General features: G+C 71.1%; 50 protein-coding genes and 1 tRNA gene (1 of these 51 running past the window's edge). 32 read left to right on the top strand and 19 right to left on the bottom strand.

Annotated elements, in window-relative coordinates; all coding sequences use genetic code 11:
• Nucleotides 1-434: part of a THUMP-like domain-containing protein coding region (locus ACI3KY_RS12225; protein ID WP_404930436.1), annotated on the top strand (this coding region is incomplete at its 5' end). 380 nt of the annotated region lie to the left of the window's left edge; the window shows 434 of its 814 annotated nt.
• A gap of 115 nt (nucleotides 435-549) precedes the next feature.
• Here the strand turns inward: ACI3KY_RS12225 and ACI3KY_RS12220 are convergent.
• Entirely contained in the window at nucleotides 550-867 is a 318-nt protein-coding gene (locus tag ACI3KY_RS12220) for a hypothetical protein (protein WP_404930435.1), read from the bottom strand.
• Nucleotides 848-2863: a hypothetical protein gene (locus ACI3KY_RS12215; RefSeq protein ID WP_404930434.1), complete on the bottom strand. Its 2016-nt coding sequence runs from the start codon at nucleotides 2861-2863 to the stop codon at nucleotides 848-850. Before ACI3KY_RS12215 ends, ACI3KY_RS12220 begins: the two co-directional genes overlap by 20 nt.
• Nucleotides 2864-3243: 380 nt before the next feature.
• Here ACI3KY_RS12215 and rpmB point away from each other — a divergent pair, with 380 nt between their 5' ends.
• The 4 genes from rpmB to ACI3KY_RS12195 all read left to right on the top strand — a co-directional run bounded on the left by rpmB (nucleotide 3244) and on the right by ACI3KY_RS12195 (nucleotide 5369).
• Nucleotides 3244-3480 (top strand): 50S ribosomal protein L28, encoded by a 237-nt coding sequence (gene rpmB, locus ACI3KY_RS12210; RefSeq protein ID WP_055832508.1) that lies wholly within the window; start codon nucleotides 3244-3246, stop codon nucleotides 3478-3480.
• Nucleotides 3480-3650, top strand: a complete 171-nt coding sequence (gene rpmG / locus ACI3KY_RS12205; protein ID WP_029145259.1) for a 50S ribosomal protein L33 — start codon at nucleotides 3480-3482, stop codon at nucleotides 3648-3650. Before rpmB ends, rpmG begins: the two co-directional genes overlap by 1 nt.
• A 3-nt stretch (nucleotides 3651-3653) precedes the next feature.
• Nucleotides 3654-3959 carry a 30S ribosomal protein S14 gene (gene rpsN / locus ACI3KY_RS12200; protein ID WP_127820367.1) on the top strand — a complete coding sequence of 102 codons (306 nt, stop codon included), beginning with the start codon at nucleotides 3654-3656 and terminating at the stop codon, nucleotides 3957-3959.
• A gap of 279 nt (nucleotides 3960-4238) precedes the next feature.
• A complete protein-coding gene (locus tag ACI3KY_RS12195) occupies nucleotides 4239-5369 on the top strand; it encodes an alpha/beta hydrolase (protein ID WP_404930433.1) in 1131 nt (376 codons plus the stop codon).
• 150 nt (nucleotides 5370-5519) lie between these two features.
• On the opposite strand, the gene ACI3KY_RS12190 is transcribed toward ACI3KY_RS12195, so the two are convergent.
• Nucleotides 5520-6374 (bottom strand): alpha/beta hydrolase, encoded by an 855-nt coding sequence (locus ACI3KY_RS12190; RefSeq protein WP_404930432.1) that lies wholly within the window; start codon nucleotides 6372-6374, stop codon nucleotides 5520-5522.
• A gap of 223 nt (nucleotides 6375-6597) precedes the next feature.
• On the opposite strand from ACI3KY_RS12190, the gene ACI3KY_RS12185 reads away from it, so the two are divergent.
• From ACI3KY_RS12185 to ACI3KY_RS12175, 3 genes are all read left to right on the top strand, one after another.
• Nucleotides 6598-7191 (top strand): TetR/AcrR family transcriptional regulator, encoded by a 594-nt coding sequence (locus ACI3KY_RS12185; RefSeq protein WP_404930431.1) that lies wholly within the window; start codon nucleotides 6598-6600, stop codon nucleotides 7189-7191.
• Nucleotides 7192-7401: 210 nt separating this feature from the next.
• Nucleotides 7402-7689: an HU family DNA-binding protein gene (locus ACI3KY_RS12180; protein ID WP_194412288.1), complete on the top strand. Its 288-nt coding sequence runs from the start codon at nucleotides 7402-7404 to the stop codon at nucleotides 7687-7689.
• 263 nt (nucleotides 7690-7952) lie between these two features.
• Nucleotides 7953-9869, top strand: a complete 1917-nt coding sequence (locus tag ACI3KY_RS12175) for a cytochrome c oxidase assembly protein (protein ID WP_404930441.1) — start codon at nucleotides 7953-7955, stop codon at nucleotides 9867-9869.
• A 91-nt stretch (nucleotides 9870-9960) separates the two neighbouring features.
• Here ACI3KY_RS12175 and ACI3KY_RS12170 read toward each other — a convergent pair whose 3' ends face one another.
• Entirely contained in the window at nucleotides 9961-11019 is a 1059-nt protein-coding gene (locus tag ACI3KY_RS12170) for a hypothetical protein (protein ID WP_404930440.1), read from the bottom strand.
• A 236-nt stretch (nucleotides 11020-11255) separates the two neighbouring features.
• Complete coding sequence (locus tag ACI3KY_RS12165; RefSeq protein WP_404930430.1) at nucleotides 11256-12290, bottom strand: LacI family DNA-binding transcriptional regulator; 1035 nt, start codon at nucleotides 12288-12290, stop codon at nucleotides 11256-11258.
• A 183-nt stretch (nucleotides 12291-12473) separates the two neighbouring features.
• Between ACI3KY_RS12165 and ACI3KY_RS12160 the strand changes: the two genes are divergently transcribed.
• The 5 genes from ACI3KY_RS12160 (at nucleotide 12474) to ACI3KY_RS12140 (ending at nucleotide 19035) form a co-directional block, all read left to right on the top strand.
• The gene (locus ACI3KY_RS12160) at nucleotides 12474-14105 is read left to right on the top strand and encodes a GH39 family glycosyl hydrolase (protein ID WP_404930429.1); all 1632 of its coding nucleotides are present in this window, start codon (nucleotides 12474-12476) and stop codon (nucleotides 14103-14105) included.
• Between the two features lie 48 nt (nucleotides 14106-14153).
• Nucleotides 14154-15464: an extracellular solute-binding protein gene (locus ACI3KY_RS12155; protein WP_404930428.1), complete on the top strand. Its 1311-nt coding sequence runs from the start codon at nucleotides 14154-14156 to the stop codon at nucleotides 15462-15464.
• Nucleotides 15465-15548: 84 nt separating this feature from the next.
• A complete protein-coding gene (locus ACI3KY_RS12150; RefSeq protein ID WP_404930427.1) occupies nucleotides 15549-16628 on the top strand; it encodes a carbohydrate ABC transporter permease in 1080 nt (359 codons plus the stop codon).
• Nucleotides 16625-17554 (top strand): carbohydrate ABC transporter permease, encoded by a 930-nt coding sequence (locus ACI3KY_RS12145; RefSeq protein WP_194412293.1) that lies wholly within the window; start codon nucleotides 16625-16627, stop codon nucleotides 17552-17554. Before ACI3KY_RS12150 ends, ACI3KY_RS12145 begins: the two co-directional genes overlap by 4 nt.
• A 98-nt stretch (nucleotides 17555-17652) precedes the next feature.
• Entirely contained in the window at nucleotides 17653-19035 is a 1383-nt protein-coding gene (locus tag ACI3KY_RS12140; RefSeq protein WP_404930426.1) for an ATP-dependent RecD-like DNA helicase, read from the top strand.
• A gap of 32 nt (nucleotides 19036-19067) precedes the next feature.
• Here ACI3KY_RS12140 and ACI3KY_RS12135 read toward each other — a convergent pair whose 3' ends face one another.
• Together ACI3KY_RS12135 and ACI3KY_RS12130 are read right to left on the bottom strand one after the other, a co-directional pair.
• Nucleotides 19068-19721 carry a heme oxygenase (biliverdin-producing) gene (locus ACI3KY_RS12135; RefSeq protein ID WP_404930425.1) on the bottom strand — a complete coding sequence of 218 codons (654 nt, stop codon included), beginning with the start codon at nucleotides 19719-19721 and terminating at the stop codon, nucleotides 19068-19070.
• A 62-nt stretch (nucleotides 19722-19783) separates the two neighbouring features.
• Nucleotides 19784-20110 (bottom strand): DUF2470 domain-containing protein, encoded by a 327-nt coding sequence (locus tag ACI3KY_RS12130; RefSeq protein WP_404930424.1) that lies wholly within the window; start codon nucleotides 20108-20110, stop codon nucleotides 19784-19786.
• An 80-nt stretch (nucleotides 20111-20190) separates the two neighbouring features.
• Between ACI3KY_RS12130 and ACI3KY_RS12125 the strand changes: the two genes are divergently transcribed.
• The 3 genes from ACI3KY_RS12125 to ACI3KY_RS12115 all read left to right on the top strand — a co-directional run bounded on the left by ACI3KY_RS12125 (nucleotide 20191) and on the right by ACI3KY_RS12115 (nucleotide 23513).
• A complete protein-coding gene (locus ACI3KY_RS12125; RefSeq protein WP_404930439.1) occupies nucleotides 20191-21459 on the top strand; it encodes a serine hydrolase domain-containing protein in 1269 nt (422 codons plus the stop codon).
• Between the two features lie 77 nt (nucleotides 21460-21536).
• Complete coding sequence (locus ACI3KY_RS12120) at nucleotides 21537-22382, top strand: EamA family transporter (protein ID WP_404930438.1); 846 nt, start codon at nucleotides 21537-21539, stop codon at nucleotides 22380-22382.
• 126 nt (nucleotides 22383-22508) lie between these two features.
• Complete coding sequence (locus ACI3KY_RS12115) at nucleotides 22509-23513, top strand: Gfo/Idh/MocA family protein (RefSeq protein WP_404930423.1); 1005 nt, start codon at nucleotides 22509-22511, stop codon at nucleotides 23511-23513.
• Nucleotides 23514-23605: 92 nt separating this feature from the next.
• On the opposite strand, the gene ACI3KY_RS12110 is transcribed toward ACI3KY_RS12115, so the two are convergent.
• Both ACI3KY_RS12110 and ACI3KY_RS12105 read right to left on the bottom strand, forming a co-directional pair.
• Nucleotides 23606-24727: a substrate-binding domain-containing protein gene (locus ACI3KY_RS12110; RefSeq protein WP_404930422.1), complete on the bottom strand. Its 1122-nt coding sequence runs from the start codon at nucleotides 24725-24727 to the stop codon at nucleotides 23606-23608.
• Nucleotides 24724-26859, bottom strand: coding sequence for a heparinase II/III family protein (locus ACI3KY_RS12105; RefSeq protein ID WP_404930421.1), 2136 nt, complete (start codon nucleotides 26857-26859; stop codon nucleotides 24724-24726). The genes ACI3KY_RS12110 and ACI3KY_RS12105 overlap by 4 nt, the downstream gene beginning before the upstream one ends.
• A gap of 217 nt (nucleotides 26860-27076) precedes the next feature.
• On the opposite strand from ACI3KY_RS12105, the gene ACI3KY_RS12100 reads away from it, so the two are divergent.
• The 13 genes from ACI3KY_RS12100 (at nucleotide 27077) to ACI3KY_RS12040 (ending at nucleotide 41837) form a co-directional block, all read left to right on the top strand.
• The gene (locus ACI3KY_RS12100; protein WP_404930420.1) at nucleotides 27077-29191 is read left to right on the top strand and encodes a DUF2264 domain-containing protein; all 2115 of its coding nucleotides are present in this window, start codon (nucleotides 27077-27079) and stop codon (nucleotides 29189-29191) included.
• Between the two features lie 49 nt (nucleotides 29192-29240).
• A complete protein-coding gene (locus ACI3KY_RS12095) occupies nucleotides 29241-30545 on the top strand; it encodes an ABC transporter substrate-binding protein (protein ID WP_404930419.1) in 1305 nt (434 codons plus the stop codon).
• Between the two features lie 185 nt (nucleotides 30546-30730).
• On the top strand, nucleotides 30731-31663 hold the full coding sequence (locus ACI3KY_RS12090) for a carbohydrate ABC transporter permease (protein WP_404930418.1): 933 nt from the start codon (nucleotides 30731-30733) through the stop codon (nucleotides 31661-31663).
• The gene (locus tag ACI3KY_RS12085; RefSeq protein ID WP_404930437.1) at nucleotides 31660-32622 is read left to right on the top strand and encodes a carbohydrate ABC transporter permease; all 963 of its coding nucleotides are present in this window, start codon (nucleotides 31660-31662) and stop codon (nucleotides 32620-32622) included. Before ACI3KY_RS12090 ends, ACI3KY_RS12085 begins: the two co-directional genes overlap by 4 nt.
• Before the next feature lie 4 nt (nucleotides 32623-32626).
• Nucleotides 32627-33334, top strand: a complete 708-nt coding sequence (locus ACI3KY_RS12080; RefSeq protein WP_404930417.1) for a ferredoxin-NADPH reductase — start codon at nucleotides 32627-32629, stop codon at nucleotides 33332-33334.
• Between the two features lie 78 nt (nucleotides 33335-33412).
• The gene (locus ACI3KY_RS12075; RefSeq protein ID WP_404930416.1) at nucleotides 33413-34624 is read left to right on the top strand and encodes a glycoside hydrolase family 88 protein; all 1212 of its coding nucleotides are present in this window, start codon (nucleotides 33413-33415) and stop codon (nucleotides 34622-34624) included.
• Entirely contained in the window at nucleotides 34621-35514 is an 894-nt protein-coding gene (locus ACI3KY_RS12070) for a fumarylacetoacetate hydrolase family protein (RefSeq protein WP_404930415.1), read from the top strand. Before ACI3KY_RS12075 ends, ACI3KY_RS12070 begins: the two co-directional genes overlap by 4 nt.
• On the top strand, nucleotides 35511-36275 hold the full coding sequence (kduD, locus tag ACI3KY_RS12065) for a 2-dehydro-3-deoxy-D-gluconate 5-dehydrogenase KduD (protein WP_404930414.1): 765 nt from the start codon (nucleotides 35511-35513) through the stop codon (nucleotides 36273-36275). Before ACI3KY_RS12070 ends, kduD begins: the two co-directional genes overlap by 4 nt.
• Before the next feature lie 61 nt (nucleotides 36276-36336).
• A complete protein-coding gene (gene kduI / locus ACI3KY_RS12060) occupies nucleotides 36337-37179 on the top strand; it encodes a 5-dehydro-4-deoxy-D-glucuronate isomerase (protein ID WP_404930413.1) in 843 nt (280 codons plus the stop codon).
• Between the two features lie 141 nt (nucleotides 37180-37320).
• Nucleotides 37321-38235, top strand: coding sequence for a sugar kinase (locus tag ACI3KY_RS12055; protein ID WP_404930412.1), 915 nt, complete (start codon nucleotides 37321-37323; stop codon nucleotides 38233-38235).
• Nucleotides 38236-38347: 112 nt separating this feature from the next.
• Complete coding sequence (locus tag ACI3KY_RS12050; RefSeq protein ID WP_404930411.1) at nucleotides 38348-38989, top strand: bifunctional 4-hydroxy-2-oxoglutarate aldolase/2-dehydro-3-deoxy-phosphogluconate aldolase; 642 nt, start codon at nucleotides 38348-38350, stop codon at nucleotides 38987-38989.
• Nucleotides 38986-40755, top strand: coding sequence for a glycoside hydrolase family 35 protein (locus tag ACI3KY_RS12045; protein WP_404930410.1), 1770 nt, complete (start codon nucleotides 38986-38988; stop codon nucleotides 40753-40755). Before ACI3KY_RS12050 ends, ACI3KY_RS12045 begins: the two co-directional genes overlap by 4 nt.
• A 182-nt stretch (nucleotides 40756-40937) precedes the next feature.
• Nucleotides 40938-41837, top strand: coding sequence for a carbohydrate kinase family protein (locus tag ACI3KY_RS12040; protein ID WP_404930409.1), 900 nt, complete (start codon nucleotides 40938-40940; stop codon nucleotides 41835-41837).
• Here ACI3KY_RS12040 and ACI3KY_RS12035 read toward each other — a convergent pair.
• The 4 genes from ACI3KY_RS12035 to ACI3KY_RS12020 all read right to left on the bottom strand — a co-directional run bounded on the left by ACI3KY_RS12035 (nucleotide 41818) and on the right by ACI3KY_RS12020 (nucleotide 44792).
• Entirely contained in the window at nucleotides 41818-42243 is a 426-nt protein-coding gene (locus tag ACI3KY_RS12035) for a pyridoxamine 5'-phosphate oxidase family protein (RefSeq protein WP_404930408.1), read from the bottom strand. The genes ACI3KY_RS12040 and ACI3KY_RS12035 overlap by 20 nt on opposite strands.
• A gap of 68 nt (nucleotides 42244-42311) precedes the next feature.
• Entirely contained in the window at nucleotides 42312-42854 is a 543-nt protein-coding gene (locus ACI3KY_RS12030) for a GrpB family protein (RefSeq protein WP_404930407.1), read from the bottom strand.
• Nucleotides 42855-43285: 431 nt separating this feature from the next.
• Nucleotides 43286-44017 (bottom strand): DUF222 domain-containing protein, encoded by a 732-nt coding sequence (locus ACI3KY_RS12025; RefSeq protein ID WP_404930406.1) that lies wholly within the window; start codon nucleotides 44015-44017, stop codon nucleotides 43286-43288.
• Between the two features lie 13 nt (nucleotides 44018-44030).
• Complete coding sequence (locus ACI3KY_RS12020; protein ID WP_404930405.1) at nucleotides 44031-44792, bottom strand: hypothetical protein; 762 nt, start codon at nucleotides 44790-44792, stop codon at nucleotides 44031-44033.
• A gap of 15 nt (nucleotides 44793-44807) precedes the next feature.
• Between ACI3KY_RS12020 and ACI3KY_RS12015 the strand changes: the two genes are divergently transcribed.
• Nucleotides 44808-45632 carry a class I SAM-dependent methyltransferase gene (locus ACI3KY_RS12015; RefSeq protein ID WP_404930404.1) on the top strand — a complete coding sequence of 275 codons (825 nt, stop codon included), beginning with the start codon at nucleotides 44808-44810 and terminating at the stop codon, nucleotides 45630-45632.
• A 241-nt stretch (nucleotides 45633-45873) separates the two neighbouring features.
• On the opposite strand, the gene ACI3KY_RS12010 is transcribed toward ACI3KY_RS12015, so the two are convergent.
• Both ACI3KY_RS12010 and ACI3KY_RS12005 read right to left on the bottom strand, forming a co-directional pair.
• Complete coding sequence (locus tag ACI3KY_RS12010; protein WP_404930403.1) at nucleotides 45874-48054, bottom strand: DapH/DapD/GlmU-related protein; 2181 nt, start codon at nucleotides 48052-48054, stop codon at nucleotides 45874-45876.
• 287 nt (nucleotides 48055-48341) lie between these two features.
• A tRNA-Gly gene (locus tag ACI3KY_RS12005) sits at nucleotides 48342-48412 on the bottom strand.
• Between the two features lie 236 nt (nucleotides 48413-48648).
• Between ACI3KY_RS12005 and ACI3KY_RS12000 the strand changes: the two genes are divergently transcribed.
• Nucleotides 48649-50445 carry a glycoside hydrolase family 15 protein gene (locus tag ACI3KY_RS12000; protein ID WP_404930402.1) on the top strand — a complete coding sequence of 599 codons (1797 nt, stop codon included), beginning with the start codon at nucleotides 48649-48651 and terminating at the stop codon, nucleotides 50443-50445.
• Between the two features lie 43 nt (nucleotides 50446-50488).
• Entirely contained in the window at nucleotides 50489-51115 is a 627-nt protein-coding gene (locus ACI3KY_RS11995) for a DUF1349 domain-containing protein (RefSeq protein ID WP_404930401.1), read from the top strand.
• A gap of 40 nt (nucleotides 51116-51155) precedes the next feature.
• On the opposite strand, the gene ACI3KY_RS11990 is transcribed toward ACI3KY_RS11995, so the two are convergent.
• From ACI3KY_RS11990 to ACI3KY_RS11975, 4 genes are all read right to left on the bottom strand, one after another.
• Entirely contained in the window at nucleotides 51156-51881 is a 726-nt protein-coding gene (locus ACI3KY_RS11990; protein ID WP_404930400.1) for an ABC transporter ATP-binding protein, read from the bottom strand.
• Nucleotides 51878-52924, bottom strand: coding sequence for an ABC transporter ATP-binding protein (locus ACI3KY_RS11985; protein ID WP_404930399.1), 1047 nt, complete (start codon nucleotides 52922-52924; stop codon nucleotides 51878-51880). The genes ACI3KY_RS11990 and ACI3KY_RS11985 overlap by 4 nt, the downstream gene beginning before the upstream one ends.
• 4 nt (nucleotides 52925-52928) lie before the next feature.
• Nucleotides 52929-55670, bottom strand: coding sequence for an FtsX-like permease family protein (locus tag ACI3KY_RS11980; RefSeq protein WP_404930398.1), 2742 nt, complete (start codon nucleotides 55668-55670; stop codon nucleotides 52929-52931).
• Nucleotides 55667-57671 (bottom strand): FtsX-like permease family protein (locus ACI3KY_RS11975; protein ID WP_404930397.1); only part of this gene is annotated, 2005 nt, incomplete at its 5' end. The genes ACI3KY_RS11980 and ACI3KY_RS11975, both read right to left, overlap by 4 nt.

Here is a 57671-nt window from a genome sequence, read left to right as displayed (position 1 = left end):
GCGGTGAGGGCGCGCGGGCGCACGAACTGACGGCCGAGACGGATGCCGCGGACGAGCCTCCTCGCGCACTCGGCGCCTACCTGCACGAGCCCGACGGGGCGGTCATCCGTGCCCGCCTCATCGGCGACGTCGCCCGAAGCCTCGAGGCCGGGATGCTCGACGAGCACATCGCCTACCTGACGTCGGATGCCGCCCTCACATCGCCGTTCGTCTCGACCTTCCGCGTGCGCGAGGTGCTGCCGGCGGACGTGAAGGCGCTCTCGAAAGCTCTGCGGGAGCGTGACATCGGGCGTCTGGAGATCAAGAAGCGCGGGGTGGATGTCGACCCCGCCGTCCTGCGCCCGCGCCTGAAGCTTCGCGGATCACAGTCGGCGACCCTCCTGCTCACGCGCATCGGAAACCGGCGCACCGCGATCCTCGCCGACCGCCTCTGACCTTCCTCCCGGCGCGGTCGGCGTCATCGACAGGGGTTCGGGGCGCATCGCGTCGATCCGGGGCGCACGACGCACGCCCCGAACGCACGGGATGCGCCCCAAACCCGAGACCGCGTCAGCCGAGGAGGTTCGCGCGCATGGCCGTGTAGAGCAGCCAGCCCGCGCTGTACAGGATCGACAGGGTCCCGAGAGCGATCGCCCAGACCGCCACCGCTCGGTTCTCGAGCGGACGCCGCAGCGCGATGATGGCCGAGACCACCGCCACCAACCCGATGGGGAAGCCCCAGCCCACGAACATCGACACGATGAGGCCGACGACCGCGAAGGCGAGAGCCCAGCCCGCCAGACCGCTGTGGAACGCCGAGTCTGTCGCCTGCCACGACGAGTCATCGGGCGTGAACTCGCCGCCGGGCTCAGCGGGCGCCGTCTCCACGGTGACGGGGACCGGCGCCGTGGGCAGCCGCTGGAATCCTCCCCGATGCGCCCCGGGCAGCGGCGAGGCGTCCTGGGCGAGATCGACGTCGGGCGACACCGACGACACGATCGGCTCCGCCGGTGCGGGCCGAGGCGCGGGCGGCGCCGACGAGGCTCGCGACGGCGACGAGCAGGGCGGTGCCGACGACCACCGCCGGGATGGCCGTGCGCGCGGCCGCCGCGAGCAGGAGCACGGCGACGACCACGGCGCGCAGGTCGCTGAGCACCGGCCGGCGCAGGGTGGGTGCGGCGAACAGGAGCCCGGCGATCACGACCGCCGCCGCAGCGGACATCGCGGGCGCTTCGGGCGCCGAGACCGGGAGGGTGAAGGCGTTCGTCTGCCAGAGCGTCCATCCCGAGGCGACCGCCGACCGGGCCTGGAACAGCCAGGCGACGAGAGCGCCCGCGATCGACGCGCCGGCGATGACCGCGGCGGTGAGGGCAGGCGGAAGCAGTCTGACCGACGCGCGGCGCGCGCGTGCGACGTCGAGTGCGACCGCGATGATCACGGGCAGGACCGGTCCGATGAGCAGCGTGTAGAGGGGCTCCTCGAGCCGCAGGGCGAGCTGCCAGCCCGCGATGCCCGCGACCGCCGCCGCGACGCTCGAGGCCGCGCCGGCGATCACGACGGCTCCGGGAAGGGGTTCGATGCCGGTGCGGGGATGCGCCGCCCATGCGTGGGCAGCCCCCAGCACCGCGACGAGCGCGCTCGACCACACGATCACGGGGGCCGCGTCGCCCGTCGCCAACGCGGCGGTCACCGCGGCGCCGACGAGCGAGCCGATCCCCGCGAGCGCGAGGATGAGGCGCTCGGGGGTCCCGGCCGCGCCCGACCTCGCCGCCGACCACGGCGCGGGCAGCGCGTGCGCGAGGCCGCCGACGGCGGCGCCGAGGAATCCTGCGGTCACGGCCTCGCCGACAGGGAGGTCGACCAGGCCGCCCACGAGGAAGGCGACACCGGCCGGAAGTGCGAGCGATGCGGCGAGATCGGGACCGCGCAGACCCGAGATCCTCGCCCACAGCCGGCACACGACGGCGACGACGAGTGCTGCGGCGCCCGCGTAGACCGCGGCATCCGTAGAGCCCGCCCCCCAGAGGTCGTTGGCCCGCACCGCCCAGGCATCCAGCGCGAGCAGGCCGACGCCCAGCACGCCGATCGCCTCGGCCGTCGCACCCAGGTCGCGGCGCCGCAGCCACGAGGCGAGGACGACCGTCGCGAGCGTGATGCCTCCGATGATGAGCGCCCGCATCTCGATGCCCGCCACGAACCATGCCAGCAGCAGGAAGAACACCGCCGCGACGCCCACGAGCGAGACGCCCACGATCAGGAGCAGCACCGGCACCGTCAGCCGCCGACGAGGAGCGGATGCCGTCACCCCCTGCGGTGCGGCGGGTTCCGCGCCACCGGGAGTCCAGGACGGCACCGGCTCCGGTGCGACCGGCGCGGTCCCGGCAACGGGGGCCGCTGTGTCGAGCGGACCGGAGGGGGCCGCCGCGGTCGGGGAGTTCCACCAGGCGGCATCCGTTTCCGGATCGGCCGGCAGAGCCGTGGTGGGGTCTCCTGCGGGCGAGGCGACTTCGGCTATCACGGCGGGGTCGAGGGCGGCCGACGATGCGACGGCCGACGGGCTCACGGCCGGGTCGACGACCGTGCCGGCCGCCACGAGCTGCGGGACCGCGGCATCCGTCGTCTCGGCCGGCACCCCTGTGAGCGACCCGCTCGACGCCGAGGCCAGGCGGATCTCGTCCATCAGCTGCTGGCGCGCGAGCTCGACCGAGACGATCTGGCGGCCGAGCTCCAGCACACCGGCGGCGCGCGGATCGGTCAGCGCGAAGCCGCAGACCGGGCACGTGGCCGCCGAGATGGCGGCGAAGCACGACGGGCAGCGGTGCGCGTCGGCGAGGTCGAACGGCGAGACCGGCCACAGCCGGGTCTCGCCAAGCGGCTCAGTCATCGTGTCGTCCTCTCCCGCGCTGGAATGACGAACATGCTCCACCTGCGGGAATCACGCGCGGGAGAGTTTGTAGACAACCGCAGGGGCCGCCGTCGTGCAGAAGGCTATCGTTGGACGACCTGTCAGGATGGATTCCGGCACGGGAATACGTCGAACGGCGCTCGGAAATGCGAGCCGACCGCCCGTGCGCACGGTGGAGTCGGTGCCCGTCGGGGCCGAGACTCGGTGCGTGCTAGACTTGCTCTTTGTCTGCGCGCACTCCAGCACGCAGTTCGCATCCCTCTCAGATCAGGGCCTTCACCGGCCGGATCGAACGCGGGGTGCAGACAAGGGATCTTGGGTGGGGCCGTCCGGCTCCACGGTACTAAGGAGACATCACTATGGCAGCAGTGTGCCAGGTGACTGGAGCAGTTCCCGGCTTCGGTCACAACATCTCGCACTCGCACCGCCGGACGAAGCGCCGCTTCGACCCGAACGTGCAGAAGAAGACCTACTTCGTTCCGTCGCTGGGTCGCAACATCAAGCTCAACGTGTCGGCCAAGGGCATCAAGGTGATCGACGCTCGCGGCATCGAGTCGGTCGTCCGTGACCTCCAGGCGAAGGGTGTGAAGCTCTGATGGCCAAGAAGGCACAGGACGTCCGTCCGATCATCAAGCTGCGTTCGACCGCGGGCACGGGTTACACCTACGTCACGCGCAAGAACCGCCGCAACAACCCCGACCGCATCGTGCTGAAGAAGTACGACCCGGTCGTCCGCAAGCACGTCGAATTCCGAGAGGAGCGTTGATCCATGGCTAAGAAGAGCAAGATCGCGCGCAACGAGCAGCGCAAGGTGGTCGTCGACCGCTACGCCGCCAAGCGCGCCGAGCTGAAGAAGGCGCTCGTCTCGCCGACGTCCACCGACGAGGAGCGCGAAGCCGCTCGCGTGGGCCTGCAGAAGCTGCCCCGCAACGCCTCGCCCGTGCGCGTGCGTTCGCGCGACGTCATCGACGGTCGCCCCCGCGGTGTCCTCACGAAGTTCGGCATCTCGCGTGTCCGCTTCCGTGACATGGCGCACCGTGGCGAGCTGCCCGGCGTGACCAAGTCGAGCTGGTAAGCATTCCCGGTCGCTGAGACCGCAGCCGGAAGGCCCGGAGTTCCTCGGAACTCCGGGCCTTCTCGCGTTCCCCGGCCCGCCCGGGCACCGTCTGCTCGGCGAGACAGGGGACTTCTGCCGAGACCGGGGACGCCGCCCTCGGTCTCGGCGGGAATCCCCTGTCTCGGGCGTCGCAACGCCGCGCCGGAGGGCGCGAGGGCACACGATCGGCCGGCGTCAAGCCCGGCGCGTGCGGCTCGGCGCCGCTCTATGCTCTGAACCGTCGACAGGGGAGGACCGGTGGATCTCGATCCGTTCTTCGAGGAGCGCCTGCGTGTGCACCGCAAGCACCTCTTCAACAAGGCGCTGGGCTCGGTGCGCTCGCGGCTGAGCGCGCTGTGGCCGTTCGCCAAGGGGCCGGCGGCGATGACCGGCATGGGAGGCGGCGCCACGCCGGCCTCCGCTGCGCCGCCGCAGGACGCGGTCGCCGCGGCATCCTCCGAACCGGAGCCGGCTCTCGGGCCGCACGCCCGCGCCCGTGCGCGGCACCGCCAGGCCGCCCTCGCGTGGGACCGGCGCGAGCTGCACAAGGTGGGTCTCGCCGGACCGAGGATCCGCACCACCGAGCACGTCGTCGCAGTGCCCGGCCACCCTGACGTGCGGGTGCGCGTCTACCACCCGGATCCCGACGACCCTCCGGCGCAGGGCGTGCCGGGCGTGCTGTCGTTCTTCGGGGGCGCCTTCCGCATCGGCGGCATCGGGTATCCCACGACGGATGCCGCGAACCGGCGTCGCGTGCACGACGCCGGCGTCGCGATCGCCGCGGTCGACTACGCGCTCGCGCCCGAGCACCCGTATCCGGTGGCGATCGAGCAGGCGCATGCGGCGCTCGAGTGGCTGTTCGAGTCCGCCGGCGAGCTCGGCATCGACCCCCGCCGCATCGGCGTGGCGGGCACCTCGGCCGGCGCGAATCTCGCCGCAGCGGTGACGCTGGTCAATCGCGACCGCGGCGGACGCCCCCTCCGGCTGCAGGTGCTCGAGGTGCCGGTCGTCGACCTCACGGGCGGCCACCTCGATCTGCGCGCCACCCGGGCCCTCGGCATCCCGCGATTCATCGCCCTGCGAGAGCTGCGCTCGGTGGCACGCACCTATCTCGCGGATCCGCGCCACGGGCGCGAGCCCTATGCGTCGCCCCTTCTCGCCGACTCGCACGGGGGCCTGCCGCCGGCGGTGATCCTCACGGCGGAGTACGACCCGCTGCGCGGCGACGGCGAGGCGTATGGGGCGGCACTGCGCAGGGCCGGCGTCGACGCCAGCGTCGTGCGGTATCAGGGCGTGACGCACGACACCCCGATCTTCTCGGGCGCCCTGCCCGCCGCGCGACGCTGGCATGACGACGTCGTCGCGGCCCTCCGCCGCCTGCACGGCTGACGCGATCGAGGCCCGGGCTCTCACGAGCCGCGGGCCTCTGCATCCCACCGCTGATACGGGCCGAGGCACCACTCGACCGCTGAGCCACCACCCGGTGTGGGGGCTCAGCGGCGAAGTGGTGTCCCTTCGGCGCCGGGGCGGGGCATCCGGCTACTGCGCCGCCTCCGTCTCGGGAGCCTGCTCCGTCTCGCGCACCTGGTGCGTCGTGGCCCACTCGAGGGCGTAGTCGGCGATCTCCTCCCAGCCGTCCTGGCTCACCAGGCGGTGGGTGCGACCCGGGTAGGTCTTGTACTCGACGACGGCAGGGCTGCCCGACGCCTTGTACTTCTTCACGATCGCCTCGCCGATCGCCGGCGGCACGACGTGGTCGATCTCGCCGGTGACGACGAGGAGCGGTGCGCGGTCCGTGCGGCCGTATTCGACGTGGGTGACTCCGCCCTTCTCGTTCAGCACCGAAAGCACGCCCTCGAAGAAGACCCGGTTGTAGGAGTTCACCGCGAACTCCTCCCACAGCTTGTCGGACTCCGCGCGAGGCAGGTCGTTGCCGAAGGTGAAGTGGAAATGGCGCTTCGAGAGCGGCTTGGCGCCGTTCTTGTCGAACGGATTCGAGAGGATCGGTGTGCCGGTCCACAGCGTCGAGAGGGGAAGGGCCGTGACGCCGGCAGTCTGCCCGGGGGCGACGCCGACGTAGGCGACACCGAGGCCGCGGTCGGCGAGCATCTGGGTGAGGACGCCCCCGAAGGAGTGGCCCATGATGATCGGCTTCTCGGGAAGCTCGCGGATGATGCGCTCGTAATTGTCGGCGATCTGCTTCAGGCCGATCCCCTTCAGCGCCGCCGGGTTGCTGCGGATGTCGGCGACCGTGCGGTCATCGATCCCAGGCCAGCCGGGGACGATGACCTGGTGGCCGGCGGCGCGGAAGCGCTCGGCCCACGTGTCCCAGCTCTTGGGGGTCATCCAGAGTCCGTGGATGAGGACGATCGGGGTCTTGGTCGTGGCGGCCATTTCGTGCTCCTTGGGTGCGGTGGTGCGGTGGGTTCTGTGTGGTCTCAGGTGCGGATCCTGCTGCGATCCAGCTGATGTCACCGACAGTAGACCGAACGTTCTATCTGTGCAAGACTATTCCTAGAAAATCTCGAAAAGATTCCGGACCCCGATTCGGGACGTCGCCTCCATGCCCGGTCAGCGGGCGGAAACGATGGCACGATGGAGGACTGGAGGGGGATCCATGAGCACCACCGTCGCCGCGCGGACCGCGGCACATCGTCCGTCGCCCGCCCGCGAGCGACTTCTGCAGGCGGCGACCGACCTCTTCTACAACGAGGGAATCCACTCCGTCGGCGTCGACCGCATCATCGAAGAGGCGGGCGTGACCCGTGCCACGATGTACAAGCAGTTCGCCGGCAAGGAGGGTCTCGTGCTCGCCTACCTCGAGGGCGAGGATCAAGGGCTGCGTGCCCTCTTCGCCCAGGCGGCGGCCGCATCGGCCGACCCCGGCGTGCTGCTCGACCTCGTCGTGGCCGGCATCGAGCAGGACATCCGGCAGCGGCACACGCGCGGGTGCCCCTTCATCAACGCGGCGGCCGAGTATCCCGACGAAGGACCGGTGCGCGACCTGATCGCCGAGCACCGCGAGTGGTTCCGGGCCACGCTCCGCCAGCTCGCCGAGGGCGCGCGGCTGCGGGATCCCGAGGCGGTCGCGGCCTCCCTCGTGCTGTTGCGGGATGCCGCCCTGGTCGGCGGCTACCTCGACGGGCAGGACCGCGTCGGTCCCGCCTTCGCGCGCACCGCGCGCGAGCTCATCGCGAGTCACCGAAGCTGAGCGTGGGCTGACGATCGCGTCACATCAGCCCCATCAGTCACACCAATCACACGACACGCGGTCCAAAACCTCGGAAATCCGCGAAAATACGCGGATCTCTGCGCCATGTCGGGTACATTCGGTCCCGGTCGAACCGACCAGCCGGGGGGCGAAGCCGTCCGGTCCCAGCAATGACAAGGCGGCATCCGTCGTCTTTGGAGGACATACCACATGGCCGACAAGACCATCACCAAGACCGAACTCGTCGCGAGCATCGCCAGCGCGACCGGCCAGAGCCAGTCGGCCGTCTCGGGCGTGCTGGACTCCCTCTTCTCCACCGTCTCCGAGGCGGTCGCAGCCGGCAGCAAGGTCGCCATCCCGGGCTGGATCGCGTTCGAGCAGGTTGCCACGTCGGCTCGCACCGGCCGCAACCCGCAGACGGGCGAGGAGATCAAGATCCCCGCGGGCAAGCGCGTCAAGGTCACCGCAGGCTCGAAGCTCAAGGCTGCCGTCAAGTAATACCGACACAGACCTCCGGAGAGGGGATGCCGCGACCCGCGGCATCCCCTCTCCTGCTGTCTGCGCACGCCGCGTTTCATCCCGCTCCGCTCAGTCACGAGGCGAAACGCCCCAGACGCCGCGCAACGTAGGCTTGTGACGTGATCCCCACCCCTTCTTCGCCCGGCGTCGACGCGCCGCGCGGAGCTGCCGGGTTCCTGGGTGATCCTCGTGTTCTGCGGGCCGCCGGGCCGGCACTCCTCGTCGTGGCCGCGTGCGCGGTGATGGTGTGGGCACTGGCGTTCGGGGGCGGTGCGGCGCCTCTGGCGATCGCCGATCCCGGACCGTTCGTCCGATGGGGCCTCCCGACGGCGAAGCTCGTCGTCAACCTCTCGGCCGCCGGCATGGTCGGAGCACTCGTCACTGCCCTTTTCACGCTGCGGGCGGGAGACCGCGCCTTCGACATCGCTCTGGACACCGCGTCGATCTCCGCGGCCGTGTTCACGATGGCGGCCGCCGCGACCGGTTTCCTGACGTTCATCGATGCGTTCAACCCCGTCATCAGCATGGGTCCCGAGTTCGGGGCCCAGCTGGGTCGCTACATCGTCGAGACCGAGGTCGGCCGCACGTGGCTGATCACGACCCTCGCCGGCGCCGCGCTGACCGTTCTGACCTTCGCCGTGAGGTCGTGGACCGCGACCTTCTTCGTGGCGCTCCTGGCCACGGCATCCCTCGTTCCGATGGGCACGCAGGGCCACTCCGGCGAAGAGGCGTTCCACCACGAGGCGATGACGGCGCTGATCCTGCACATCATCGCGGCGGCGGTGTGGCTCGGCGGGCTGCTGCTCGTGGTGATCGTCCGGCCGCTGCAATCGCGCGACGACAGCGCCGCGACCGTCGCGCGCTACTCGAGCATCGCGCTCGCCGCCTTCGCGGTGGTCGCCGTGTCGGGTACGGTGCGCGCCGCGATCGGTCTGCGCGACTGGTCGGCGCTGCTGTCGCCGTACGGGGTGATCCTCGGCGTGAAGGTGCTCGCGCTGATCGCGCTGGGGCTGTTCGGCGCCTGGTACCGCACGCGGCTGATCGGTCGCATGCGCGACACCGACCGGGCCGCCCGCTCGTTCTGGACCCTCGTCGGCTTCGAACTCGTGCTGATGGGCGTCGCGAGCGGGGCCGCTGCCGCGCTCGCCCGCACGCCTCCGCCGGTGGAGGCGCTGATCCCGGAGACGCCCACCCCCGCACAGCGCCTGACCGACGCGCCGCTTCCGCCCGAGCTGACCCTCGACCGCTGGCTCACCTCGTGGAACATCGACCTCCTGTGGGCCGTCATCGCGGGGTTCGCGGTCTTCTTCTACCTCGTGGGAGTGTGGCGCCTGCGCCGCCGCGGTGACACGTGGCCGCTGTACCGCACGATCATGTGGATCGCGGGCTGGCTGCTGCTGGTGTGGGTCACCGGCGGCGTCATCAACGTCTACCAGGACTACCTGTTCAGCATGCACATGGTCGGGCACATGCTGCTGACCATGGCCATCCCGCTGCTGCTCGTGCCGGGAGCGCCCATCACGCTCGCGGCGCGAGCGATCCGCAAGCGCGACGACGGCACGCGCGGCGGCCGCGAGTGGATCCTCTGGGCGGTGCATTCGCCGGTCGCCCGCGTGCTGACGAACCCGTTCGTCGCCGCCGGTCTGTTCGTGGGCTCGCTCTGGGTGTTCTACTACACCGAGCTGTTCCGCTGGTCGCTGTACGACCACCTCGGACACGAGTGGATGATCACGCACTTCCTCATCACGGGGTACCTCTTCGTGATGAGCCTCATCGGCATCGACCCGGTGCCGTACCGCCTGCCGTACCCCGGCCGATTGGTGCTGCTGATCGGCGTGATGGCGATGCACGCGTTCTTCGGCATCGCGATCATGATGCAGGAGGGCCTCATGATCGCCGAGTGGTTCGGCTCGATGGGCCGCACGTGGGGGGCCACGCCGCTCGAGGACCAGTACACCGGCGGCGGCATCGCCTGGTCGATCGGCGAGATCCCGACGCTCATCCTCGCCATCACCGTCGCGATCCAATGGAGCCGCAGCGACGACCGTGAGACGAAGCGCCGCGACCGCCACGCCGACCGGACCGGCGACGCCGAGCTGGAGGAGTACAACGCCCGACTGGCGGCGCTCGCCGAACGGGACGCCCGCGCCGGCGGCTGACGCGCACAACGGCGGGCCGGGGTGCGCGGGTGATGCACTTCCCACCGTGCCCGCGGAGAGTCTCATGCCCCGCCGTGGATGGCTGGGCGGGTCAGTTGGTGTCGGGACCCGTCACGACGATCGACGCGGTGCCGTCCGGCTGGACCGTGATCGTGCCCTTGACGATGAACGGCACATCCTCGCTGAGCGGCCGCACCCGGCCGTCGAAGATCGACCGGATGTCGACGTCGATGTGCGCGACGGCGTCGGCGGCGAGGATCGACCAATGCGCGCCGTCGGGCTCGACGGCGACCGTCGGCTGCTGCACGATCGACCACTTGGGCAGCGAGGCGATGCGGTCCTGCACGAAGAAGCCGAAGGGGCAGGCCGTCGGCTGCAGCACCTCCTGGGTCGCGCACGCGGTGAGGAACTCCTCGACCTTCTCCTGCACCACGCTCAGGAACTTCTCGGTGGGCTGCGCCTGCACGTTCACGGGGATCGCGCGAAACGGGCTGTCCGACAGCACCGCCACGCCCGGGGTGCTGGCAATCGCCGTGTCGACCGACACCGAGTACAGCCCTGGCGAGAAGACCAGCAGCGAGACCGGTGCGGCGGGGTCGGCATCCGCTCCGTCCGGTGAGACCTGACGCTTGTCGATCTCGAAGCCGTTCACATCGAACGCCATGGAGCCGCTGACGCCCAGGTTCATGACGGCGAGGGGGCTCTTCGCGAAGCGCCAGGTCGGGGCCAGGCCGATCGAGCCGTCGCGCTCCACGGCGAACGTCGTGCGACCCTCGTAGCCGCCGGCCCGGTACGCGATGGTCACGCGGGTGATGTCGCCGTCCTGTTCCTGGGACACGACCTCCACGTCGCTGATCGGGGCGAGCGCGGCGCTGCGCAGCAGTGCTTCGGAGGCCGTGGGGGGAAGCCCGGCGGCGTCGAGCTCAGCCGAGGTCACGTCCACGCCCGGCACGGTCAGCGCGTCGGCCGCGCGCCCGTCCGCGAGGAGGTCGACGTAGCGCACGACGAAGGCGGCGGGGCTGTAGAACTGGCGTTCGATCACCCCCCACGCGGCGAACACCGCGCCGATCAGCAGGACGCCGACGAGGCCGAGGAGTGAGAGGTCGAGGGCGAGGCGACCGCGCCCGCGCGGCTTGCGCGGGGGCTGGATCAGCGGTTGCTCGGCGGCGTCGGAGCCGGGCACCGGGGTCGGCGCGGCGGCCGGAGGCGCGCTCGCGCGACCGGATTCCGTGTCCACTGCCCCCTGGTCCACCCGGCCAGTCTAGGAAAGACTCGCCGGGAGGCCGCTGTGGACGGCAACATTGGGACTCCCCGTCTCTTGGGTTCGGGTGGCGCTCGTTCGCTTAGGCCATGATCGGCTCCCCCGGCGTTCGCCGGGCGCGCGTCTCAAGGGGCGGTCGCGGTGCTGTCCCGCACCATCAGCGAGGTCGCGAGTTCGACGTGCGGCGACGAGGGCTGGTGTCCATCCGCCATGACCAGGATCGTCTGCACGGCCATGGCGCCCATGCCCTCGAGATGCTGGTGAACAGTGGTGAGCGGAGGCGTCGTCCACGCCGCCTGCGGAGTGTCGTCGAAGCCCATCACGCTGAGATCCTCCGGCACGGCGACGCCGAGCTCGTGCGCGGTCGCGAGAACGCCGACGGCGATCTCGTCATCACCGGTCATGATCGCGGTCGGGGGGTGCGCGGAGGTGAGCATCTCCCGCGCGAACTCCGCGCCCGTGGCGATGGCGAACTGCCCGGAACGGATCAGCGCCGGATCGATCTCCACCCCTGAGGCGTCGAGCGCGGCCTGGTAGCCGTACAGCCGGTCGCGAGCCGCATCCGACGTCTCGGGACCGCCGATCCACGCGATGCGGCGGTGCCCGAGTCCGAGCAGGTGCTCGGCGCCGGTGCGCGCCCCGGCCCAGTTGCTCGACCCCACGCTCACCATCTGAGGATGGTGCGCGTCGACCGGGTCGACCATCACGAACGGCAGGTTCGCGTTGCTTGCCGCCTCGAGCAGTCCGTCCGGGCGGGAGAGCGTCAGCCCGATGACGCCGACGACGCCCGACGCCTGCTGCTCCGCGATCCACTCGCGGGCCACCGCCCGCTGGGTGCGCGAGGAGCGGTCAGGTGCCAGACGCGTGAGCAGATCCGCACCGGACTCGGTCGTCGCGGCGAGCACGCCCTGGAGCACGCCGACGATGTAGGGCGATGCCGGGATGTCGAAGACGACCGCGATCGAACGGCGGCGTGACCCCTGTGCGAGGCCGGTCGTCGGCCGGTAGCCGAGCTCGGCCACTGCGGCGAGCACGCGCTCACGCGTCTCGTCGGAGATGTCGCCGCGGCCGTTCAGCGCTTTGGAGACGGTCGCCCGGGATACCCCGACAGCCGTTGCGACGTCCGCCAGCGTGGCGCGAGGGGCCACGGGCCCGCTCACCGACGACTCCGGAGTCTCGAACAAGTTTCGATCTGGTGCACCATCAGCGACCTCATGCAGCCTCGAGAGCGAACGAAGAATTGACAGCTGTGCCGTCATTGTCTAGCCTGACAAGCGTAACACGTTGCGAAACATTTTCGCAACCGATTCGAACCATTCGACCATGACCAACGGAGGTCGTCCTTGTCCGTCGATACGTCGCCCGCTTTCACCGTAGACGGCCGATCCTCCGCGGAGGCGCCGTTGCATCACGTGTGGAGCGTGTGCGTCGGGGCGGGCCGCGCCAACGAGGCGCTGCGTGCCGACTGGCAGAGCCATTTCCAGGAAGCCGTGGGAACGCTGGGCGCGCGCTACGTCCGCTTCCACGGACTCTTCCACGACGACATGTTCGTGTACCGGGCGTCGAATGGCGGCGGCTTCGGCCCACCGACGCCGCTGGCGCGGCCCGTGTACACGTTCGCCTACGTCGACAAGGTCTTCGACGCCATCCTGGCCACCGGCGCCCGCCCGTTCGTCGAGCTGGGTTTCATGCCTCGCGAGCTCGCGACGCAGACCGAGACGCTGTTCTGGTGGAAGGCTCACTGCAGCCCTCCCACCGATATGGGGGCGTGGGTCGACCTCGTCACCGCGACCGTCGAGCACTGGATCGAGCGGTACGGCATCGACGAGGTGCGCACCTGGCCGTTCGAGGTCTGGAACGAGCCGAATCTCGTCCCGCACTTCTGGACGGGCACACGCACCGAGTACTTCCAGCTGTACGAGGCGACCGCGAAGGCGCTCAAGGCGATCGATCCCGAGCTGAAGGTCGGCGGTCCTTCGTCATCGGTCTTCGTGCCCGATTCGCGCTATGACGGCGAATACCACGACAGGTCGGTCGAGGCCGCCACGGCGGAAGCGGCGGACCCCGACGCACTGCCGTGGAAGCCGGTGTGGATTCACGAGCTCATCGCCTACTGCGCCGAACGCGACCTTCCGCTGGACTTCCTCTCCACACACCTGTACCCGACCGACTACGCCTTCGACACGCAGGGCGTCGGTCAGTCGATCAGCCGCGACCGCGACGCGACGCGGAACGACCTCGAGGTCATGCGCCGTGTGATCGCCGACTCCCCCTATCCCGAAGCCGAGCTCCACGTCACCGAGTGGTCCACGTCGCCGTCCAGCCGCGACCACATGCACGACACCGTGTACGCCGCGGCGTACATCGCACGTGCCCTTCTGCAGTGCCACAGCCTCGCGGACTCCATCTCGTACTGGACGTTCACCGACGTCTTCGAAGAGGGCGGAGGCGGCATCGGCCCGTTCCACGGCGGTTTCGGCTTCGTCAATGAGCAGGGCATCCACAAGCCGACGTTCCACGCCATGGCCGCGCTGAACCGGCTCGGGGATCGCATCGCCCTGCAGACCGATCACGGCATCATCACGCGAACGGCTGAGGATGCGGTCGCCGCCGTGTTCTTCAACTATCCGGAATCGATGGGCACGCGCTCAGTCGGCGGTGCCACCCGGTATGCGCAGACGCACCGTCTGGCGGGCGAAGGCCCGACGCGCCGTATCGCGCACACGGTCGCGGGACTCGTGCCCGGCGACGCGTACACCGTCGAGATCCTCGACCAGGAGCACGGCAACGTCGCAGAGGCGTGGCACCAGCTCGGCGAGCCCCTCAACCTCAGCCTGGCGCAGGTCGCCGATCTCACGGCGATCGCCGACGGCCTCGACCGCCGCTCGCTCACGGTCCACGCCGACGGCGTCCTCGCGATCGACATCGCCCTGGCGCCGTGGGCCGTCATGTCGATCTCACGAACCACTCCCTGACCCACGACATCCGCGTACAACGACGTCACGAAAGGATCCATGATGAAAATGACCACACGCGCCGGGGCGGTCGTCGCCTCGGCGGCCCTGGCCGCCCTCGCTCTCACCTCCTGCGGGGGAGGCGGCGCGGCCGGCAGCAACGCCGGCGAAGCGACCGACGAGAACAAGCCGGACAAGCTGACCGTCGCGGCATGGATGGACTTCCCGCCCGAGCTCCTCGCGTCCTTCGAGGACGAGTACGGGATCGAGGTCGTCGTGGATTCGTTCCCCGACGGCGCCGCCGCGCAGACGGTGCTGCGCAACGGGCTGTCGTCTGACGGTGCCGGTCTGTCGGACGTGCATCTGATCGAGCTGGACTGGTGGACCGAGATGATGGCGGTTCCCGAGGACTGGGTGGAGCTGCCCGAGATCCCCGATCGCTGGGTGGACTGGAAGGTCACGCAGGGGTCCGTCGACGGCGTCATCACCGGATACGGCACCGACATCGGGCCGCTGGGCGTCGCCTACAACGAAGAGATGATGGCTGCGGCGGGGGGTGCGACCGACGCCGACTCGTTCGGTGAGTTCATCGGGGGTGACGCCGCATCGTGGCAGTCGTTCCTCGACGCGGGCCGCGAGTACGTCGCGACCGCCGACAACTACTACATCGACTCGCTCTCCAGCGCGTTCCAGGCCGCGGTCAACCTCCTGCCCGACGCGTTCGAGGACCCCGAATCGGGCAAGCCGTACAACATGGCCGACAACGCCCAGATCAAAGAGCTCTTCATGATGTTCGCCGAGGCGGCGGAGGACGGCATCTCCGCCGGCATCCCGATCGGCCACGCCGATTGGGGAGCGGGCTTCCAGAACCGCCAGTGGGCGACTGTGGTCACCCCCGCCTGGATGGCCGGCATCATCGCCGAGAACGCCGACGGCGTGCCCGGCTGGCGCGTGTCGAGCACCTTCCCCGATGGCGGAGGCAACTGGGGCGGCTCGTTCTTCTCGGTGCCGGCCACCGGCGAGAACACCGCGTGGGCCGTCAAGCTCGCCGACTACCTGACCTCCCCCGAGGCGGCCGTCCAGTGGTTCCACACCACCGGCCAGTTCCCGTCGCAGCTGGAGGCCATCGCCAGCCCCGACATCGCCGAGACCGAGAACGAGTTCTTCGGCGGCCAGCGCCTGGGGCAGATCTACGGTGACCTGGCGGCAGCCGCGGGGGATGCCGCAGCGGGCGGCTACCGCGGTGAGAACTTCGCGGGTATCCAGACCCTCGTCACCGACGGCATCCGGCTCGTGGAGTCGGGCAGCGCGACAGCGCAGGAGGCGTGGGATTCGGTCGTGAGCGAGTTCGACGCACTCGGCTTCGACACCGCCGACTGATCTCCGATCGCAGCCCGGTTCTGCGCACGCGCACGGGCCGGGCTGCGACCGCCCGACATGGCATCAACACGGAAGGAGCCGACGATGGCTCTCACTTCAGCGGCGCCGCGCCCCGTACGGCGCCTCGGCTGGGGGCAGCGGCTCTCCCGGTGGGACGTCAAGCTCTCGCCGTACCTGTACATCTCGCCGTTCTTCCTGCTCTTCGCGGTGTTCGGCGCGTTCCCGCTGCTGTTCAACGTCGTCGTCGCGCTCCACGACTGGCACCGACGTGCCGGGATGGGTGAGTTCGTCGGCCTCGACAACTTCGCCTGGGTGCTGCAGCAGCCGCTGTTCTGGCGCTCGCTGGAGAACACCGTCTCGATCTTCCTGCTGGGCGCCGTCCCGCAGCTGATCCTCGCGCTGCTCATCGCGGCGATCCTCGACCAGAACCTCCGCGCACGGACGTTCTGGCGGATGAGCGTCCTCATCCCCTTCGTCGTCATGCCGGTCGCGACGTCGATGATCTTCGGCCAGGTGTTCGGCCAGTTCGGCATCCTCGTCCCGAACCTCCACGCGCTCGGGCTCTTCACCGACAGCAGCTCGCCGTTCTTCCAGGACCGGTTCCTGTCCCACATCGCGATCGGCTCGATGGTGGTGTTCCGCTGGACCGGATACAACGCCCTCATCCTGCTGGCGGCGATGCAGGCGGTGCCACGTGATCTCTACGAGGCGGCCACCGTCGACGGCGCAGGGCGCGCCCGCCAGTTCTTCTCGGTGACGATCCCGAGCATCCGTCCGACCCTGATCTTCGTCATCCTCACGATGACGATCGGCGGCCTGGAGATCTTCGACGAGGCCCGACTGTTCGACGGCGGCGGCACCGGCGGCGGTCAAGGCGGCACCGACAGCCAGTGGACCACCGTCATGCTCTACCTCTTCAACCTCGGCTTCGGTCAGTGGCAGGACCGGCTCGGGCAGGCAGCGGCCGTGGGGTGGATCTTCGCCTTCATCATCCTGGTCATCTCGCTGCTCAACTTCGCCCTCACCCGGCGCATCTCCTCGTCGGATGCCGCGCCGCGAAGTCCTCGCCGCCGCCGGCCTCGTCCGGCCGCGGACGACGTCCCCACCCGATCGGCGGTCGCACGCGAAACCGCCGGCGATGCGATGGAAGGAACCCCGCTGTGAACACCGCACTCATCGAGAACACCGCCGGCCGGGGAGCGGCGAGGTATGCGGCCAAGCGCGCGGCGCGCGGCCGGCCGGTCGCGACGCACAGTTCCACGGGCCGCCGCCCCGGGCTGGTCACCTACGGCATCCTCGCCGTCGTCTTCGTCCTGTCGGTGTTCCCGCTCTACGCCGCCGCCATGTACGGCTCATCCAGCACGACGGAGATCTCGCGCGCGGTCGGAACGCTGCCGCGGTGGCTTCCCACGGCGACCCTGTGGCAGAACTTCGGCCAGGTCTTCGCCTCCGAGCAGTTCAGCATCTGGCTGGCCTTCGGCAACTCCCTGCTCGTCGCCGCAGCCGTCAGCGCCTCTGTGGTCTTCTTCTCCACGCTGGCGGGCTTCAGCTTCGCGAAGCTGCGGTTCCCGGGGCGTCAGGCGCTCTACGTCGCGGTGCTCGCCACCCTGATCATCCCCGCGCAGGTCGGCACCATCCCCCTGTTCATCATGATGAACGACTTCGGCTGGATCGACTCGCTGCTCGCGCTGATCGTCCCCGGACTCGTGGGGGCCTTCGGCGTGTTCTGGATGACGCAGTACCTGCAGGAAGCGCTGCCGTACGAGTTGATCGAAGCCGCACGGGTCGACGGCGCCTCGATGTTCCGCACCTTCTGGTCGATCGCACTGCCGGCGGCGCGCCCCGCAGCCGCGACCCTGGCGCTCTTCACCTTCATCGGCTCGTGGAACAGCTTCTTCTGGCCGTCCGTCGTCATGCGCTCGCAGCTGACGATGCCGCTGGTGGTGCCCCAGCTCCGCGGCGCGTTCACCTCGGATACCGGACTCGTGATGGCCGGGGTCTTCCTCGTCGCCCTGCCTCTGCTCCTCGTCCTCGTGCTCGCCGGCAGGCATCTCGTGGCCGGCGTGATGGCGGGGGCCGTCAAGGGCTGAGCGAGGTGGGCACCCAGACGCCTGTGGACAACGGTGCGCACTCCACCGATCACGGCGCGGACGGCCGGAAGGCGGCATCCGCTCGTTAGCATGAACCGGTGACCACAACGCCTTCTCCTGCCGGCCTCGCGCTGTCGGCCGAGCAGGAGGCGCTGTTCCGGCTCATCGAAGACACGCGCGAGCACGTCTTCGTCACCGGGCGGGCGGGAACCGGCAAGTCGACCCTGCTGCAGCACCTGGCCTGGAACACGAGCAAGCAGATCGCGGTGTGTGCGCCGACGGGCGTCGCTGCGCTCAACGTCGAGGGGCAGACGATCCACTCGCTGTTCAAGCTGCCCCTCGGCATCATCGGCGCGCACGACGAGGACCAGTCCGACGCGACGCGCAAGCTGCTCAACGCGATCGACACGCTGGTGATCGACGAGATCTCCATGGTCAACGCCGACCTCATGGATGCGATCGACCGCGCGCTGCGCAAGGCGCGAGGCCGGCGCTCCGAGCCGTTCGGCGGCGCGCAGATCGTGATGTTCGGCGATCCGTACCAGCTGGCGCCCGTGCCGCCGCGCGGCGATGAGCTCCGCTACGTGCGTGACCACTACCGCTCGTTCTGGTTCTTCGACGCCAAGGTCTGGGTGGGCGAGTCGGCGACGGACGGCATCCTCGACGTCGGCTCGTACGGCGCCCAGCTGAACATCCGCGAGCTGGTCGACATCCACCGGCAGTCCGATCCGGCGTTCAAGGCGATGCTCAATGCGGTGCGCCACGGGCATGTCACGGCCGACATCGCCCAGGTGCTCAACGACACGGGCGCCCGCACTCCGCCCGACCCCGTCGACGGCGAACACCCCATCATCACGCTCGCGACGCGCAACGACATCGTCAACAACATCAATCGTCGGCACCTCGCCGAGCTGGTCGGCCGCGAGCAGACGGCGATGGCGGAGGTGAGCGGCGACTTCGGACGAGGGGATGCCGCGTACCCGGCCGATCTCGAGCTCAAGCTGAAGGTCGGCGCCCAGGTCATGTTCCTGCGCAACGACACCGGCTCATTCGGTGAGCCGCCGCGCTGGGTCAACGGCACGATCGGCACGGTCACCCGCATCGCCGGCGAGACGGTGCGCGTCGACGTCGAGGGCGAGGAGTTCGACGTCGAGCCCTCGGTCTGGGAGAAGTACCGCTACTCGTACAACCCGGGCTCGAAGACGCTCACGCGCGACATCGTGGCGGAGTTCACCCAGTTCCCGCTGCGATTGGCGTGGGCGGTGACGATCCACAAGTCGCAGGGCAAGACCTACGACCGCGCGATCATCGACCTGGGATCGGGGGCCTTCGCGCCCGGGCAGACGTACGTGGCGCTGTCGCGGCTGACCTCGCTCGACGGGCTCTACCTCTCGCGCCCCCTGCGACCGCGCGACATCCAGGTCGACCCCGACGTGCGGCGATTCATGTCGTCCGCCGTCCGCGGGTCCGCGGCATCCTGACGATCCAGGTCGCGGCGCGCTTGCGTCGGCGGTCAGGCGACCTGGGCGGCCTTCGCGTGGGCGAGGTCCTCGAAAAGGTCGGTGTTGAAGCGGTAGGCGAGGAGCACCTCGTCGATCACGCGCTCCTGCTCCGCGGCATCCCACGGGGCGGCGTCGAGCTGCTCGCGGTAGACGTCCTTGAAGCCCTTCGGGTCGGCGATGTCGTCGAAGAGGTAGAAGCCGATGCCGTTGGTCTGGAACCCGAAGCGGCGGGCCATCAGCCGGCCGATGAACTGGCCGCCCGACAGGTCGCCGAGGTAGCGGGTGTAGTGGTGTGCGACGAAGCCGCCCGCCCACGTCGCCCCGACCTCGTCGATGCGATCGACGTAGCGCTGCGTGGTGGGCAGCGGCTGGATCCGCTCGCGCCAGTCGGGACCGACGAGGAACTCGAGGTCGGCCTCCAGCGCGGGAAGGCGCGTGAGCTTGTCGCTGATGAAGACCGCTGCGACGGGATCGTTGCGCATCTGACCGGCGGTGCGTTCCAGCGCCTCGTAGATGAACCAGTGCTGGGCGACCAGCGCGACGTAGTCCTCGCGCGTGCCCTCCCCCTTCATGAGGTCGGCCATGAAACCGGAGTGCTCGCTCGAAGAGTGCGAGCTGCTCGAACGCTCGCGCAGGGCGGTGGAGAACGGAATCGGGTCGCTCATACCTTCATGGTAACTGAAGATAAGGCACACCTAACTACCCAGTTTTTCGGGCTGGGGCCGCTCTAGGCGTGCGGTCGCGGTTCGAGGTCGAGTCGTCGGCACGCCTCGTCGTAGAGTGCGACGATCTCGCGGCGCACCTCGCGACGCTCCGAGATCGGACCGGACGGCCACGGAAGGGCGACCTCGGCCGTGGAACCATCGGCGAGCGTCGCCTGCCAGACGCCGCGATCGCCGTCGAACCCCGTCATGATCGACGCGGTGACCTCGGCATGCTCGATGCCCGCATCTGCGGCGAAAGCGCGGGCGATCAGAAGATTGTCATCACCGTGGTCGCCGTTCATGTGGCCGAGCACGCCTGCCAGTGCGTCGTCGTCGAAGAGGTGCGTCATGCTCTCAGCCTACGGATCGCCGTGCACGGCAAGCCGCCGGGGTGTGTTTGAATGCATTGCACGATCGTCGGGGGGTGAGAATGCGGACCCGGTCTACACGTCGCCGCGCCATCGCGGTCATCGCCGGTGCCGTCGCGTCCGCTCTTCTGCTCGCAGGGTGCTCGTTCGGCGGCGACGTCGAGCCCGATCTGCCGCCCCAGGCCGCGGCATCCCTTCCCGACGAGACGGTCCAGCGGTTGACGGATGCCGTCACCCACGCGATGGGCACCACGGGGTCGTCCGGGGCCATCGTGGGCGTCTGGGCCCCGTGGAGCGGCAGCTGGGTCGCCGGTCTCGGCACGCAGCGGCCGGACGGCGGCGGAGACGTGACCGCTGACCTCGCGTTCCGTGCGGGCAAGATGACCCGGGCGATGACCTGCGATGTGCTGTTCAAGGTCGCCGCGGAGGGCAAGGTCGACCTCGACGACAGCGTCACGGAATACGTCTCGGGAGTCCCCGACCTCGCCGACGTCACCCTGCTCGAGCTCTGCGACGGCACGTCGGGCATCGGCTCGTACGCGGGCCAGCTGTACTCGTCGTGGATCACCAATCCGGCGCGCGACTGGGATCCGCGCTACCTCGCGAGCTTCGGGCTCGGTCAGCCGCGTACGGCGGAGCCGGGTCTGGCGTACCGCGATTCCGATTCCGGCTACGTGCTGCTGGGTCTCGCGCTGGAGCGCGCCACCGACATGTCGGCCGCGGACCTCATCCAGACCTACGTCGCCGACCCTCTCGGTCTCGACGCGACGTCCCTCGGCGACCTTCCCGCGAAGGGCGTGCTGAAGGGCGGGCAGTCGGTCAACAACGCCGAGGGCGCGCTCGACTGCGCTGCCCCGATCGACCTCACGGCCGCGTCGTCCAGCAGCGGCTTCACCGACGCCGGCGCCGTCACCGACATCGAAGACCTCGGCCGCTACGTGCAGGCGCTCGCCTCGGGCGCGCTCGTCCAGGACGACGACCGGTTCGCCGCTCCCGTGGCCGTCGCCGCCGATGGACCCTCCTGGTACACCGCCGGCGGTGGTGCGCTCATCGCGGGTTCCCTCGTCGGGCAGGCGGGCAAGGTGCCCGGGTACATCACCGCCGCCTTCGCCGACCCCGAGACCGGCCTCGCGGTCGCCGTCGTGCTCAACAACTCCGCCGCCGACGGCGCGGTGGGCGAGTACCTCGCGTGGGAGCTCGCTGCGATCGCCTCGAAGGCGCCCGCGGCGGCCGGTGAGACGGTGCCCGAAGCGGGACTGCCCTGGACGCCGGAGCAGTACCACGACGCCATCGCCGGCGCGGCGGTGTGCACGCCGCCCGCGACGCAGTGACGGCCGGAGCGGGCTCGGGCGGGACGGGGAACACGGCGGCCGCGAGCCGGGCCGGCGCATCGGGGAGCACGCCCGCGATCGCGCTGGTGATCGCCGGCCTGGCGTGCCAGGAGGTCGGCGCCTCCATCGCGGTGCTGCTGTTCCCCGAGGTCGGTCCGCTCGGCATGGTGATGCTGCGCCTGGTGTTCTCGGCGGTCGTGCTGCTGCTGATCGCGCGGCCGCGGCTGCGCGGGCACTCCCGCGCCGATTGGACCGGGGTGGCGCTGTTCGGCCTCGTGCTCGCGCTGATGAACGGCCTGTTCTACCTCGCCCTGGAGCGCCTGCCGCTCGGCGTGACGGTGACCATCGAGGTGCTCGGACCCCTCGTGCTGTCGATCGTCGCTGCGCGCCGTGCGTCGGCGTGGCTGTGGGCGGTTGTCGCCCTGGCAGGCGTGCTGGCACTCGGCGGGGGCGGGTGGGACCGCCTCGATCCGCTCGGCGTGCTCTTCGCGCTCGGGGCCGCGGCCAGCTGGGCGTTCTACATCCTGGCGTCGGCGCGCGTGGGGCGGGCGTTTCCGAAGCTCGACGGCCTCGCACTGGCGATGGCGGTCGGTGCGATCATCGCGCTTCCCTTCGGAATCGCGGATGCCGGAGCCTCGCTGCTGCGCGTCGAGATCGTCGCGCTCGGGGCCGCGGTCGCCATCCTCTCGTCGACGATCCCCTACGCCTTCGAGCTGGTGGCTCTCCGTCGCCTGCCGGCTGCCGTCTTCGCGATCCTGATGAGCCTCGCACCGGCCACAGCGGCGCTCGCCGGATTCATATTCCTGGGACAACATATGACCGGGCTCGAGATCGCCGGCATCGCCCTGGTCATCGCCGCCAGTATCGGCGCGGTGCGCTCCTCGGCCCGCGCTGCCCGCGAAGCGGCCGAGCCGATCGCCTGACGCGGCGCCCGACCCCTTCGGCGGGCGGTGGATGTCTGCTGCCCGGTGGCGTGCGACGGCGCGCGGGAGCGGGGACGGATGCCACGGCCGGGCGGCGCGACCGGCGGGCTCGCTACGATCGGGGCCATGACTCAGGCGGACAACACGGTGCACACGAGATGGGCCGTGCTCGGCCCCGGAGCCATCAGCAGGGACTTCGTCGTGGGACTGCGCGCGTCGCGGTACGGCGTGCTGCACGCGGTCGGCAGCTCGTCACCCGAGCGCGCGGCGTCGTTCGCCGCCGAGCACGGTGCCGCGGCATCCGGCACCTACGACGAGATCCTGGCCCGCGACGACGTGGACGCGGTGTACGTGGGAACCGTCCACACGACCCACGCCGAGCTCGCGATCCGCGCCCTGGAGGCCGGCAAGGCCGTGCTCTGCGAGAAGCCGGCCAGCCCCGCGCTGGAGGAGGTCGAGCAGATCCTGGCGGCCGCCGAGCGCGCGCAGCGGCCCTTCCTCGAGGCGTTCAAGACGCGCTTCGGGCCGTTCGCCGATGCGCTGCGAGAGCTCGTGGCGGGTGGCGAGCTCGGCGCGCTCGAGCGCGTCGAAGGGGCCTTCGGGTTCGCGGCGCCGACACACGAGGGGCGGCTGTTCGATCCCGCGCTCGCGGGTGGGGCGATCCTCGACGTCGGCTGCTATCCGCTCGCCCTGGCGATCGACCTCGCCGCCGCGGCCGGACAGCCCCTCGACGCGCCCGCCTACCGCCGGTTCGAGGCCGAGCTCGTGTCGGGCGTCGACGGCGCGGCATCCGCCGTCATCGCGTTCGGAGACGTGACCGCGCAGATCGCGACGTCGGTGATCGAGGACCTGTCCGACACGGCCATGCTGCGGTTCGCCGCGGCCGACGTCGTGCTCCCGAACGCCTGGGGCAGCCGCACCGAGAGCCCGTCGACGTTCACCGTGCGCCGCCGTGACGGCGAGGAGCAGGTGATCGAGGTGGCCGTCGTGCAGCCCATGGCGGCCGAGGCCGATGCCTTGTCGCTCGCCCTGGCCGAGGGCCGGCTCGAAGTGCCGGAGATGCCGTGGTCGCACACGCGTGCCGCCGCGCGGGTGCTCACGGACTGGCGCGCGGCAGCACTCGCCGGCTGACCGCCCCGGGCGGCTGCCGGCAGGCGCCGGCCGACGGCACGGGAGGATGCCGCGACACCGGGTCGCGGCATCCGTATTCCGCGTGCGGAGATCTAGCCTTTCGCGCTTCCGGGCGTGCGGGGCGGGGCGGTGGAGCCGCGCACGTTGAGCGTCGGGTTCAGCACGACGCGGTGGACGGGCCGGGTCGGATCCTCGATGCGCCGCGCCAGGAGGTCGACCGCCGCGCGCCCGACCGAGTTGCGCGGCGGGCTGACCGCGGTGAGCGCCGGGGTGAACAGCTCGGCCACCTCGTCGTCGTAGGCGACGACCGACAGGTCGCCGGGCACCGAGATGCCGCGGTTGAGGGCGAGGTCGACGAAGGCCATCGCCTCGGGGTCGGAGTGCACGAGGATCGCGGTGACCGAGTTCGCCAGCGCCGCGTCGAGCGTCGCGTCGACCACGGCCGAGAAGTCCGGGCTGGTGCGCGGCGGCAGGCTCGTCTCGAAGTGATCGGACGGCGTGAGGCCGAGCTCGATGCAGGCGGCCTGCCATCCGGCGGCGATCTTGCGCGACGTCGGCGAATCCCGGGCGATGATCAGACCCACCCGGCGATGACCCAGGGCGGCGAGGTGGCGCGCGGCGAGCACCGCTCCGAGGGCGTGATCGGTGGTGACGTTCTCGACGGGGCTGCCGTCCGGCAGCACCACGGCGTCGCGCTCGACGAGCACGTTGGGCACGCCGCAGTCCGCCAGCCACTGCACCACGTCCTGCGCGTGCGGGGTGTCGGTGTTGGGCGCGACCACGAGCCCGCGCACGCCGTCGGCATGCACGAGACGGTCGAGCACCGGTCGCTCGTCCTGCAATTCGTACGAGGCGCCCCGCAGGACCACGCGCAGGCCGTGACGGGTGGCCTCGGTCTCGGCGCCGCGCACGACGCTCGGCCAGTAGAAGCTCAGCGACGGCACGAGCATCGCGATCGATCCGGCGCGAGCGGCGGAGAGCGGATGCCCCGGCTCGACGTCGTCGAAGGCGCCGGCAGCGGGAACCGCGCCGCCGTGCACGCGCACGAGCAGCCCTTCGCGCTCCATCTGCGCGAGATCCCGCCGGAGGGTCACCGGGGCGACGCCGAGTTCGTCCATCAGCTGCGCGACCCGCACCGCGCCGTCGCGCTCGAGCGTCGCCAGCACGTGCGCCCGCCGCTCGGCGGCCAGCAGTGCCGGTGTCTGGTCGGTCATCGGGCGTCCTCCGGGTTCGTCGGTTCCAGTTCTACCGTGACGGTGACGCTGTCGCGTGTCGTCACGTCCAGATCGAGCCGGGTGAGTCGAGTGCCCCACACGCTCGAGAGCACGGGGTCGTCGAGTTCGCGCACGACGAGGTCGGCCGCGATCCCCTCGGGCCAGGACATGCGCACGGGCGCCGCACCGTCGAGCGGGGTGACCACGACGGATGCCGCATCCTGGCGCACGTCGCCGGCCAGCAGCATCCGCACCTGCGTGGCACCGGCACCGTCACCTTCGCGGGCGGGGGCGTGCCCGTCGGCGCGGCGCGTTTCGTCTCGCTCGTTCCTCGCTCGCTCAACGACCGGCGAGGAGGTCCCAGCTGCGTCGTGCGTTGCTCGGTCGACGACCGAGGGCCTCCAGGATTCCTCGATCACCACGCGGCGCGTCGGCCGTTCGAGCCGTACCGAGCGCTGCCACGGGGCCGCCGCGGGGTACGCGCCGGCGAGGTCCAGTGCGAACGCGGCCACATCGTCGCCGAGTGAGACCTCGACATCGGATGCCGCGAACCCGGCGCCGGGGCTCTGCTCGACGCCGCCGATCACGGGCACGTTGTGCCAGCCGCTCTGCATCGTCCAGATGTCGTAGCGATCGGGCCCGAAGGTCTGCAGCGTGTACGTCGGACGACCGGCGTCGACGATCACGGGCACGCCGTCGGACGCGACCACGAACGAGCCCACGTCGTTGTGGTTGTGGTGCTCGCCGTTGTGTCCGCCCTTGACGGCGAGGGTCAGTCCGCGGCGCGTGCCGCCGTGCTCGCGCGCGAGCAGGACTTCGGTCGACGGCAGCCACACGTCGCGCGGGAAGGGCGACGTCGCCTCGGCCGCGTCCACCCACACCGGGTCGGTGATGCCCCGCAGCAGCCGGCCGAAGCCCTCGTGCTCGGTCGCGGCGGGGGTGCCGGCGATGCGGTGGGCTGCGGCGTGGGCCGCGGCATCCGGGTCCTGCACGCTCCGCGCCGCACGGTGCAGTGCGTGCCACGGCTGCACGGCCGAGACGCGGGCCTGCCCGTCGGCGAGGTTGAGGTACCAGTCGCCGCCGAGGTGCATCCGGTGGGGGAACGCGACGGTCTCGCGCAGCGCGGGGATGCCCGAGGCGTCGAGCACGCCGCCGGTCGCGTGGCGCACGAGGTCGAGCGCCTCGAGCGCGCGGCAGGCGCCGTTCCACCAGTACGCGTAGCCCTCGTCGATCGCACCGTCCGCCGGCAGCACCGAGACGTAGCGGTCGATGCCCTCGATCGCGAGCGCGACGATCGCCGCGCGTTCGTCGGCCTCGTCGGGCCGGTCGAGCAGACGCAGCGCCGCGAGCAGCACGTTGCCGTGGATCCAGGGGTTCCAGTTGTGCACGTCGCCGTCGAGCCCGAGCCAGTGCCAGTCGCGACGGCGCGTGAACGGCTCGAACACGCGCACGCGCGCCTCGTGACGGATACGGGAGCGGATGCCGGGGTACCGGGCTTCGAGGCGCTCGCCGAGGAGCTGGTCGACCCAGGTCAGCAGCGCGACAGCCTCGCCGGCGCCGAGGTCGAGATAGGGCGCGGTCACCGTCGGGAGCACCGAGCTCCGTTCGCGGAACGCGTCGTCGTGGGCGGGCCAGCACCAGGAGCTCTGCTCGCAGATGAGCCACACGCCGTCGAGGACGTCGGCCAGCCACTGGGCGCCGATCTCGCCGTCGTCGGCGTGGTGCGCGGCGGCGATCGCGGCGCGCGCGAGGCGGCGCTGCCGCTCGAACACGATGCTCTCCCAGCCCTCGCGGTCGCCGTCGTCGTGCAGGCGCGCGGCGGCGGTGGCCAAGGGCACGGGCCACGGGGTGGACCGGTCGGCAGCCGCCCGCGCGAGGACGTCGCGGACGGCGATCGGGTCGGCACTGCCCTGCGGACCCCAGACGTCCCTGTCTTCCGAGGCCGCGACGGGCAGTGCGTGATCGGGGGACGCGAGCAGGGTGCCGAGCGCGGCGTGGAGACCGGCGGCGCCGACGCCCGCCTGCGGGAGGTAGACGGCCGACAGCGCACCGTGGAAGGACGCTTCGGGCGACCTGTCAGGAGGCGTGTGGCAGGCTCCTGCAGCGGACCCGGGGACCGTCGGGGTGGTCAAAGGTTCCTCCTCGTTGATTCACCATGTCGGGGCGTCGTGCCGGTTCGGCCCACATTCCAGACTGAACCGATCACAAACGATCATAACGAATCTCAAACAGTCTTGCAATGAACGAATCGGGTTGATACAGTCCCAAACGTTCGCTTTCCGCTGACGCACGCGGAGAGACCCGCAGCAAGAAGACAGCGGCGAGAAGAAGGCATCGAAGGAGATCCCCGTGACGGTCCAGCAGCCCACCAGGTCGACGCGCAACGCGACGGGTGCCGGCTGGGCTGCGCGTGAGTGGACGCGGGACGAGTGGCTCGCCTGTGCAGATCTCCTGCTCGACACCGCCCGCACCTACGCGTCGCCCGGTGCCGGCCGCATCCACTTCCCGGGTGCCGAAGGCGGCTACGGCCACGCCGTGGATGGGCTCGAAGGCTTCGCCCGCACGTTCCTGCTCGCCGGGTTCCGCATCGCCGGCGCTCGCGGCGAGGGCACCGAAGAGCTCGCGGACTTCTACCGTCGCGGCATCGTCACCGGCGTCGACCAGGACGCCGACGACCGCTGGGTGCGGCTGGACGAGCACGCGCAGGCCAAGGTCGAGGCCGCGTCGCTCGCGCTCGTGCTCGACATGACGCGTCCCTGGATCTGGGACCGCCTCGACGCCCTCACGCAGGAGCGCGTGATCGCCTACCTCGCGCCCGTCGTGGGGGATTCCACCTACCCGAAGACCAACTGGCTGTGGTTCCGCCTGGTCGTGCAGACGTTCCTGCGCTCGGTCGGCGGCCCGTGGTCGGCCGAGGACGTCGCCGCCGACCTGGCACTGCATGACAGCCTCGTCCGCGAGGACGGCTGGATCTCGGACGGCTTCGAGCGCTCATACGACCACTACGTCGGCTGGGCACTGCACACGTACCCCGTGCTGTGGTCGCGCATGCAGGGCGCCGACGAGCTGGCGAACGGCCGTACCGCGGGCGACATCGTGCGTCTGGACCGCTTCCTGCAGGATGCCGTGACCCTCGTCGGCGCCGACGGCTCGCCGCTCGTGCAGGGCCGCAGCCTCATCTACCGCTTTGCGGCGGCCGCCCCGTTCTGGGTGGGCGCGATCGCGGAGGTCCCCTCCGTCCCGCTCGGGCAACTGCGGCGTGCCGCCAACGCCGTGGTCGCGCACTTCACCGAGCACGGCGCCCCCGGCGAGGACTGCGTGCTCACCATGGGCTGGCACGGCGAATGGCGTGAGCTCGCCCAGTCGTACTCGGGCCCCGGCTCGCCGTACTGGGCCGTCAAGGGCCTGCTGGGCATCTCGCTCCCCGCCGACCACCCGGTGTGGGCCGCCGAGAGCGAGCCGCTGCCGATCGAGGCCGCCGACGAGCTGCGGGCGGTGCGTCCGGCCGGCTGGGTGATCTCGGGTACGCGCGCCGACGGCATCGTCCGCATCGCGAACCACGGCACCGACCACGCCGCCGCCGGCAGCCTCGTCGGCGACTCGCCGCTGTACGCCCGCATCGGCTACTCGACCGCCGCCGGACCGCTGGCGAACCAGCGCGCGTGGGAGGAGCCGCTCGAGCAGTCGGTCGCCCTCGTCGACCCGGCCGGTCGTGCGACGCACCGTGCCGCAATGGACCTGATCGACGTGCGCGTGCAGGACGACGACGGCGGCCGCGTCGGCATCGCCGCCTCGGTCTCGCGGGCCCACTGGATCACCGTGCGTCCCTCCGCCCAGCGCCACGGCTCGGGCATCGACGGCGACGTCGAGGTCGCGGGCGTCGTCGAGGTGCACTCCCTCCTCCGCGGTCCGTGGGAGGTGCGCCTCGCGCGCGTCGACTCCCTCGAGCCCGGCATCGACGCCGCGTCGCTGCGCCTCCGCGTGGGCGGCTGGGTGCTCGCGTCCGATGAAGAGCCCTCGTCCTCAATTGAGGAGCTGCGCGCAGATGAGGGGCGAAACGCCGAACCCGGCTCCTCAACTCGGCCCTCGTCCTCAGCTGAGGAGACTGCGGTGGGGTCGAAGACCCCGGATGCCGCGGCCTGGGTGATCGCGAACGGGCTGAGCTCCGGCATCCGTCCCCTGCTCGGCGACGGCACGACCGGCATCGAGACCCGCGACGACGCCAGCCCCCTCGGGCCCATCGCCGCGGTTCCGCTCGTCGACTACCCGGTCGCACCGGGCACGTGGAGCGCCACGCTGGTCGAGCTCACCTCCGAAGACCTCGCATCGCCCGCCGATGCGGCGGCCGCCGTCGCGCTCGACGCCGACGGCGACCAGACCACCGTCACGGTCACCTGGCCGGACGGAACGGCGACCACGAGTCGCCTCGCACACCCCGGAACCGCGTCCGTCGCGAACCGGTAACCCGATGGGCCCGAAGACGGGTCCGCAATCACAAAGGAGTACCCCCAGAATGAAGCGCTCATTCGCTGCCGCGGCCGGCATCGCCGTGGTCGCAACGCTCGCTCTCGCCGGATGCAGCGGCGGCGGCGACGCGGCCGCCCCCGAGGAGTCGTCGGGCCCGGTCACCCTCTCCCTGTCCGGCTGGAGCCTCGACACCACGCCGGAGTTCCAGAAGCTCGCGGACGCGTTCCACGAGGAGAACCCCGACGTCACGATCGAGCTCAAGGGCTACGACGCGACCGAGTACAACACCCTCATCACGGCCGACCTCGCCGCCGGCTCGGGTCCCGACATCATCACGCAGAAGGAGGTCAAGTTCGTTCCCACCTTCGTGAACGGCGGCCAGCTCCTCGATGTGTCGGACGTCGAGCTGCCTGACGACATCAGCGGCGCGAAGTCGTACGAGGTCGACGGCACCGCCTACGCGGTGCCCTACCGCAACGACTCGTGGGTCCTGTACTACAACAAGGCGCTCTTCGACCAGGCCGGCGTCGAGTACCCGGACGGCTCGTGGACGTGGGACGACTACAGCGACGCCGCCGCGGCACTGACCGAGGGCATCGCCGGTGCGGGCGGCACCGCCAAGGGCGCGTACCTGCACAACTGGCAGTCGACGGTCCAGGGCTTCGCGAACGCGCAGTCGGACGGCGACATCCTCGAGGGCAAGTACGACTACATGGAGCCGTTCTACGACAACGTGCTGGCTCTGCAGGACGACGGCGACCAGCTCGACTACAACACCGCCAAGGCCAACCAGGTCACCTACCAGGGCGAGTTCGGCAAGCAGAACGCGGCCATGATGCCGATGGGCACGTGGTTCGTCGCGACGCTCATCGCCCAGCAGGCCTCGGGCGACGCGGACGACTTCGAGTGGGGCATCGCGCCCATCCCGCAGCTCGACTCCAAGACGACCGGTCTCGACAACACCCCCGTCACCTTCGGCGACCCGACCGGCTTCGGCATCAACGCCGCGATCGACAAGTCCAAGGTCGCTGCTGCCAAGGACTTCCTCGCCTTCGCCGCCGGCGAAAAGGGCGCACAGGTGCTCGCGGGCATCGGCATCACGCCGGCGCTCCTGACCGACGACGTCGTCGACACGTACTTCTCGGTCGACGGCGCACCGTCGGACGACCTGTCGAAGTTCGCGTACTCGACGCACGAGGTGCACCCGGAGAACCCGACGTCCGACAAGGCGGCGGCGATCCAGGGCATCCTCGGCGACATGCACACGGCGATCATGTCGGGCTCCAAGTCCGTCGCCGACGCCATCAAGGAGGCGCAGGACCGCGTCGCCAACGAGGTCGGCACGGACTGAGCCGCGGCTCTTCCGACCCGTTCCAGCACCCCCTCCGGCAGGCTCGCGGGCTCATCGCGAGCCTGCCGGGAGGATCCCGATTCGCGGCGCCTGAGGCGCCGACACCCGGACACCCGGTGACCGGCCCGCTCTCCGCGGGGCGGCCGGTCACCGCACCCCCGCACATCCACCCCTGGAGGTCCGCCATGGCGACCATCACTGCCACAGAGGCCGGCACCGCGCCGCCGCCCGTGCGCCGCCGGCGCTCGAAGCTGCGGCTGCGCAACACCCTCATCGGGTGGAGCTTCATCCTTCCGAACTTCCTCGGCTTCGGCCTGCTCACGCTCGTGCCGATCGTCGTGCTCTTCTACATGTCGTTCACGAACTGGAACGTCTTCGGCACCGCCAACTGGGTGGGCCTCGCGAACTTCCAGCGCCTCGTCGGCGACGGCAGCTTCCGCATCTCGGTCATCAACACGCTCTACTACTCGGCGCTGCACATCCCGCTGACGATCGTCGTCTCGCTCGGGCTCGCGCTGCTGCTCAACAACAAGCTGCGCGGTGTGGCGTTCTTCCGCACCGCCGCGTTCTTCCCCTACATCACCTCGATCGTCGCGATCGCCGTGGTGTGGAACCTGCTCTTCAGCCCCGAATACGGCCCGATCAACGAGTTCCTCCGGTTCATCGGCATCCAGAACCCTCCCGGCTGGCTGACCTCGCCCGAGTGGGCCATGCCCGCGGTCGTGATCGTCGGCACCTGGCGTGACATGGGCTACTACATGATCCTGTTCCTCGCGGGCCTGCAGACCGTGCCCCGCGAGCTGCACGAAGCGGCTCGCGTCGACGGCGCCAACGTCTGGCAGCGGTTCGTCAACGTGACGCTGCCGTGCCTTCGTCCGACGATGTTCTTCGTCACCGTGATGCTGACGATCAACTCGTTCAAGATCTTCGACCTCATCCTCGTCATGACCGACGGCGGACCGGGTCAGTCCACCCTCGTGATGTCGCAGTTCATCTACCGCAAGGGCTTCGAAGAGAGCCAGTTCGGCTACGCGTCGGCCGCCGCGGTGGCGCTGTTCTTCATGTGCATCCTCGTGACGATCGTGCAGTTCCTCTGGAACAAGAAGCGGAGCAGCTGATGGCCCAGCAAGTTGAGAAGGATGCTGCCGACCAGCTGGTCTCGGACTTCACGCCCCCGACCGCTGCGGTCCGCAACCTCCGCAAGCTCTCCGAGCCGAAGCCGCGTCGCGCGGCCGCAGGCGACAAGATGACCCCGGGCCGCCGTGTCGGCCGCATCGCGATGTACGTCGGGCTCGTCATCTTCGCGATCGCGCTGCTCGCGCCGTTCGCGTGGATGGTGCTGAGCTCGTTCAAGTCGGCCAACGAGGTGTTCTCGGTGCCGGTGAAGTGGCTCCCCGAGACGTGGGTCTGGCAGAACTACGTCGACATCTGGACCGAGTCGAACATGCTGGTGTGGATCCGCAACACGCTGTTCCTCGCCGTCGTCGTGACGTTCCTGCAGGTGCTCACCGGCTCGTTCGCCGCCTACGGCTTCGCCCGGATGCGCTTCAAGGGGCGTGACGTGCTCTTCCTGCTGTACGTGGGCACGATCGCCGTCCCGTGGCAGTCGTACATGATCCCGCAGTTCATCCTGCTGTCGAACTTCAAGGTGTCCAACACGCTGTGGGCCATCATCCTGCTGCAGGCGTTCGGCGCGTTCGGCGTGTTCCTGATGAAGCAGTTCTACGAGACGATCCCCGAGGAGCTCTCCGAGGCCGCGCGCCTGGACGGCCTCAGCGAGTACGCGATCTGGCGCAAGATCATGCTGCCGCTGTCGATCCCGGCCCTGGCCTCGCTGACCCTGCTCACCTTCGTCAACACCTGGAACGACTACCTCGGGCCGCTCATCTACCTGCGCAACCCCGACCTGTGGACGATCCAGCTGGGCCTCAAGAGCTTCGTCTCCAACCTCTTCGACACGAACTACGCGCTGCTGTTCGCAGGCCTGACGATCTCGGTCATCCCCATCGCGATCATCTTCCTGCTCGGCCAGAAGTACTTCGTCGAGGGCATCGCAACGAGCGGGCTGAAGGGCTGACACCATGAACAAGCCCCGTGCACTCAGCAGGCTGAACGGCCTGGTCTCGCACGAGACGTGGGCGTCCCTCATCGGGATGATCTACCTCGCGCTCATCGTGAACCTCCTGCTGGTCGTGGCGTGCCTGCCGATGGTGGTGCTGCTGATCACCACCGACCCGGCGTACTCGTGGCCGCTGCTCGCCCTCGCGGCGCCGCTCGCCGCGCCGGGCATCGCTGCCGCGTTCCGCGCCTTCCGCGAGCACGGCGCGGGCGGGCTCGGCCCGATCCGGGCGTTCCTCGCCGGCCTGCGCGACACCTGGCGCCACGCGCTCGTGATCGGCGCGGCCGTCACCGCGGCGATCGTGGTGCTCCTCGTGGACGTGCGGATGCTGTCGAACACCGCCGCGGCCGTCATCACGGTGCCGCTGCTCGCCGTGCTGGCGCTGGTCGCGATCGCGGTGGGCCTCGTCGCCCTCGTCGCGGTCTCGGAAGTGCCGGGCGCCCGGCTGCGAGACGTCGTGCGCGCGAGCCTCTACCTGAGCCTGCGGCGCTGGTACCTCACGGCGGTCTCGCTCGCCGCCCTCGCCGCGCAGATCGCCGTGTTCGCCACCGCACCCGCGCTGGGCCTCGGGCTCACGGCATCCGCGGCGCTGTTCTTCGCGTGGACCAACTCCCGCTACACGCTCCGACCCGTACTCGATCTCGATGAGATGGCGGCTGCGCAGGCCTGAGGCCGCGGCATCCGCGCCCGATCACGGCGCGGGACGAAGCATCCGTTCCAGACTTCTATTTCCGAAGGATTCCCTCCCATGACGTCCACCTCGCCCGCTGCGGGCACCCGAGCCACGTCCGGTGACGTGCCCGTTCCCGCCGTTCCGACGGACGCCGCCATCGCGGCCGCACTCACGACGATCCGCCGCAACATCGCGACCTTCGGGGGCGCGTACCCCGACGACACCACGGTGGACGACCGCTACCGGCTCCGCCCCGCGGAGCGCGGCATCCCGGTCGGCGGCAATCGCGGGTGGACCACCAGCTTCCGCACGGGCATGCTGTGGCTCGCGTGGGAGCTCAGCGGTGACGACGCGTACCGTGAGGCGGCGCTGGTCGACACCGGCGACTTCGAGCGCCGCGTGCGCGCCGAGGAGGACCTCGACACCCACGATCTCGGGTTCCTCTACACGCTGTCGACCGTCGCCGCGTGGCGACTGGTCGAAGACGAGGACGCGCGGCAGGCGTCCCTGCTCGCCGCCGAGCACCTGATGCGCCGCTTCCTCGAGCCCGCGGGCATCATCCAGGCGTGGGGCGACCTCTCCGACCCGGCGCAGCGTGGCCGCACGATCATCGACAGCCTCATGAACATGCCGCTGCTGACGTGGGCGCACGAGCAGACCGGCGAGGAGCGCTTCGCTGACGCCGTCACCCGCCACACCGCGCAGCTGCGCGAGCACATCCTGCGCGAGGACGACTCGACGTTCCACACGTTCTACTGGGATGCCGAGACCGGCGAGCCGCTGCGCGGCGCGACCGAGCAGGGCGCGTTCGACGAGTCGTGCTGGGCACGTGGCCAGGCGTGGGGCATCTACGGCTTCGCGATGAACTACGCGGTGACCGGCGACGAGCGCCTGCTCGAGGCATCCCGTCGCTGCACCGAGTACTTCCTGCGCCACCTGCCGGCCGACGAGGTGCCCTTCTGGGACCTGGTCTACACCGACGGCAGCGACGCGCCGCGCGACAGCTCGGCCGCCGCCATCGCGGTGTGCGGTCTGCTGGAGCTCGCCCAGGTCGAGACGGATGCCGCGCGCGCCGCCGAATGGACCGCCCGCGCGCACTCGATCCTCGCGTCGCTCGTCGCGAACTACACGCCCGCGACGCCCGAGGACTCGGACGCGCTCATCCTGCACTCGGTGTACGACCTGCCGAAGGACAACGGCGTCGACGAGGGCACGCTCTGGGGCGACTACTTCTACCTCGAGGCCCTGATGCGCGTGGCGCGCCCCGAGTGGAGGAAGTACTGGTGAGGCTCGTCACGTACGCCGGCGCGGACGGTGCGCGCCCCGCGGCCGTGGTGCCGGGCGCCGACGGCGACCGGCTGCTGGACCTCGGCGATCTCGCCGGCTCGGTCGAGGGGCTGTTGACGGATGCCGCGGCCCTGGCGGCTGCGCAGGCGCAGGTGGCGGCTGCCGACCCCGCACTGCTGCCGGTGCTCGACCAGGCGGCGCTGCGCGCCCCCGTGACGCCGGGCAAGATCCTGTGCCTCGGCTACAACTACCGGGGGCACGTGCCCGACGGGGTGGACCCGACCGCGAACGACCCCGAGTACCCGGACGTGTTCGTGAAGACGCCGAACACGCTGGCCGGCCCGAACGAGCCGGTCGTGATCCCACCGGGCGCGACCGACGTCGACTACGAGGGCGAGGTGGCGGTCGTCATCGGCCGGCGTGCGCAGCGCGTGTCGCTGGAGGACGCCCTCGACCACGTCGGCGGCTACACGATCCTCAACGACGTCTCGGACCGCGCGTGGCAGCGGCGGCAGAGCCAATGGGCGCTCGGCAAGTGCTCCGACGGCTTCGCACCGCTCGGCCCCTGGGTCGTCACACCGGATGAGGTGGGCGATCCGCAGGACCTCCTCGTCGAGGTCGTCCGCGACGGCGTCGTCACCGTGTCGCAGTCGACATCGACCACCATCTTCAGCGTGGCGTACGTCATCCATCACCTCAGCCAGGTGCTGACGCTCGAGCCGGGCGATATCGTCTCGACGGGAACCCCGCAGAAGCTGCCCGCCGCCCAGGACGCCCACCGCCCGCTCGCCGACGGCGACGCGGTCACGGTGCGGATCTCGGGCATCGGCGAGCTCACCACCCGATTCGTCGCCGCACCGACCGCCACCGACCAGGAGCCTTCCGCATGATCCTCGATACGTTCCGCCTCGACGGCAAGGTCGCGCTCGTCACCGGCTCGAGCCGCGGCCTCGGCCAGGGTGCCGCCGTCGCGCTGGCCGAAGCAGGCGCCGACGTCGCGCTGCTCGACCGCGGCGACGCGTCGGCCACCGCCGAGCTCATCGCGGCGACCGGTCGCCGGGTGCACCGCATCCAGCGGGATCTCGTCTCGGCCTCGGCCGACGACTTCGCTTCGGCGGTCGACGAGGTGCTCGCCGAACTCGGCGGTCTGGACATCCTCGTCAACAACGCCGGCACCATCCGCCGTGCGCCCGCCGCGGAGTACCCGGCCGGCGACTGGGACGACGTGCTCGCGGTCAACCTCGACGCCGTGTTCCACCTGTCGCAGGCGGCCGGCCGCCACATGCTCGCGCAGGGGAGCGGGCGCATCATCAACGTCGCGTCGATGCTGTCGTTCCAGGGCGGCATTCTCGTTCCGGCATACACCGCGTCCAAGCACGCCGTCGCAGGCCTCACGAAGGCGCTCGCGAACGAGTGGGCGGCCGCCGGCGTCACGGTCAACGCCGTGGCCCCCGGCTACATGGCGACCGACAACACCGCGCCGCTGCGTGCTGACGAGGACCGCGCCGCGTCGATCCTCTCGCGCATCCCCGCAGGACGCTGGGGCGAGGCATCCGATCTGCAGGGTGTGTTCGTGTTCCTCGCCTCGGACGCCGCCGCCTACGTGACCGGCGCCGTCATCCCCGTCGACGGCGGCTGGCTCGTCCGCTGACACCCGCGTCGACCCGCGCCGCCGACCGCTTCAGAGATCCACGCAGAACCAGGAGAGAACCGTGACCCAGACGAACATCCCGCAGCGCTACGCGACCAACCCCGCCCAGATCCCGGGCATGACGACGCAGGACCTGCGCGACACGTATCTCATCCCCGACGTCTTCGTGCCGGGCGAGATCCATCTGACCTACACGCACCACGACCGCATCGTGCTGGGCGGTGCCGTGCCCGCGGGTGGCGTGCTCGAGCTCGGCGGCTACCCCGAGATCCGCAGCGACTACTTCCTCGAGCACCGCGAGGTCGGCATCATCAACGTCGGCGGCACCGGCACCGTCACGGCCGACGGTGAGGTCTACACGCTCGTCAAGGGCGCCTGCCTGTACCTCGGCCGCGGCATCCGCTCCGTGTCGTTCGCCGACGCCGCCGACGAGGGTGCGCAGTTCTACCTCTTCTCGGCGCCGGCGCACACCGCCTACCCGGCTGCGCTCGTGTCGCCGGGCGAGGGCACCGTGCGCGAGCTCGGCGACCAGCTCACGTCGAACCGCCGCACGCTCAACCAGTACATCCACGAGAACGGCGTGAAGAGCTGCCAGATCGTGATGGGCGTCACCGAGCTGCACCCCGGCTCGATGTGGAACACCATGCCGGCGCACACGCACGACCGCCGCACCGAGTGCTACCTCTACTTCGACCTGCCGGAGGACGCCCGCGTCATCCACCTCATGGGCGAGCGCGAAGAGACGCGCCACCTCGTGATCGCCGACCGTCAGGCCGTCATCTCGCCGTCGTGGTCGCTGCACTCGGGCGTCGGCACGTCGTCGTACACGTTCATCTGGGCGATGGCCGGAGAGAACCAGGCCTTCGACGACATGGACGCCGCGCCGGTCACCGACCTGCGATGACGCCCGCCGCTGGCCGGAGCGCGTCGTGCGGAACTCGGGGATCCGCCGAAACCCGGACGGATGCGCCGCAGGCGTCCGAATTACGCGCGATCTCCGAATCTGGTGAGGTGACGGATGCCGCGGCCTGACTACGCTGGCGGGATGCCCCGCACTCTGCTCGCGATCGGCGAGACGATGGCGATGGTGACGCCCGTCGTCGCGACGCCCGTGACGGACGCCGACGCGTTCCTGCTCGACGCGGGCGGCGCGGAGTCCAACGTCGCCGCCCACGTGGCGGCGCTCGGCCACCGCTCCGTCTGGTTCAGCCGCCTGGGCGACGACGCGCTCGGCCGCCGCGTCGCGCGTCAGCTGACCGCGCGGGGTGTCGACGTGTCCCGGGTGGTGTTCGATGACGCCCACCCGACCGGGCTGTACGTGAAGGACCCGGGCAACGGTGTGCTCTACTACCGTCGCGGCTCCGCAGCCGCGCACCTGAGCGACGCCGACGCCGATGCGGTGTCGTTCGACGGCGTCGATCTGCTGCACGTGTCGGGCATCACGGCGGCCATCTCGGCATCCGCGTCGTCGTTCCTCTCGCGCGTCATGGCGCGCGCTCGCGAGAACGGCGTTCCGGTGTCGTTCGACGTCAACCACCGTGCGCCGCTGTGGGATGCCGAGACCGCCGCCCCGGTGCTGCTCGAGCTCGCTCGCAGCGCCGACATCGTGCTCGTCGGCCGCGACGAGGCCGAGACCCTGTGGGGGACGGCCACCGCAGCCCAGGTGCGGGCGCTGCTGCCCGACGTCGCTGAGCTCATCGTCAAGGACGGCGACATCGGCGCGACCGCGTTCGTCGGCACCGACGAGGTGTTCGAGCCGGCCCTGGTCGTCGAGGTCGTCGAGGCCGTCGGCGCCGGGGACGCGTTCGCCGGCGGCTACCTCGGGGGACGTCTCTCCGACGCCCCCGTGCCCGACCGGCTGCGCGCGGGGCACGCGCGCGCCGCACGCACCCTGCAGACCACCACCGACTCGATCGACGAGCCTGCGCCTCCCGCGCGGGCCCCCGGCATCCCGACATGATCGGTTCGGGGCGCATTCCGCACGTTCGGGGCGCGCGCCGCGCGCCCCGTATGCGCGCGACACGCCCCGAAACCGAGACCACCATCGACCTCTTCCGCAGAAGGACACACTCATGACGACCACGATGGATGCCGCGAACGGCGGCGACTGGTTCGAGACGGCGTTCGCCGGGGCGCCGCTCATGGCCATCCTGCGAGGCATGGGCGTCGAGCGTTCGGCGCGTCTGTCGCAGACGGCGTGGGACCTCGGCATCGACTCCGTCGAGGTGCCGCTGCAGACCGAGGAGGACGAGCGCGCGCTGCGCGAGGTCGTGAGCCTCGCCGCCGCTCGTGGCAAGAGCGTCGGCGCGGGCACCATCATCACGGCCGAGCAGGTGGCGCTGGCCGCGGACGCCGGCGCGGCCTACCTCGTCTCGCCGGGGCTCGATCCGGTCGTGGTGCGGGCGGCGCAGGATGCCGGCATCCCGATCCTTCCCGGCGTCGCGACGCCCAGCGAGGTGCAGCTGGCGGTCTCGCTCGGGCTCACGTGGCTCAAGGCGTTCCCGGCCACCTGGCTCGGCACCGGCTGGTTCTCGCACATCCGCGGCCCGTTCCCGCAGGTGCGCTTCGTCGCCACCGGTGGCCTGAACGCGTCGAACGTCGAGGAGTTCCTCGACGCCGGCGTCCGCGTCGCCGCGGTCGGCTCGGCGCTCGAGGACGCCGCGCAGCTCGAGCGCCTCGCCGAGGTGCTCCGGACGCGCGCGGCCGCCCGATGACGGCGGCTGACGCCCGCTCGTTCGCGATCGGCGAGTCCGACTTCCTCCTCGACGGCGAGCCGTTCCGGGTGCTGGCCGGGGCTCTGCACTACTTCCGCGTGCACCCCGGACAGTGGGCCGACCGCATCCGCAAGGCGCGGCTGATGGGGCTCAACACCATCGAGACATACGTCGCGTGGAACGCCCACGAACAGGTGCGCGGCGAGTGGGACGCGACAGGCTGGAACGACCTGGGTGCCTTCCTGGATCTCGTCGCGGCCGAGGGGATGCATGCCATCGTGCGGCCGGGGCCCTACATATGCGCCGAATGGCATAACGGTGGTCTGCCGGTGTGGCTGACCGGGATGCCCGGCATCGGGCTGCGCCGCTCCGAGCCGCTCTACCTCGCCGAGGTGACCGCGTATCTGCAGCGGGTCTACGACATCGTCGCTCCCCGCCAGATTCATCGCGGAGGGCCGGTCGTCCTCGTCCAGATCGAGAACGAGTACGGGGCGTACGGCAATGACAGCGCGTATCTCGAGCATCTCGTCCGCGTGACGAAGGATGCCGGCATCACGGTGCCGCTGACGACCATCGACCAGCCGACCGACCAGATGCTGAGCGACGGGAGCGTCGCCGGGGTGCACATGACCGGCTCGTTCGGCTCCCGCGCCACGGAGCGGCTCGCGACTCTGCGCCGCCATCAGCCCACCGGACCCCTCATGTGCGCAGAGTTCTGGGACGGCTGGTTCGACTGGTGGGGAAACGCCCACCACACGACGCCCGCGGCGGCATCGGCCGCCGAACTCGACGCGCTGCTCGGGGCCGGGGCATCCGTGAGCTTCTACATGTTCCACGGCGGCACCAACTTCGGCCTCACCAATGGTGCCAACGACAAGGGCCGCTACCTGCCGATCGTGACGTCGTACGACTACGACGCTCCGCTCGACGAGCGGGGCGACCCGACCGACAAGTACTTCGCGTTCCGTGACGTGATCGCCAGATACGCGCCCGTGCCCGACGAGGTGCCCGAGGTCAGCGGCGCGGCTCCCGTGTTCGAGGTCCCGCTCACGGCTGTCGCGGCGCCGGGCACCTCGGCCGCGTCGGCGGAGGTGCGTCACGAGGCTCCGCCGAGCTTCGAGGAGCTCGGGCACCTCAGTGCGCTCGTCTCCTACGAGGCTGAGCTTCCCGGCGGTCGCGGCGGCGTCCTGCGCTTCGGCGAGGTACGCGATCATGCGTGGGTGTCGGTCGACGGGGTGTCGGTCGGCACGCTGTCGCGCACGCGCCACGAGGATGCCCTCGTCGTGCCCGAGGGGCGCCGCGTCCGGGTGCTCGTCGAGGAGCAGGGCCGGGTCAACTACGACACGCGTCTGGGTGAGTCGAAGGGCCTCGTGGGCTCGGTGACCCTCGACGGTGTGCAGGTCAGCGGCTGGACGGCGACGCCGATCGACGTCGCCGTGTGGGGTCGGGCGGTCGCGGATGCCGCGGCTCCGTCCTCGGACGCGGCCGGCACGACGGTGGCACCCTTCCTGCTGCGCGGGTCGTTCCCACTCGAATCTCCCGCCGATCTGTTCCTCGACACCGCAGGGTGGGGCAAGGGCTACGCGCTCGTGAACGGCTTCCTGCTCGGCAGGTACTGGAGCAGCGGCCCCCAGCGGACGCTGTACGTGCCGGCCGCTGCGGTGCGCGCGGGAGAGAACTCGATCGTCGTGATCGAGCTGGATCGCGTCACCGACCCCGTCGCCCGCTTCGTCGCCGAGCCCGAGCTCGGCCCGCGCGAGGAGTAGCCGCAGGGACCGGCTGCCGGTGACGTCGCGTGTTCGGCACGAGGCGCGTTCGCGGTGGGTGACGAGGAGCCGTCCCGCCGCCTCAGGGTCCTGACGTCATGGATGGCGCGTCGAGTGGTTGAGCGCCGCCGCGCTTCCGACGGGGTTGTCGTGGGTCGCGCGGGGGCTGGTTGACTGGGCGGATGCCTCTCGCACGTGACGCCCGGGTCGCCGTCTGCGGACCCGCTTCTTGGAACCACCTGATCCTCCTCGATCGGCTCCCCGAGCCGGTGCCGCACATGCAGTTCGCCGCCGGTGATCTGCACACGGTGGGGGGCACCTCCGCGGGCAAGGCTCTCCACCTCGCGGACCTCGGTGTCGACGTCACGCTGCACGCCTTCCTGGGCGCCGACGAGGATGGCCGCCGGATCGCGGACGCACTGACGGCCGCGGGGGTGGTGGTGGAGACGTACCCCTCGGAGCGCACCGAACGTCACGCGAACCTCATGACACCGGCGGGGGAGCGGGTGAGCCTCTACCTCGCGACGCCGAGTGAGGCATCCGTCGACGACCTTGAGCGGATCGCGACCGCTGTCGCTGCGGCCGATGTCGCGGTCGTCGACCTCAGCGCGGCGGGCGCCGCGCTCGTCGAGAGCCGGCTCGCCGGTGCGGAAGGTGCCCCGATCTGGACCGACCTGCACGATTACGACGGATCGGCGGAGTTCCACGAGCCGTTCCTGCGCGCCGCCGATGTCGTGTTCATGAACGACGACGCGACGGACGATCCGTGGGCGCTGATGCAGAGCTGCCTCGACCGGGGACCTCGGCTGGCCGTCTGCACACTCGGCGCGCGCGGGGCCGTGGCGCTCGCCGCCTCGGGGGAGCGTGCCACCATCGCCGCGGAGCCGGTCACGGTGGTCGACACCAACGGTGCGGGCGATGCGTTCTTCGCCGGCTTCCTTGCCGCGTCACTCGTCGGCACGGATCTGAACGGATGCCTCGCCGCCGGCGCCCGTCAGGCGGTCGTCGCCCTGTCGTCCGAGCACCTGCACCCCGCTGTCGCCGGCAGCGAAGGTGCGGGCGTCACCAACGCGCTTCGGTGATGACGGCAGGCCGCGCTGAGGCGTCGTAGACCCGGACCCACTCGGGGCGCACCACGACGACGGCGAAGTCCTGATCGAGCGCCCGCGAGCCCGGGAACTGCTCGTTGTACGCCGCACCGTGCCGTTCGCGCGATGCGCCTGACGCGATGGTGGCGACGCCTTCGACCTGCACCGTCACGTCGCCGTCCGTGCCGATGACGACGGCGACCCGGCCGTTCTGGCTCAGGTTGTGGATCTTGCGGGAGTCGTCGGCGGTATCGAAGATCAGCGTCCCGTCGTCGAGCGCCGCGACTCCGACGAGCGCAGCCTCGGGTACGCCGAACGGTGCGACGGTGGCAACGACGGCGCGGCGCTGCCTTCGAACGAAGGCGACGAACGCGGCGGAGTCGCTGGGGTCGAAGCTCACCGGTTCACAGTAACGGCGGTCGTCGGCCGCGGGGACGTCTGGTGAGACGCGCGGCAGCGACGGGGTGATCACCTGCCCGTGTTGACGGCGAGGATCGCGCGCTTCTCGGCGTCGGTGAGGTCCGACAGGGCCAGCACGTCCTGAAGCACGGGTGACTTGAGGGCGAGGTATTGCTCGATGTTCATCGTCGGATCGCGGGCGAGCTCGGTCTTGATGGCGCCGTAGCGGTCTCGAAGGTCCGGTCGCTCGCGAAGGATCGCGCGCACCGCGAGGTGGTTGCGCAGGTGCAGCGTGCCCTCGACGCAGACGTAGACGTTGCGCCGGGGATCGTCGTCGGGTGCGGCCATGGACTCGCGGTCGGCCACGCCGAGGTCGCCGCGATGCGTGTAGCCGGCGGCGACCAGCGCCGTGATCGTGGCCGGGAGATCCTCTCGCCGCACGACGACATCGATGTCGATGACGGGCTTGGCCGCCAGTCCCGGCACCGAGGTGGAGCCGACGTGCTCGATCGAGAGCACCGGAACATCTCCCAGCGCTCTCTCCAGGTCCCCAGCCACACGCGCGAACTGCTCCGGCCACTCCCTCGAGTACGGCACGACGGTGATACCCATGGCGACCAGCTTCGCACCCCGGTCCGAGGGACACGTGTTCGCGTCTTGCCCTGGCCTCCCCGCGGATGCAATCCGGCACAGCCTCGGCCCTTCGCTCCCTGGATCGAACGGGGGATGCGTAACGGCGCCGGGATTCCGCCTCGCACCCCGGTCCGAGGGCACGCGTTCGTCCTCTTGCCCTTGCATCCCCGCGCAGGCAGATCCAGCACGCCGTCGACTCTTCGCTCCCTGGATCGCGGGGGATGCGCAATGGCGCCGCAACTCCGCTTCGCCCCCGAACTAGCGGGGCGTTCGCAACGGCGCCGCGACTCCGCTTCGCTCCCGAACCAACGGGGGGTCGCAACGGCGCCGCGACTCCGCTTCGCCCCCAACTAACAGGGGATGCGCAACGGCGCCGCGATGCCTCCCTCCGTCTCTGCCTTCCCTGCCCCTCATGCGGCGCCGAAGCGTCGCGGCGACTTCGACCTGAGCATGATCGGATCGCGGATCTCGCCCGTCACCGGGTCGGGCGGCGGATGGAGCCGATACGTGTCGGTCGCGTCGATCGGATCTCGGTCGCGGCTGATGCGCCATCGCTGGTTGTGCAGGCGCAGATGGCAGTTGCGGCACAGAGGAACGCCGTCGTCTACGTCGGTGCGGCCGTGGTGATCCCACCAATGGTCGATGTGGTGGTACTCGCACTGCGAGATCGGCGCGCTGCACGATGGCCACACGCATCCGCCGTCGCGCGCGGCTATCGCGATCCGCTGCGAGCGACTGAACAATCGCAACTCGCGACCGACATCGAGCGGCCGACCGTCGGCATCCCAGACCACCGGGATCGCGCCCGCATCGCACAGGCGAGCCTCGACGACCCCACCGGGCAGGGCGTGTCCGCCATCCTCGAGATGACCGACCCCGGTCACGCGCGCCTCTCCGCGCCGGCCGATGGAGCTGATCGCACCCGACTCGACGAGGATCCGCACGCCAGGTTGCCGATCGCCGAATGCCTGCTGCGGGTCGGCGTCGGCACCGGTGCGAAGCACGGCCATGATCGTGTCGTACTGCAGCTGCTCGTTCGTCCGCTGGTCAGCCTCGGCCTCGCGCGCCTTCTCAGCGGCACCCACGCCGACGAACCGAGGCCCACGACGCGGCCGCAGGGCAGCCTGAAGGAGCGCGTCCACCCATGCGCCCGCCTCATCGTCGAACAGGATGTGGGCGTGGTACTGACCGCTCTCGTCGATCCACCGGCGGAAGGAGCGCGGCGAACCGCTCCTCGAACCGCAGCGTCACGCCCACGGGATCGAGGCGGTCGCGGGCGATGCGCGCCTGGTGGCGCAGGTCTTCCACCGCCAGCGTCGCCGCTTCGTCGAGCAGCAGTCGCACGGCCCGCGTCCACGCCTGCGGCAGGAACTCCGCGTCCAGCTCGGGATAGTGCTCGACGGGAGGCTCGCCGAGACCGGAGCGGATGGCGTGGAACTGCGCCTGTGAAAGCGCGCCTGCCGCGAGGGCACCCCGAACCAGTTGCAGCCACTCGGGCACCTCCGGCGGCGGCGCGACCGCGGTCTGGGGAGCGGCATCCGCTCCTGATCCGACCGGTTCGGCCGAAACCGCGACCGTGGGCGCGAGCTCTTCGCCCGCACGCACCGCCCGAGCGACGTCACCGCGCCCGAGGCCGGTGATCTGCTGCACGAGCGCCGTGCCCGTGCGCAATCCCCTGCGTTGCGCGAGCCCGCCGTACCCCCGGTCGCGCCCCGATCGCCGGGACACCTCCGCAGACGCACTCGCCACGACGAGCTCCAGGGCCTTGCGAGCCTCCGTCGTATCGCTGAGCAGCTCGAGCAGCTGGTCGTCATCGAGCCTCTCGACCCCTATCCCGTCGGCGCCGAGCCGCCGCGCGACGCGGGCGACGGCATCCGTCAACCGCATCGCCGGAGGCGTCGACACCCAGAAGCTCATAGAACAAAGATACGAATGCCCTCCGACATTGCCGCGCTTCCGGTCTCGACGCCACCGCAGGTCGCGCCTACGCTCGTGCCTGTGGTGGACCCGATGCACTTCGAGGCGAGCGCCGATACCTATGCCGAAGCTCGGCCGCCATACCCCGCCGAGCTGTGGCAGCGGCTGCGGACGCTCGGACTCCTGCGGCCGGGAAGTCGCGCGCTCGATCTGGGTGCCGGGACCGGCCAGGCGACCGGTCCGCTGCTGGGTGCGGGCCTGCACGTCACCGCGATCGAGCCGGGTCCGCGCCTCGCAGGCCTCCTGCATGCAGCCCACCCCGCCGCCGACGTGCGCCTCTGCCGAGCGGAAGACATGCAGTTCGCCGCCTCGAGCTTCGACCTCGTCGTCGCAGCGACCTCGATTCACTGGATGAACCTCGACATCCTCCTACCGAACCTATATACGATACTTAACTCAAACGGCCGCTTCGCCGTGTGGCGCAACGTCTTCGGCGACCCGGACGCCGAGCCCACGCCGTTTCGCGCGCGGATCACCGAGATCGTCGACGCTCGTCGGGCGCCGCCGCGCCCTGGCCCGCCGGCGGAGGACCTCGATGCGACGATCGAGGCTCTGACTGCTTCGGGCTTGTTCCGGGTGACGGATGCCTCGACCTACCGGTGGACGCTCGAGCTCGACGCGGCGGCGATCGGGCGTCTTTTCCGCACGTTCAGCGACTGGTCCGCCGGCGAGGTGGAGCAGGCGGTCGCCGCCGTGAACGAGTTGGGTGGCATCGTCACCGAGCACTACTCGTCGTGGCTGGTGGTGCTGGCCCCGAGCGAGCAACCACCCGTGCCTTGAGGCAACCACCCGCACCCTGAGACCGGAGTGATCACCGTGCGGGCTCCGCGGCCCGGTGGCCCACCTCATCCGCGCCGCGGCTCCGCGGAGTATGCGGCAGGATGCCGCGACGACCTCGCGGTTCACACCACGCGCTTGCCGTGTCGGACGCGTGCGGCAGCCTGCTCCCGACCTGGCCGCAACTTGCGGTTGCGGTGTCGGACGCACGCGGCGGCCGGCACCCGACCTGGCCGCGCGCCGCCTACCGAAGCGTGGCGGCAGGCTCGGGGCGATGAACTCCGCGCGGGCGGTAACCGAGGGCATCCGAGACGCCGGCGAGATCCGCGAGGTACCAGAGGATCGCGAGCCACATCTCGGTGCCCTGCAGGCCGGGGTCCGTCTCGGCGAGGCCGCGGGTCGCGGGACTCGGCGCGCGGAAAGAGAATCCGGCGCCCGGCACCCAGGTCGACACCGCATCCGACAGCAGGCGCGCAGCGAGGTCGCGCACCTCTTCGCCGCGATAGCCCGTCGCACGCGTGAGCCACAGCGGGTGCGCGACGTCGAGCACGTTGCAGGCGTTGCGCGCACCGGCGGCGAACCATCGCGGGTCGCGCGCATGCCGCAGCACGGTGTCGATGACGCGCTCGGGATAGGGGAGCGGCATCCCGAACTGCGCGAAGGTGCCGCGCGTGGCGCGGTAGAAGCCGTTCACGACCGGAAGCAGGCCGCCGTCCGCAGCCGGCGCACCCCACATGCCGGTGTGCGGGTCGGCGTTCATGGCGAGCCAGCCGAACAGCGCCTCCTCCACACCTGCCGGAATCGGATGCCCCGCCCGCCGTGTCCACAGAATCGCGGTGCCGAAGCCGTCGATGTGGTGTCCGGCGTTCCAGGCGTCGGAGGCCCACGGCAGACTCTCGCAGAACTCGACCACGCGCTCCGGCGTGGCAGCGGTCACCCACGTGAGAGGAGCCGGAAACGCCGATCCGAGCAGATCGAGCGCGTACCCCACGCTCAGCACGTGGTACGCGACATCGCCGTGCGAGAACCCGAGGCCCGCCTCCTGACGACCGTCGGAATCGAGGGGCGCGACCGCACCCGTCGCAGCATCCTGCCAGTCCTGCAACCGCCGGATCTGGTCGGTTGCGGACGCCTGCGCCGGTGCCCTGGCGAGCAGCAGGTCGGCGATCTCGACCGCGTCGCCCTGCGCGCGCACCGTGGGCGCTGCACCCGGCCGGTCGACGAACAGCCCGAGGTCGTCGTTCCACGCGCGCTGAAGGACAGCGGATGCCTCGTCCCGCGCGCGCTCGGCCAGGTCGGCGACGCGCTCGGCGAGACCGGCGCCGGCGTCGTCCGCGGACGTGCCGGCCGGCGATGCGGCGAGGGGCGGAGCACCGGCGACGGGCCGGCCGGGCGCAACCGCGTCTCTTGGCCCGGCTGCGGCAGTGGCGGAACCGGTGTCCGTGGCGATATCCGTGGTGCTGCCCGTGTCGGTGGGGGAGCCGGTGTCCGTGGCGATGCCCGTGGTGCTGCCCGTGTCGCTGGGTGAACCGGTGCCCGTCGCGGTGTCGGCGGGGACGTCGAAGACGTTGCCCGCGGCATCCTGAGGCATTCCGGCCTCGGCGCCCGCGTTGATCGCCGTATCTGCGCGGCCTGACCCGCCCGCGTGATCGCCCATCGCGCCTCCGGCATCGACGTCACCGCGATCGTCCTCCGACGCGCCTGCCTGGTTGCCGCGCGGGTGGGGGCCGGCCAGTGCGGGCACGAGGCCGAGGGCGGGAGCATCGACGGCCTCGGCGGTCACGCCGGCTGCGAGATCGGTGTCGTCCTCGGCGCGGGCGGCGGCGTCGGCCGCCGCGTCCGGTGCGACGCCGGTGTCGTCCGGCTCGACGCGCCACCGGATGAAGCGGGCGGGGTTGCCGCCGACGACGGCGCCGGCCGGCACGTCCTTCGTGACGACCGCGCTGGCCGCGAGCACGGCGTGCGAGCCGACGCGCACGCCGTCGAGGATCACCACATGCGAGCCGATCCAGACGTCGTCGCCGATCTCGATGCCCTTCGAGGTGAGGGGTTGGCGGAACACCGGCGTGCCGGACTCCATCGAGTGGTTGAACCCGAGGATCGACGTGTGCGCGCCGATGCGCACGCCGTCGCCCATCGCGACGCGACCGCGGATCACCGTGTACGGGTTGATGCTGCAGTCCGCGCCGGTGACGAGGTCGCCGGTGAGGTAGGCGCCCGCGGCCACGTAGGTGCGGTCGCCGAGCCGCAGCGAGTCGTTGTCGATCGATGCGAGCTCCGAGATGAAACACTGCTCGCCGAGCGAATGATCGGCGCGGCCGTCGATGAGCGTGTGCTGGATCGCGAGCTGCGCCTCACGGTCGTCGACGGAGGCTTCGCGCCAGAAGTCCCAGGGCGAGTATTCGTGGGCGGCGATGGCGGGCATATGTCCCAGTATGGTTCGAGCGTGCCGTGTCGGACCGGCAGAATCCCCGTCGCGGGCGGGATCGGCGTGCCACCCGCGCCCCCGCGGGAACGCGGAAACCCCCTCCGCAGAGGGGGTTTCATCGGAGGGGCTGACGGGAATCGGCCACTCCGCCCCTCCACGCGCCGCTGGCGCGTCGCGCGGAGCCTCCGGCGGAGCGGGACCCCCCCGAAGCGGATCATCTCCGACATCAGCTCCTCCAACGCAGAATGAGGCGCGGCCTGGGGCCGCGCCTCATTCTGCATCGGAGGGGCTGACGGGAATCGAACCCGCGCTGTCTGCTTGGGAAGCAGAAGTTCTGCCATTGAACTACAGCCCCGAGGCCGGGAGGACACGGGGATCGAGGATCCCTTTCACGTCCCGGTGCACCCATCAAGGTGCGTATTCGGGTGGTACGTCGACGTCCCGCACCACATGTCAGCATACCTACTCTGCTCGCGAGGACGCGCGCCGATCGACCCTCGCCGCCGGTTCTTGCGAGGCCTGACCCTACCCGGCTGTCGCTGCGGATGGCAGGGCTGCCGACTCTCGGCCGCCGTTTGCGACAATCGACGGGTGCCGGCACCGATCGAGGACTACGCGCTGCTCAGCAGCTGCCGCACGGCGGCACTGGTCTCCCGCGAGGGCAGCATCGATTGGCTGTGTGTGCCGCGTTTCGACTCGCCGTCGATCTTCGGTGCCCTGCTGGGCGACGCAGAACACGGATGCTGGATCCTGCGCCCGACTGATGCTGAGGCGCGGAGCACCCGGCGCTACGACGGCGACACCTTCATCCTCGTCACTCGTTGGGAGACTGTCGGGGGAGTCGCAGAGGTCCACGACTTCATGCCTATCGACGGCCACCGCGTCGATGTCGTCCGCCGGATCATCGGCATCTCGGGCACGGTCGACTTCACGGATACCGTGCGGCTGCGTTTCGACTACGCCCGGGCGCTGCCGTGGATGCGGAAGGCACCCGGCATGCCGCTGGCGATTCTCGGCATCGCCGGACCCGACGCGGTGGTGCTCCGTGGCGCCCCGTTGCAGGCGGTCGATCACGCCCATTCGGCGCAGATCGTGGTCAGCGCCGGCGAGACGGTGGACCTCTCGCTCACCTGGTTCAAGTCCCACCATGAGGTGCCCGAACCGCTGGATGTCGACGACTCTCTCGCCGCGACGCGTGCGTGGTGGCAGGACTGGGCGGACCGCATCGACCATCACGGGCCGCATCACGACGCCGTCGTGCGATCGCTCCTCGTGCTGAGGGCACTCACACACGAGAGCACCGGCGGGATCGTCGCTGCGGCGACCACGTCGCTGCCCGAGGACTTCGGAGGCGCCAGGAACTGGGACTACCGCTACGTCTGGCTCCGCGACGCCGCCCTCACCCTCGAGACGCTGATCGAGCACGGGTTCACGCGGGCTGCGGAACGGTGGCGAGGGTGGTTGTTGCGGGCGATCGCCGGAGACCCGGCCGACGTGCAGATCATGTACGGCGCCGCCGGCGAGCGGGATCTCGCCGAGCGCGTGATCGACAGCCTTCCCGGATACGGCGGTGCGTCGCCGGTGCGGATCGGCAACGGCGCGGTCAGTCAGTACCAGGCCGACGTGATCGGCGAGGTCATGGTCGCACTCGAGGCGACTCGGATGGCGGGAGTCGAGGAGGACTCGTTCTCGTGGCCGCTGCAGCGGGCACTGCTCTCGCAGGTGGTGGAGTGGGTCGACCGGTCCGACCACGGCATCTGGGAGATCCGCGCCGAGGAACGCATGTTCACGCATTCGCGCGTCATGATCTGGGCGGCGCTCGACCGTGGCGTGCGGGCGGTGCGCGAGTCCGGTCTCGACGACGACGGCGACGTCGAGGAGTGGGAGCGGCTGCGCGAACGTGTTCGCGGCGAAGTGGAGGAGCGTGGCTTCGACGCCGAGCGGGGCTGTTTCGTGCAGTACTACGGCTCCACCGAAGTGGACGCGTCGCTGCTCCTCATCCCGCAGGTCGGCTTCTGCGGGTACGACGATCCGCGCATGCTGGGCACCGTTGCCGAGATCGAGCGGACACTTCTCCGCGACGGGCTGGTGCGGCGGTATCGGACCGAGGCGGACGTGGACGGACTCGCAGGCGACGAGAATCCGTTCCTGGCCTGCTCGTTCTGGCTGGTCGAGCAGTATGCCGGCAGCGGGCGCATCGATGACGCGAAGGCACTCATGGCCGACCTCGTCGGACTGGCCAACGATCTGGGACTGCTCTCGGAGGAGTACGACGTCGGCCGCCGCCGGCAGGCGGGCAACACGCCGCAGGCGTTGACCCACCTGGCGCTGGTGCGAGCGGCCGATGCCCTCGTCGGCCACGTCGGCAGGGCCGCGCTGCGCCGATGACGGGGCTCGGTCGCACGGGATGCTCCGCCGCTAGGCTGGCCGCGTGCTGACCGACGACCGTTCCCTGCCCCTTCGGCCCGCCGGCCTTCCCGCTCTCCACTGGGGCGTCGGCGCCGGCACGGCGGAGCTCCATCCCGGCGGACGACTCGAGGTCAGGGCCGCGGCCGGCACGGACTGGACGAACGACGCCCTGGGCGGCCCGGCGCAGCACGCGGCGGCATTGCTGGGATTCGAGGCGCCTGGGCGGTTCGCCCTCTCGGCCCGTGCCGGCGTCGCCTCGGCGCCGCGCACCACCTTCGACGCCGCAGCGCTCGCGATCTGGGGTGACCGGGACCACTGGGCCAAGATCTGCTTCGAGTACTCGCCGCACGGCGAGGCCATGGTCGTCTCGGTCGTGACGAACGTCTGGTCGGACGACTGCAACTCCACCGTGGTGGTCGACGCTCACGTCCACCTGCGGGTGTCGCGGGTGAGCGACCGCGCGTGGGCGTTCCACTCCTCCCCGGACGGACAGCACTGGGACTTCGTCCGCCTGTTCCGGCTCGAGTGGGACGGGCCCGTCCAGGTGGGGTTCCTCGCTCAGGCACCTCAGGGCGACACGTGCGTGGCGACCTTCGACGCCATCGCCTTCTCAGCGGACCCGCCGGCAGACCTGCGCGACGGCAGCTGACCGCCGTCGCATCGGCGCGAGGCCTCCGCCCGCCGGGGGATCACCTCGGCTCGTCAGCACCCGCCACAGCCCGGGAGACCGGCCGGCCGTCGATGGACGTCAGGCGGCCGTCATGCAGCTCGATGACCCGGTCTGCGCGTTCCACCAGCAGCGGATCGTGCGTCGAGACGATCGCGGCCAGCCCCTGCGAGTGCACCAGCTCGCCGATGAGGTCCATCACCGTCGCGGCGGTGCGCGAGTCGAGCTGACCGGTCGGCTCGTCGGCGATCAGCACGTGCGGCCGTGCGGCGATCGCCCGCGCGATGCCGACGCGCTGCTGCTGACCGCCCGACAGCTCGCCCGGGCGCTGGGCGGCGTGGCCGTCGAGGCCGACCAGTCGCAGCGCCTCGGCGACGCGCTGCTCGCGCTCCGCGGGCGGAGTCTTCGCGATGCGCAGGGGCAGTTCCACGTTCTCGGCCGCCGACAGGATCGGGATGAGACCGAACGACTGGAAGACGAAGCCGAGCCGCTCGCGGCGCAGGGCGGCGAGGGCGTCCTCGTCGAGGGCCGTCGCCTCGACGTCCCCGAGCCACACCGTGCCCGACGTGGGGCGGTCGAGTCCCCCGAGCAGGTTCAGCAGCGTCGTCTTGCCGGCTCCCGACGCGCCCCGCACGACCACGAGCTCGCCCGCGGCGACCTCGATGTCGATGTCGATGCACGCGTGCACGTCGCCCGCGGGCGATGAAAAGGTACGCGACAGTTTCTCGCCGCGCAGTGCAGGGGTCATGACGGCTCCTCGGTCGGGTCGACGGATGCCGGGGGCACGGGTGCGCCGGCGGGCCCGGTGACCGCGTGGTCCCCGGTCGACGCCGGCGCGGCGGAGTCGCCACCGACGGGGGGCGTCGCGGCTCGTTGTCCCGGCCACACGCCGACGTGGTCCGGCTCGAGGGCCAGGCGGACGCGCTCGCGGAGGTCGAGCGCGTTGACGAAGTCGTCGGGCAGCTGCAGCCGGCCGACGCGGTCGAGCACGGCGTACTCCTCCGCGACGTGCTCCTCGGCGCCATGCTCGTCCACGCGCGTCGAGCGCAGCACCTCGGTCGAGGTGCGGCCGTCGCGGATCTGCACGGTGCGGGCGACGTGCTCCGACACGGCCGGATCGTGGGTCACGATGAGGGTCGTCACCCCCAGCTCCCGGTTGACGGAGCGCATGGCTTCGAGCACGTGGGCGCTCGTCAGATCGTCGAGCTCGCCGGTCGGCTCGTCGGCCAGCAGCACGCGCGGGCTGTTCGCGATGCCGACGGCGATCGCGACGCGCTGCTGTTCGCCGCCCGACATCTCGGCAGGCCGCCGGTCGGCGCAGTGCGACACCTCGAGCAGATCGAGCAGTTCGCTCACCCGCGCCCGGCGGGCGGACGTGCCTCGCGAGGAGCCGGTGATCGCGAGTGCCGCGGCGACGTTCTCGCTCGCCGAGAGGTAGGGGAGGAGGTTGCGCGAGGTCTGCTGCCACACGAAGCCCACGCTGCGCCGCCGGAACTCGACGCGCTCCTTCTCCTTCATGGTGAGCAGGTCGTGCCCGGCGACCCACGCGACCCCTGCCGTCGGCTGATCCAGGCTCGACAGGATCGACAGCAGGGTCGACTTCCCCGATCCCGAGGCCCCGACGACCGCCACCAGCTCGCCCTGGTCGATGCGCAGGTTGAGTCCCTGCAGCGCCTGCACCTCGACGCCGGCGCCGTTCGCGGCCTGCACCTTGAAGATGCGCACGAGATCGGTGCACAGGATGTCGGCGTCCGGCGCCGTTCCCGGTCGATGAGCTTGTCGGACGGCCATGGTTCTATCCTTCCTCCACCGTGCGCAGGGCGCCGGCGGCGCGCACACGGCGCGAGAGGAGCAGGGTGATCGCGGTGAGCAGGACGGCGAGCATGGCGAATCCGCCGAGGGTCAGGAGCAGGATCGTCGGATCGATCGCATAGACGGGCGCCACCGACGATCCGGTGAAAGGCCGCAGGTCGACGGCGACCATCACCACGAGCGGCACCAGCGCGCCGAACACCGTTCCGGCGATCACGGCGGCGACGGCGGGCGGCCCGATCTCCCAGACGGCGAGGGAGGTCGCCGAGCGTCGAGGCGCACCGAGCGTGCCGAGCAGGGCGAGCACGCGGGCGCGCGATCCCGCAGCCAGGCTGAGGGTCATCACCAGCGCGAGTGCGCTCAGCAGGGCCGCCACGCCCGTGGCGAGGAGCAGCGCCCAGCGCACGCCTTGCACGGCGGGACCGGACTGGATGTCGGCGGCCACCTGGTCCGCCGTGTCGATGCGCACGGTCTGACCGAGCACCTCGTGCAGGGCGTTCTCGACGGCATCCGTGCCGGCATCGGGATCGAGACTCAGGAGCACCGTGCCGGCGCTCTGGTTGCGACCGAGCACCTCGTCGGCGTACGACGAGTCGATCGCGACCCAGTTCTCGCGCCCGCCGATGGGTACCGGGCCCCGCGACACGCCCACCAGCTGGGCGTCGACGCCGTCGAGCGTCAGCTTCTCGATGTCGCCGATGAGCTCGCCCGCGCTGCTCGAGGCGAGCATCGGCATCGGGCCGGTCGCGACGGGCTGGAGCGAGACGCCGGGTGGCAGCATCCCAGGTCCGTCCCCTTGCACCGCCCGCAGAGCGGCGGCGTCGACGATGAACACGGACGTGCCCTCGCGCACGCCGTCGATGTCGAGCGTCGCCACTTCGGCGCCCGAGATGCCCGTCGAGAGCTGGACGCCGTCGATCTGCTGCACGCGCTCGAGTTGGTCCTGCGTGAACAGCGAACCCTGCGCGCGCATGTCGGCGCCGACCTGCGCCCGGGACGCTTCGTCGACACCGGACTGCAGCGTGGACAGCAGCACCCCCGACGACATCGCCACCGACACCCCGACGACGAGCGCGAGCACGGGCGTCACGCCGAGCGTCGGCTCGCGGAGCGCGCGGGCCGACCCCACGAAGGCGTCCAGGTTCGCGCCGGCGCGAGCGCGATCGTGCACGACGGCGAGCGGCAGCGGGTACAGCCGGATCGTCACGAGGCATGCGACGAGCGCCAGCAGCAGCGGGGTGGCCGCGAGAAGCAGGTCGATCCCGTCGCTGTATCCGCGCACCAGGAGGAGCGCGAGCGCGGTCGCCGCGAGCCCCACGACGACCGCCTCGGCGATGAGCCGCAGCCGCGACCCGCGGCGGCCGAGATCGGCGCGCACCTGCCGCTCGGCCACGGACGGGGCGAGGACGAGCAGGATCACCGCGGGGGCGAACCCCGCCAGCAACGCCGTCGTCACACCGCCGGCGCTCGGAGCCGTGTGGAGGACCGGCGTCGCCGTCAGGATCACGGCGCCGGCCCCGATCACGGCCGGCGCGACGCCGACGAGCGCTCCCTCCGTGGCGAGCAGCCCGCGCAGCTGCCCGAGCGAGGCGCCGCGCGCCGACAGCAGCCGCAGGCTCGAGCGCCGGCCCTCGAGGATGAGCCGGCAGCCGAGCACCAGCACGGCGGCGGCCACCCCCACGGGGCCGGCGAGGAGCATCGCGATGACTCCCGCGGTCGCGCGCTGCTGCGCGAGGGCGTTCTCGATGGTGGCCGTGATGTCGGCGTCGAATCCGAGACTGAGCAGCCCCGGGCCGTCGGCCATGGTGCCGATCGTGTGCGAGACGGCGGTCAGCTTGTTGAGCGCGGCGATGGCCTCCTCCGCATTGCCGCCGTCGATGCGCTCCGTGTCGGTCGGATACCAGACGAGCGTCGACCACTCCTCGCTCAGACCCTCCGAGACCAGCGATGCCGGGTGGGCGTACGCCGTCCCGGTGACGCGACGCGGTTGGTTGCCGTCGTCGAACACGAACGGCTCGAGCACGGAGGTGACGTGGTCCCAGTACTCCGACGCGGGATCGACCGCCTCGAACAGGCCGACGAGCTCGAGTTCCACCGGGAAACGCCGCGGGTCCCCCACGGTGCGCACCTCGCCGACCGGCCATTCCAGTTCTGCGGCCGACGGAGCCGACAGGACCACCTCGATGCGGTTGCCGAGGGGGCTGTCACCCGAGGCGGTCGACGCGCCGGTGAGGTACGTGGCGGCGGGCTGCGGCATCCGTCCCTCGACGATGCGGATCTCGTCCTCGTACGCCGGATCGAACGCGATGGTCGCCGCCCGTGTGCCGTCGCCCTCGAGGATCTGGTTCTGGAGGCTCCGCGTCACCATGCGCCCAGGCCCGAGCACGTCGGGGAGCGGCTGGCCGGCGTCCTCGCGGATCTGATCGACGGATGCTGAGAACGACCCCCACACCTCCTCCGTCGTCCGGGGCTCGAGGGAGGGTTCGGTGCCGGTCTGCGGGAAGGCGCTGCTTCCGACGTTGTCGGAGGCGACGTCGCGCACCGTGGCCGGCAGGGCGTCGAGCCGATCGCGCAGGGTCGCGTCGCCGAGCGCGCTCAGTGCGACCGGCGCGGCCGCCGCGAGGACCGCGAGCACGAAGACCAGCAGTGCGACGATCGCGCCGCCGCCGGCGTGCGATCGCACGTGGTGCGCGACGAGCGCGCGCGTCGAGACGCGGCGGCTCATCGGGACTCCTCGCCCACGGTCTGGGTGCGTGCGGCGCGCGAGACGCTCACCGCCACACCGATGACGATGGCCGCGAGCCCGGCGACGAGAACCGAGATGGCCAGTGCGAGCGGCGCCGGGTCGAACGAGATGCCGCCGGCGACGGGAAGGATGCCGGGGGTCACGGCCCGCACCAGCTCGGGCACGATGAGCCACGACGCCATCCCGCCGGCGACCGCGCCCAGCAGCAGCGCGGCGCCGAAGACGCCGCCCAGCTCGGCCGCGCGCATACGTCCCTGAGTGCCCGCACCGATGCCGAGGGCCCGCAGCACGCCGAGCTCCCGGCGCCGGGCGACCGCCAGGGTCTGCACGATGGCGAACGCGGCGACCAGCGACAGCGCGATCGCCCCGGCCGTCGCGATCCACCATCCCGGTGCCAGCGCGCCGACCACGCCGGCGGCGACTCCCGGTGCCGCCGTGGCGACCGGGCGGTCGCCCAGGGCGGCGCTCAGATCGGCGTCGGCCTGTGGGTCGCCCGCCGCCCACACGGCGTTCGGCGCGACGATCGACGTGCCGCGCTGCAGCTGCGACACCAGCAGGTTCTCCATCGGGGCGAACAGGGCCAGCGGCGATGAGGCGCCGGGCACCACCTCGGCGACAGAGGAGACGACCGCGTCGCCGTGGCGGCCCGTGCCGGCATACCGGAACTCGAACACGTCTCCCTCGCCGATGCCGAGGTGCTGCGCCAGGCCCTCCGTGATCACGACCGCGACGGGAGGGGCCTCGTCGTCGGGACCTTCGCCGGGAGTCGTCTGTCCGTCGTCGGCGAGCCAGAGGACGACCTGGTCACCGCTGCCGGGAAGCTCGGCCTCGGCGTGGATGTCGAGCGGGCCGCTGCCCACGGCATCCACGGTCTCGAGTGTCAGCTGCATGGTGGCGCGGCTGAAGGATCGGCCGCGGTCCGCGCCGATCGCGAGCAGTCGCCACGGCGCCGTCCCGGTCGGCAGCGGCGCCTCGGCGACGACCGTCGCGGAGCCGTCGCCGTTCGGCCGCGATTCGCCCTCGAGGGTGAGGACGGTGGGGGCGCCGGTGGCGTCGAGCAGCACGGCGGCGATGGTGGGACGGGGCAGCAGCTCGCCGAGCGACTCGGCGCGTGCAGTGACCCGCAGTCCGCTGGCACCCTCGCCGAGCGGCAGAGGATCACCGGCGGCCGTTCCTTCGGCCTGCGCGGGCGCGGCCAGGGCCTCGAGCGCGGCCTTGTCGACCAGTCCGCCGGCCGAGGTCACGACCAGCGCGATCTCGGAGGCCGGGACGGCGACGAGCTGCGCGTCCGCGTCGCCGATCTCGATGGCTTCGACGAGGGCCGGTGCCGCGGCGTCGACACCGTCGATCGCCGCTGCCGCCGCCACGTCGCCCGGGTCGGCGGACTGCGGCGACATGTCGACGCTCAGGTCGGCGCCCGCGCGCACCGCGGCGGAATCTGTGACCATCGCCGTCGAGGTCGCGCTGTAGGCCGAAGCGAAGACGGCCTGCGCGACCGTGAGGGCGACGAGGAGTACGGCGACGGCGTAGATGGGGATGCGGCGGGCCACCTGTCGCGCCGGGTAGCCCGGCTGCACCGAGGGGAACGCGGCGGCCGGCCGCGACCACGCCACCGCTGCCGCGCCGAACACCGCGAGCGCGACCAGCGCGCCGGCCATGAGCACGACCGCCGGCGCGACCGCGACGATGGGATCGAACCCTCCTCCCCGCGCGAGCGGCAGTTGCCAGACGACGAGGCCGCAGGCCAGGAGCACCACGACGACGACCGCCGCCGTCGTCGCCCGCCCGGCGCGCGTGCTGGTGCGGGCGCGCTCGCCGCGTCGGAGGGCGACGGCGAAGACGACGGCCAGCACGGCGGCCGTCGCGAGCGCCCACGGCCACGCGGCGAGTGCGCCGGCCGGCGCCCAGCCGGCCATCGCCGCGATCGCTGCCGCCGCGGCCACGCCGACCACGACGCCCGCGAGCCCGACGAGGACGCCC

The sequence above is a fragment of the Microbacterium sp. ZW T2_14 genome, from assembly GCF_044987405.1.
GTDB lineage: Bacteria > Actinomycetota > Actinomycetes > Actinomycetales > Microbacteriaceae > Microbacterium.
The sequence above is the reverse complement of the archived record's forward strand: the minus strand, read 5'-3'. Positions and strand labels throughout refer to the sequence as shown.

Excerpts from the sequence above, each read along its gene's own strand:
- ACI3KY_RS12215 (WP_404930434.1), bottom strand. The coding sequence starts at position 2,863 with ATGACTGAGCCGCTTGGCGAGACCCGGCTGTGGCCGGTCTCGCCGTTC.
- rpmB (WP_055832508.1), top strand. The coding sequence starts at position 3,244 with ATGGCAGCAGTGTGCCAGGTGACTGGAGCAGTTCCCGGCTTCGGTCAC.
- rpmG (WP_029145259.1), top strand. The coding sequence starts at position 3,480 with ATGGCCAAGAAGGCACAGGACGTCCGTCCGATCATCAAGCTGCGTTCG.
- rpsN (WP_127820367.1), top strand. The coding sequence starts at position 3,654 with ATGGCTAAGAAGAGCAAGATCGCGCGCAACGAGCAGCGCAAGGTGGTC.
- ACI3KY_RS12190 (WP_404930432.1), bottom strand. The coding sequence starts at position 6,374 with ATGGCCGCCACGACCAAGACCCCGATCGTCCTCATCCACGGACTCTGG.
- ACI3KY_RS12185 (WP_404930431.1), top strand. The coding sequence starts at position 6,598 with ATGAGCACCACCGTCGCCGCGCGGACCGCGGCACATCGTCCGTCGCCC.
- ACI3KY_RS12180 (WP_194412288.1), top strand. The coding sequence starts at position 7,402 with ATGGCCGACAAGACCATCACCAAGACCGAACTCGTCGCGAGCATCGCC.
- ACI3KY_RS12175 (WP_404930441.1), top strand. The coding sequence starts at position 7,953 with ATGGTGTGGGCACTGGCGTTCGGGGGCGGTGCGGCGCCTCTGGCGATC.
- ACI3KY_RS12155 (WP_404930428.1), top strand. The coding sequence starts at position 14,154 with ATGACCACACGCGCCGGGGCGGTCGTCGCCTCGGCGGCCCTGGCCGCC.
- ACI3KY_RS12150 (WP_404930427.1), top strand. The coding sequence starts at position 15,549 with ATGGCTCTCACTTCAGCGGCGCCGCGCCCCGTACGGCGCCTCGGCTGG.
- ACI3KY_RS12135 (WP_404930425.1), bottom strand. The coding sequence starts at position 19,721 with ATGAGCGACCCGATTCCGTTCTCCACCGCCCTGCGCGAGCGTTCGAGC.
- ACI3KY_RS12130 (WP_404930424.1), bottom strand. The coding sequence starts at position 20,110 with ATGACGCACCTCTTCGACGACGACGCACTGGCAGGCGTGCTCGGCCAC.
- ACI3KY_RS12125 (WP_404930439.1), top strand. The coding sequence starts at position 20,191 with ATGCGGACCCGGTCTACACGTCGCCGCGCCATCGCGGTCATCGCCGGT.
- ACI3KY_RS12115 (WP_404930423.1), top strand. The coding sequence starts at position 22,509 with ATGACTCAGGCGGACAACACGGTGCACACGAGATGGGCCGTGCTCGGC.
- ACI3KY_RS12110 (WP_404930422.1), bottom strand. The coding sequence starts at position 24,727 with ATGACCGACCAGACACCGGCACTGCTGGCCGCCGAGCGGCGGGCGCAC.
- ACI3KY_RS12095 (WP_404930419.1), top strand. The coding sequence starts at position 29,241 with ATGAAGCGCTCATTCGCTGCCGCGGCCGGCATCGCCGTGGTCGCAACG.
- ACI3KY_RS12090 (WP_404930418.1), top strand. The coding sequence starts at position 30,731 with ATGGCGACCATCACTGCCACAGAGGCCGGCACCGCGCCGCCGCCCGTG.
- ACI3KY_RS12080 (WP_404930417.1), top strand. The coding sequence starts at position 32,627 with ATGAACAAGCCCCGTGCACTCAGCAGGCTGAACGGCCTGGTCTCGCAC.
- ACI3KY_RS12075 (WP_404930416.1), top strand. The coding sequence starts at position 33,413 with ATGACGTCCACCTCGCCCGCTGCGGGCACCCGAGCCACGTCCGGTGAC.
- kduD (WP_404930414.1), top strand. The coding sequence starts at position 35,511 with ATGATCCTCGATACGTTCCGCCTCGACGGCAAGGTCGCGCTCGTCACC.
- ACI3KY_RS12055 (WP_404930412.1), top strand. The coding sequence starts at position 37,321 with ATGCCCCGCACTCTGCTCGCGATCGGCGAGACGATGGCGATGGTGACG.
- ACI3KY_RS12050 (WP_404930411.1), top strand. The coding sequence starts at position 38,348 with ATGACGACCACGATGGATGCCGCGAACGGCGGCGACTGGTTCGAGACG.
- ACI3KY_RS12045 (WP_404930410.1), top strand. The coding sequence starts at position 38,986 with ATGACGGCGGCTGACGCCCGCTCGTTCGCGATCGGCGAGTCCGACTTC.
- ACI3KY_RS12040 (WP_404930409.1), top strand. The coding sequence starts at position 40,938 with ATGCCTCTCGCACGTGACGCCCGGGTCGCCGTCTGCGGACCCGCTTCT.
- ACI3KY_RS12030 (WP_404930407.1), bottom strand. The coding sequence starts at position 42,854 with ATGGGTATCACCGTCGTGCCGTACTCGAGGGAGTGGCCGGAGCAGTTC.
- ACI3KY_RS12020 (WP_404930405.1), bottom strand. The coding sequence starts at position 44,792 with ATGAGCTTCTGGGTGTCGACGCCTCCGGCGATGCGGTTGACGGATGCC.
- ACI3KY_RS12015 (WP_404930404.1), top strand. The coding sequence starts at position 44,808 with ATGCCCTCCGACATTGCCGCGCTTCCGGTCTCGACGCCACCGCAGGTC.
- ACI3KY_RS12010 (WP_404930403.1), bottom strand. The coding sequence starts at position 48,054 with ATGCCCGCCATCGCCGCCCACGAATACTCGCCCTGGGACTTCTGGCGC.
- ACI3KY_RS11990 (WP_404930400.1), bottom strand. The coding sequence starts at position 51,881 with ATGACCCCTGCACTGCGCGGCGAGAAACTGTCGCGTACCTTTTCATCG.
- ACI3KY_RS11985 (WP_404930399.1), bottom strand. The coding sequence starts at position 52,924 with ATGGCCGTCCGACAAGCTCATCGACCGGGAACGGCGCCGGACGCCGAC.
- ACI3KY_RS11980 (WP_404930398.1), bottom strand. The coding sequence starts at position 55,670 with ATGAGCCGCCGCGTCTCGACGCGCGCGCTCGTCGCGCACCACGTGCGA.